Origin of the sequence: Streptomyces sp. SN-593 (assembly GCF_016756395.1) — a bacterium.
Classification (GTDB): Bacteria; Actinomycetota; Actinomycetes; order Streptomycetales; family Streptomycetaceae; genus Actinacidiphila; species Actinacidiphila reveromycinica.
Genome location: NZ_AP018365.1, coordinates 1,200,263 through 1,257,933 on the forward strand (window position 1 = coordinate 1,200,263; position 57,671 = coordinate 1,257,933).

The window sequence follows — 57,671 nt, forward strand, 5'->3', positions numbered from 1 at the left end:
CGCGGCTTCTGGCAGGTGGCCCGCGCCAACGTGCCCCTGTTCGGACCGGCCCGGCGTGCGGCGGAGGGGCTGTCATGAGCGGCGACGAGCGGCCCCTGGTGCGGGTGCGCGGCCTGCGCAAGAGCTACGGCGCGAACGTCGTGCTCGACGGCGTGGACCTGGACGTGCGCCAGGGCGAGGTGACGGTGCTGCTGGGCCCGTCCGGGTCCGGCAAGTCGACGCTGCTGCGCTGCGTCAACCACTTGGAGAAGCCGGACGCCGGCTTCGTGGAGATCGGCGGCGACCTCGTCGGCTACCGGCACGACGGCGGGCGGCTGCACGAACTGCGGCCCCGGGCGGTCACCCGGCAGCGGGCCGACGTCGGCATGGTCTTCCAGCAGTTCAACCTCTTCCCGCACCTGACGGTGCTCGACAACATCACCGAGGCGCCGGTCGCGGTGCGCGGTGTCCCGCGCAGGCAGGCGGCCGCCCGGGCACGCGAGCTGCTGGAACGCGTGGGCCTGGGCGGCCGGGAGGACTCCTACCCCCGGCAGATGTCCGGCGGCCAGCAGCAGCGGGTGGCCATCGCCCGCGCGCTGGCGATGGAGCCGCGGCTGCTGCTGTTCGACGAGCCGACCAGCGCGCTGGACCCCGAACTCGTGGGCGAGGTCCTCGCGGTGATCCAGGACCTTGCGCTCAGCGGCATGACGATGATCGTCGTCACGCACGAGATCGGCTTCGCGCGGAAGGTGGCCGACACCGTGGTCTTCCTCGACGGCGGACGGATCATCGAGTCCGGCGTTCCCGCGGACGTGTTGAGCGCTCCGCAGCACGAACGGGCCCGCTCCTTCCTGGCCGCGGTCCTCTGACCCCGTACCCGCTCCCCCGCTCTCCGGCACCTCCCCCGCAGGACCCCGTGAAAGGCACCTCCGTGACCACCGAACGCCGTTCCCACCGCCGCGCCATGAGACTCGCCGCCGCCACCGTCGCCACCGCGGCGGGGCTCGCCCTGCTCGCCGCCTGCGGCGGCTCCTCGGACGACTCCTCCTCCGCCACCAGCACGGGGGCCGGGGCCAAGCCGGCCGCCGGCACGTCGGGTTCGACCGCGATCCCGACCCAGGACGTGGTGTCCTCGATCGCCGCGGACCCGAAGCTGAAGGCCGAACTGCCCGCCAAGATCCGCAGCAGCGGCACCCTGACGCTGGGCACCACCCAGCAGCCCGGCGTCCAGGGCCTGCCGCACGCCGGCCAGCAGGACGGCAAGGACGTCGGCCTCGACGTCGACCTGCGCAACGCCGTCGCCAAGGTGCTCGGCGTCACCTGGGACGTGCAGAACGGCACCTTCCCGACCATCATCCCCGGCGTGCAGAACGGCCGTTACGACGTGGGGCAGGACAACTTCGGGGTCACCAAGGAGCGCGAGAAGGTCGTCGACTTCGCGACGTACCTCGACGACGGCCAGGCGTTCCTCGGGTCGCGCAACGTCTCGCTGACGTCCGTGAAGAAGCTCACCGACCTGTGCGGCCTGACCATCGCCACCTCGCCCGGCTCGACGTTCCAGCAGATCCTGACCGACGGCGCCGGCGACTGCGCCAAGATCGGCAAGAAGCCCTACAAGGTGCAGTACTTCGCCGACTCCGCGCCCATCTTCCTCGGCCTGGCCAACGGCAAGGTGGACGTCATGTTCGGCCCGACCCTCGGTCTGAAGTACGACGCGACCCGCATCCCCGGCACCAGGTTCCTCGGCGAGATCAGCACCACCGTGGTCGGCTTCGTCACCGCCCGGAACTCGCCCCTCGCCCCGGTGCTGCGCGACGCGGTCAACAAGCTGATCGCCGACGGCGACTACGCCAGGATCTTCGCGAAGTGGGGGGTACCCGGCACCGGGATCAGCACGTCGCAGCTCAACCCGGCGGCCACCTTCTGACCGGGGGCGGTCCGGCCCGGCGCGTGGGCGGTCCGGGCCCGTCGTGTGGGTGCTCCGCCCGCCGTGGGCGCGGTTCAGCGGCTGACGCCGTCCCACGCCCGGAGGGCCGCGCCGCGCGCCCCCGGGCGCGCGGCGAACAGGCCCCCGTCCGGCCCGCCCGCACTGATCAGCAAGGTGTCGAGGCCGGGCCCCGCGAAGGCCGCGCTGGAGGGGTACGCCGCGGGGACCCGTACGGTGGCCAGGTGCCGGGCGGCCGGCGAGTAGCAGCGCACCTCGCCCGCGCCCCACACCGCCAGCCACAGGTTGCCGTCGCGGTCCGCGCACAGCCCGTCCGGCAGCCCGTCGCCGACCGCAAGGAGGTCGCGCCGCGGGCCGGTCCGTCCGTCCGGGCCGTACCCGCGCACCCGGACCCGCCCCGACCCGGTGTCCACGCTGTACATCAGCCGCCCGTCGGGTGACCAGGCCAGCCCGTTGGAGCAGGTCAGGTCGGTGTCGAGAACGCGCGGCCGGCCGTCGCCCGCCAGGCGCACCAGGACGTCACCGCCGCGGCGGCCGTCGAGCGCAGCGCTGCCGACCAGGAAGCGCCCGGCCGGGTCGCAGCCGCCGTCGTTCAACCGCCCCGGCGTCCCGGCCGCCAGCACGCGGGCGCCGGCCCGGCGCGTGCCGTCCGGCAGCAGGACGGTGAGGCCGTGCCGGCCGGCGACGAGCAGGCGGCCGTCGGCGGCGCAGGCCACCGCGCCGACCGTGCCCGGGAGACGGTGCCGCCGCACCACCTCCACCCGGGCCGGCCGCAGCCGCCCCTCGTGGACCAGCCCGGCCTCGATGTCCACCCACAGCAGCCGCTCGCGGGGCGCGTCCCAGACCGGGCCCTCGGCGAGCCGGAAGCCGCCGGCCAGCACCGGCCGGGCGTCGCAGGTCAGCAACGCCCGGTCCCCCGGCCGGTTCCCCGGCCGCTTCCCCGGCACGCTCCGGCGCGTCGCCGGGGCGGTGCGGCGGCCGGGCGCTCACGCATCGGCGCACTCCGAACGGTGCCGGCCCAGCCCGTCGATCTCCATCTCCATCACGTCGCCGGCGCGCAGATAGGGGAAGCGGCCGGAGAGCGCGACGCCCTCGGGGGTACCGGTGTTGACCAGGTCGCCGGGTTCCAGCACCAGGTATTGGGACAGGTGGCGGATGATCTCCGCGACGCCGAAGACCATGTCGGCGGTCGAGGAGTCCTGCCGGGGCTCGCCGTTGACCCAGGAGCGCAGCCGCAGCGCCTGCGGGTCGGGGACCTCGTCGGCGGTCAGCAGCCACGGGCCGAGCGGGTTGAACGTCTCACAGCTCTTGCCCTTCCCCCACTGGCCGCCCGGGGTCCGCAACTGGAAGGCCCGCTCGGAGACGTCGTTGCCGAGCGCGTAGCCGGCGACATGGGCCAGCGGGTCGTCGTCCGCGGCGAGGTAGCGGGCCCGGCGGCCGATCACCACCGTCAGCTCCACCTCCCAGTCGGTCTGCCGCGAGCCGCGCGGGATGAGCACGGTGTCCCGCGGGCCGACCACGGTGTTGGGGCTCTTGTGGAAGAGGATCGGCTCGGTGGGCGGCTCGGCCCCCGACTCGCGGGCGTGGGCGGCGTAGTTCTGGCCGATGCACAGCACCGCGCCGGGCCGGGCCACGGGCGCGCCGACGCGCTCGCCGGCCACCTCGCCGGCCGGCAGTTCGGGCAGCCGGCCGGCGGCCAGCGCCTCCCGGGCCCGCCGGACGCCGTCGGCGGCGAGGAAGGCGGGGTCGATGTCGGGGGTGAGTCCGGACAGGTCGTAGGTCCGGCCGTCGGCGGTGCCGGCGACGGGGCGCTCGCCACCGGCCGGCCCCAGGCGCATCAGGCGCATGCGGTGCTCTTTCTTCGGAGGGACTCGGGGGGTCGACTTGAGAGTGCGGGAGGGGGGACGCGGGTGCGGGGCGCGGACCGGGCACCCGGGAGGCGGGCGCGCGGCGCGCCCGCCCGCACCGCCACCACGGACGGGACGGGGGACCGGCCCGCTACCGGCTACGGCTACGGCTACGGCTACGGCTACGGCTACGGCTACGGCTACTCCACGCGTTCCAGGGCCTCGCGGCCCACGGCGTGCAGCAGCTTCCGTCCGTCGAGGTGCCGTTCGATCTCCGCCACGGTGCTCTCGCCCAACGCGTACCGGCCCTCGACGGTGGCCGCGGCCCGGTGGGGCGTCAGGAGCACGTTGGGCAGGGCGCGCAACGGGTGGTCGGTGGGTAGCGGTTCGGCGTCGTAGACGTCGAGTGCCGCGTCGATCCGGCCGGTGCGCAGCTCGTCCAGCAGCGCGGCCTCGTCCACCAGCCAGGACCTGGCGGTGTTGACCAGCCCGGCACCGTCGGGGAGCAGGGCCAGTTCCCGGCGGCCGAGCAGGTGCCGGGTCCCGGCGAGCGCGGGCGCGTGCACCGCGGTGATCCGGCTGGTGGCCAGCACCTCGTCGAGTCCGGCCACCCGGACGCCGAGTTCCTCGGCGTCCGCCGCGGACAGGAAGGGGTCGGACACGGTGACCTCGGCGCCCAGCGCCCTGACCAGCTCGATGTACGCCCGCCCGGTGCGGGAGGCGCCGATCACGCCCACCGGGCAGCCGAGGATCTGGTGCCGTTCGGGCGCCTGCTCGGCCCGCTCCCACGCGGCACCCGAGCGCAGCGCGTGGTCGAAGCGGTGGATGCGGTGCAGGAGCGCGAGGGTGAAGGCGAGGGCCACCTCGGCGACCGGGCGGGCCATCGCGGCACCCGCCTGCGTGACGCGCACGCCCCGGTCGAAGACCGCCGGGTGGACGTACGGGCTCACCGCGCCGCCGGTGTGCGCGACCAGCTCCAACCGCGGCGCGGCCGCCAGCAGTTCGGGGTCGAGCCGGGCCGTCCCCCAGCCGGTGACCAGGATGTCGGCGTCGGCGAGTGCCGCCGCCAGTTCCGCCCGGTCGCCGGGACGGTCGAGCAGCACCAGGTCGGCGCGCCGGAGCAGCCGCTCCCAGCTCTCCGCGCCGAACACCTGTTCCCGCAGCGCGCCGCCCACCGCGACGACGGCCACGCTCCGCCTCCCGCCCGCCGGCACCGGGGGCCGCGCGGGGTCAGCGGAGCCAGTCATCGCGGTGCTCCGCCACGAACGCGTCGTCGGTCAGCCACGGGTACGCGGCGGCGACGCGGGCGATCTCCTCCGCCTGCCGGGGCGAGAGGCGTTCGGCCGGGTCGAGGCACCACGTGCCGGCCAGCAGCCCCTGGCGGCGCAGCACCTCGTGCACCCCGGGGATGCAGCCGCGGAACGCGTTGCGGACGTCGAAGACCGCCGCGTTGGCCTCGCTCAACTGCGGTGCCCTGCGCAGCAGATCGGTCATGAGCTGCTGGTCGCCGGCCCGCGCGGCGCGCACCTCGGCCAGCATCCGGACCGCGCCGGAGGTCCAGACGGCCCACTGCCCGAGCAGCCCGCCGGCGAACCAGCGCAGGTCGCCGGCCGAGGTGCGGTACGGGGTGAGCAGGTCGGTGAGGATCGCGTCGTCGTTGCCGGTGTAGAGGGCGACCTCGCCGGAGCGGTCGCTCGCGGCGACGGCGGCGATCACCTCGGCGGTGCGGTAGCGGTCGAACGGCGCGGCCTTGATCGCCACCACCGAGGGGATGTCGGCGAACGCCCGCCAGAAGTCGGCGGACAGGTAGCGGCCCCCGACGGCCTCCTGGAGGTAGAAGCCGACGACGGGCAGCACCTCGCCGACCGCGCGGGCCCGGTCCAGCAGCCCGGTCTCGTCGGCTCCTGGCACCGCGGGGCTCAACAGCACCGCGTCATAGCCGAGTTCGGCCGCGAGTTCGGCCTCGGCGACGGCCTGCGCGGTGTAGCCGCAGGCGCCCGCGACCTTCACCACCGGCCGCCCGGCCTCCTTGTCCGCGGTCTCCGCGGCGAGTTCGAGCACCGGGCGCAGCAGGCCGACCGCGGCGTCCCGGATCTCGAACTGCGTGGTGTGCACGCCGACGGCGATGCCGCCGGCACCCGCGGCCAGGTAGTAGCGGGTCAGGGCGCGCTGGCGCCGTTCGTCCAGGCGGCGTTCGGCGTCCAGGGCGAGCGGGTGGGCGGGTATGACGGTGCCGGCGGCGAGCAGGTCGAGCGGGCCCGCCGGGGCGGGGGCGGAGCCCGGGACGGCGGCGGAGCCCGGGGCGGCGGCGGGGGCGGCGTGCGGCGCGGGGGCGGGACGGCTGCCGGGGAGGCGGCCGGAAGCGTTGCCGGAAGCGGCGCTCCCGGCGCCCCCGTCAGCGCCGTCGGTGCCGATGCCGGTACCGGTGTGAGCGGCGGTGCGCTCGTCGTTGCGGGTGGACACGGTGGGTCAGAACCTTCCGTCGCGGACGTGGAACTTGGTGGGCCGGCCCGACAGCGGCAGCCCGCGCCGGATCCACTCGGCCTGCCAGCCGACGAGCGTGCGCAGCGGCACCGGCGGATAGCCGAACAGGGCGTGGCAGCGGCTCGCGTCGGACAGCAGGGCCGTGCCGGACTCCTGACCCGTCGTCAAGGATGCCTGCTCGGCGTCCACTTCACCGGCCCGCCCGGCATCCGGCCGGCCGAACTCCTCGGCGAAGAGGTGGGCCAGCCGTCGGACCGAGGCGGTCTCGGGCCCGGTGAGGTTGAGGGTGAAGACGTCCGCGTCCGCGTGCAGCAGGGCGCGCAGGGCGACCTCGTTGGCGTACCCCTGCCAGACGACGTTGGCGTGGCCGGTGGTGACGTCGACGGGTTCGCCGGCGTGCACGGTCGAGGCGATGTCGGCGAGCACCCCGTAGCGCAGGTCGATCGCGTAGTTCAGCCGCAGCAGCGCGACCCGGGTGCCGTGCTCGGCGGCGTGGTGGCCGAGGACCCGCTCGCGGCCGAGGCAGGACATGGCGTACTCCCCGACCGGGCCGACCGGGTCGGTCTCGGCGGAGCCGGCCGAGGCGGTGTCGACCAGGGGGTAGACGTTGCCGGTGGAGAAGGCGGCGATCCGGGCGTCGCGGTAGCGGCGGGCGATCCGGTCCGGCAGGGCCGCGTTGACCGCCCAGGCGTGCGCGGGGTTGCCCGCGGACCCGAACTTGGCGCCGACCATGAAGATCACGTTGCCGGCGTCGGGCAGCTCGGCCGGGTCGCCGTCGAGCAGGTCGAACGCGACCGGGCGGACGCCCTCGGCGGCGAGCGCGTCGGCTGCCGCCCGGTCCGACCAGCGGGAGACGGCGTGCACGGCGAGGTCGCCGCGGCCGGCCGCGTCCAGCGCGCGGCGGGCGAGCCGGCACATGCTGGGCCCCATCTTGCCGCCGGCGCCGAGCACGACCAGGTCGCCGTCGAGGCGGGCGAGGTCGGCCACCAGGGCGGGCGAGGGCGTGGCGAGCAGGTCTTCGAGCTGCCGTTCGCCGCCGGGGAAGTCCGCCGCGCCGAGGATCCCGGCGGAGGCGGGCGCGGGGGTCGCGGTCGCGGCGGTCGCGGTCGCGGGGGTGGTCGAAGACGTCGGGGCCGGGGCGGGGGCGGGAGCGGGGGTGGAGGTGGAGGTGTGGGGCATGTGCGTGGTCATCCTTTGACGGCCGAACCGGTGACGCCCTCGGTGAAGTACCGCTGGCCGGCCAGGTAGGCGGCGAAGATGGGGACGAAGGCGATCACCGAGCCGGCGAGCACCTGGCTGAGCGGCACCTGCTGCTGTTGCAGCGACGCGATGCCGACGGTGAGGGTGCGCATGTCGCTGCTCTGGCCCATCACCAGCGGCCAGAGGAAGTCGTTCCAGTGCCACAGGAAGACGAAGGTGCCCAGCGTGGCGAGGATCGGCTTGAGCAGCGGCAGCACGATGCTGACGAAGATCCGCAGCTCGCCGCACCCGTCCAGCCGGGCCGCCTCGAACATCTCGTCCGGCAGGTCCCTGATGAACTGGCGCATCAGGAAGACCGCCTGGGCGTTGGCGAGGGTGGGGATGATCAGGCCCCAGTAGGTGTCCACACCGCCGAGCTTCGCCATCATGATGAAGGTCGGGATCATCGTGACGTGGTAGGGCACCATCACCATCGACAGGAACGACCAGAACATGGTCTCCCTGCCGCGGAAGCGCTTCTTGGCGAAGGCGTAGCCGGCCAGCGAGGACAGCACCAGCACCCCCACCACCGAGACCACCGAGTAGATCACGGTGTTGAGCAGCCAGCGCGGCACGTCCTGGGCGTCGAGCACCGTGCCGTAGGAGGAGCCGCTGAGGTGCCAGGGCAGCAGGCTGCCCGGCAGGGACACGGCGGCACCGGGCTTCAGCGACAGCACGAGCATCGCGTAGAAGGGGAAGACCGTCACCACGGAGGCGACCGCGAGCAGCACGCCGCGCACGATCCTGCCGACCGGGCCGGGCCGCAGCGCCCTGGGCACGGTGTCGCGTTCGCGGGGCCGCCCGGCGCGCCCGGCGCGGCGCGGCCACACGCCGCGGGTGGTCCGGTCGCCGGCCGCACCGGGCGCCGCACCGGCGGCACCGCGGGAGTCGGGGCCGGCCTGTGCCTCGACGGCCTCGGCGGTCACGTTCGCCATGGTCACTTCTCCTTTCCGAGCACGAGCCGCTGCACGAGCGCCACGACCACGGTCATCACGAACAGCACGCAGCCGAGCGCGCTGGCGTAGCCGAGGTCGCTGTACTTGAAGCCGGCGTCGTAGAGCTGGTACACGAGGCTGTAGCTGGCGTTGGCCGGGCCGCCGCCGGTCATCACGTAGATGGCGTCGAAGATCTGGAAGCTGTTGGTGGTCTCGATCACCGCCAGGAAGAAGAACGCCGGTCTGAGCTGCGGCGCGACGATGTGGCGGAAGCGCTGCCACGGCCCGGCGCCGTCCATCAGCGCGGCCTCCTCCAACTCCCGTGGCACGTCCTGGAGCCGGGCGAGCAGGATGAGCATGCCGTAGCCGCAGCGGGACCAGATGCCGACCAGGGCGATCGCCGGCAGCACCAGGGCGGAGTCGGTCAGCCAGGACTGGTCGGGCAGTCCGAGCAGGCCCATCAGGTCCGACCAGGGGCCCTTCGTGGAGAAGATCCAGATGAAGACGGTGGACGCCAGGATGAGGCTGGTGACCACCGGCAGGAAGAAGACCGACCGGAAGAGCCGCGAGCCGCGGAACGCCCGCCGGGTGAGCAGCGCCAGCGCGAGCGAGGCGAGGACGGTGAACGGCACCGCGATCACGCTGTAGACGACGGTCACCCGCAGCGAGGACCAGAACAGCGGGTCGTGCACCATCCGCTGGAAGTTCTCGAGCCCGGTGAAGTGGGTGGTGTCGCCGATGGTGTAGTCGGTGAAGCCGAGCACCAGCCCGGCGACGCCCGGGCCGAACCGGAAGGCCAGGAAGAGCAGGAAGCAGGGCAGCACGAACAGCAGCCCGATCCGGGCCTCCCGGCGCGCGTGCGGTCCGCGTCGGTTCTTCTGCGGGCGGGTGGTACGTTCCGCGACTGCGGCCACGGGACCTCCTTCGGGGAGCGACGGCTGCTGCCGGACCCGGCCGGCCGCCGGGGGCGGACGATCCGTGCCGGGCGGGCCGCTTCGCCGGTGCGAGCGGCCCGCGCCGTACGGGCGGTCAGCGCTTGCGGGCGATCAACTGGTCGGCGGCCTGGGCCGCGGCGTCGAGCGCCTTCTTCGGGGTGGTCTTGCCGAGCAGCGCGGCCTGGATCTGCGGGGCGAGCAGGCCCATCACGTCGCGCGCGGACTTGTTGAGCGGCCCGACGTCGGTGCTGCCGAGCACCTTCTCGGTGGCCTCCTGGATCTGGTCGCCCGGGTAGAGCGCGGTCGCGTCGGAGCGCGGCGAGAAGTAGCCGCCGGGCTTCTGCAGGCCCGCGGAGTTCTTCGGCTGCGACACGTACGAGATCCACTTGCCGGACAGCTCCTGGTTGGCGCCCTTGAACACCGCCAGCGTGCCGACGGTGCCGTACGCCACCGACTTGTCGGCGGTCAGGGCCGGGCCGACCTCGATGTTGTCCTTGCCCCAGAACGGCTCGACCTCGGCCGCGGTGTTCTGCCAGGTGCAGGCGACCTTGTTCTTGGCGAGGTCGGTCTGCTCGATCTGCGGGGTGGTGGTGACCAGGTCCTTGGGCGTCCAGCCGTTGTCCACGAAGGTCTTCAGCCAGGTGAGCGCCTTGACGCCGGCCGCGCTGTTGAAGGCGGCCTTCGTGCCGTCGGCGGAGAAGACGTCACCGCCGGCCTGCCACAGCAGCGGGTAGAAGGTCATGTTGAGGGTGGCGGTGGTGTCGCCGCTGTAGCTGGTGGCGTAGAAGCCCTTGGCCTTGAGCTTCGGCGCGAGCGCGGCGAGCTGGTCCCAGGTGGTCGGGTAGCTGGTCTCGCCGATCGCGTCGAAGACCTTCTTGTCGCACAGCAGCGGGTAGCTGGACATCAGGACGGGGGCCGCCAGCGCCTGCCCGTCCACGGTCACCGCCTTCAGCGCGGCCGGCCGGTAGGCCGCCTTGTCCGCGGCCGGCATCCACTGCGCGGCCGGGATCAGGTTGCGCTGGTAGGCGGAGAGCTGGTCGGGGATCAGGTACGCCACGTCGGGGCCCTTGCCCGCGGCGAGCGCGGTGGCCAGCGCGGTGTCCCGGTTGGCCCACGGGTAGGTGGAGACCTTCACGGTGACGCCGGGGTTCTCCTTCTCGAACCCCTTCACCAGGCCGTCCCAGTAGGCGTCGTTCGCCTTCGCGTCGTTGATCACCGGGTAGACCCAGGTGTTGATCGTCTTCTTCGAGCTGGACCCGGAGCCGGTGCCGGAGCCGCATCCGGCCACGGCGGTGACGGCGAGGGCGGCGGCGATGGCGAAGGCGGCGGTGTTACGGCGTCTCACGGTGGTTCTCGCTTTCCGGAAGCGTGGAGCGTGGCGGTGGTGGTCGTACGGGCGCGGGTGGGGTGTGCCGTGCGGGCGGTGCCCGGGGGCCGGGCCGGCGGCGCGGGGGGCGGCCGGCGCGGGACTGTCAGCGCGGCGGGACGGTCTCGACGGTGCCGCGGTGCCGGGAGCGTTCCGCGGCGAAGGCGGCGAGGTGGCTGCCGAGGGACTCGACCGGGCCGGAGCGGATGTGGGAGCGGTCGCCGGTGGCGAGCGCGGTGACGAAGGACTCGACCAGGACGGCGTCGCCGCCGCCGTGGCCGTCGGCGGCGTTGGAGCCGCTGGTGCCCACGTCGTGGACCTGGACGGTGTCGTCGCGGAAGTCGTGCACGGTGACCCGCTCGCCGTCGCCGCGCAGCCAGCCGTGGCTGCCGAAGATCCTGGTCCGGCGGTGGGTCTGCTCGGTGAAGGCGGTCATGGTGAAGACCGCGGTGGCGCCGCCGGACAGCCGCATGGCGACCACCTGGTTGTCCACCACGTCGTTGTCCGCGCGGTACACGCACCGGCCGTAGGGGCCGGTGCGCAGCGCCTCGGTGAGGACCGCCTCGTCCTGCGGGCCGGCGGCGTGCTCGGTCACGTGGTCGATCGGCCAGGCGCCACCGGTGGTGCGCAGCGCCGGGTAGTACAGCTTGGGCGCGGAGTACGGGCAGTCCGGTTCGACCGGGCAGTCCAGGCAGGTGGCGGTCGCGCCGGCCGGTGCGTTCTCCGGCCGGAAGTGGGCGAGCGAGCCGAAGCTCGCCACGGTCTCGATGCGGCGGCCGGTGACGTAGGCGATCCAGTCCAGGTCGTGGCTGGACTTGGCGAGGATCATCGGCGACGACAGGTCCTCGCGGCGCCACGGGCCGCGCACGTAGGAGTGCGCGTAGTGCCACCAGCCGACCGGCTCCAGGTGGTCCAGCCCGGTGACGGTGCCGAGGACGCCGCTGTCCACCACGCTTTTGACCAGGTCGGTGTAGGGGGTGTAGCGCATGACGTGGCAGACGGCGAAGGGCACGCCGGCCGCCTCCACGCCCTCGACGATGGCACGGCACTCGGCCTCGGTGGGGGCGAGCGGTTTCTCGGTCATCACCGCGTACCCCGCCCGGGCCAGCGCGAGCACGGGTTCGGCGTGCGCGCGGTCCTGGGTGGCCACGATCACGCCGTCGGCGAGCGGACCGCCGTTCGCCGCGGTCGCGGCGAGCAGTTCCCGCCAGTCGCCGTACCCGGTCGCCGACGGGACGGCGGCGCGCGCCTGCGGCCGGGGGTCGGCGACGGCGACGATCCGGGCCCGCTCGGGGTGGTCGCGGATCCAGGCGGCGTAGGTCAGCCCGCGGTTGCCCGCGCCCACGAGGGCGATCCGCACCGGGCGCCCCTCGATCGGGGTGCCTCCGGTGCTGGTCTGGTCGGTGGCCATGGTCTCTTCCTCACGGTGGGCGCGACGGCTCGCACGGGAACGGATCCGGGCGGGGGTCCGGTGGGAACGGGTGCGGGGGGCGGTCCGGCGGGAACGGCTGCGGGGGGGTGGTGGCCGGCCGGGCCCGTGAGGTGGAGCGGGCCCGGCCGGCGGTCTCAGAGCAGCAGGTTTCCGGCGGTGTGCCGCACCCGGTCGCCCTCGGCGGGCATCGCGGTGCGGGTCACACCGTCCTCGGTGCAGCCGGTGTGCAGCAGGTGGCTGTCGCCGCCGAACGCCGCGGGATCGAGTTCGAGGCGGCCGCCGCTGAACGCCGAGCCGCCGGCGCGGTAGTGGTTGACGCCGTCGGTGATCAGCAGGTGCGCGGTCTTGGCGTCCGAGGCGCGGGAGTCGAGGCCGTCGAGCTGCCAGCTGACGGTGCGGTCGGCTCCGCTGCGGGCGAGGAAGACCGCGGAGCCGTTGGCACCGCCGAAGCGGGCGCCCCCGTCGATCCACAGCCGCTGGTCCTTGGCGGACTTCAGCACCAGGCCGGTGTCGGCGAAGGTGCCGCCGTGCACCGCGGTGTCGGCGTGCGCGACCGTGCTGGGGTCGGCGGACGCGCTCGCGCCGGTGAAGGTGCAGGCGTCGAGGACGAGGTCGCCGGTGCCGTTGAACTGGGCGCCGTCCAGGCCCTGCAGGGTGACCCGCAGCAGGTGGACGTCGGCGCTGACGGTGGCCGCGGTGACCTCGGACGCCTTGCCCTGGGTGAAGGCCGAGTCGGCGATCACCGTGGGCCGCTTCGAGCGGTTCGAGGACTGCGAGACCACCAGCGGGCCGGAGGCGACGCAGCCGCGGAGCTGGGCGCCGTCGGCGTTGACCCAGATCATGCCGGAGCCGGCCTGGGCGTTGCCGATGACCAGCATGTCCTCCAGCGTCAGGTCGGTGATGTTGGTGCGGGCCACGAACCAGGAGCAGGCGTGCCGGCGCACCGTGACGCGCTTGGCCGCGCCGCCCCATGCCGCACCGGAGTTGGCGAAGGTCATCAGCCCGGAGTTGCCGGTGAAGGTCAGGTCGTGCTCGAACTGGCCGTGGGTGACGAAGGGGCCCTGGTCGTCGCCGTCGCCGTGGCAGTTGGTGACGTATCCGTAGGCGGAGGCGGTCCAGTCGTTCAGGTGCCGGGCGTTGGCGACGTGGCAGTCCTCGACGTGGCCGTACAGGCAGTAGATCTGCTGCGTGAGGTAGCCGGCGCCGCCGTAGGTGACCGAGGCGGGGTTCTTCAACTGGCACTCGGAGGTGTGGAAGTACGTACACCAGCGGCGCATGATCACCGGCCAGAAGGTGCCGGTGGCGTCGATGCCGGAGACGTCGCAGGAGACGGCGTACTCGTAGGCGATCGGGTGCGAGCCGGTGACGGTGTCGTCGTCCGCGACGTCCGGGACGCCCTGGAAGACCATGTTGCGCACGTGGGCGCGCTCGACCGGCTCGACGAGGGTCCAGGTGAAGGTGCGGCCGGCGGCCAGGTCCCAGCCGATCTTGTAGTTGACCCGGATGTGCGTGCCGTCCACGATCTCGGTGACCTGGACGAGTTTCTGCACCTCCTTCTCGTACAGCCCGGTGCCGGCGGCCGCGTCGATCTCGACGCTCCACCACTGGCCGACGGTGAAGGACTTGCTCGACGGCACCTCGAAGATGTCGGCGAGGTCGGGCATCGCCGCGGACAGCTCGGACTTCACCGTGGTGTCGGTGACCGTGCCGCGGAAGTAGAGCACCGCGCCGAACGGGTTGTTGACGGCGTTCGGCTCGATCCCGGTGGTGGTGACCAGGTTGCCGCCGAAGTCCAGCTCGATCCGGGAGCGGGAGAAGGTGTGGCGCTTGGTGAAGTTGAGGTCGGTGTGCGCCTCGATCCGGTGCACGGCGGGGTCCGCGACCATGGCGTCCAGCGCGGCGTCGGCCGGGGTGGAGGCGTCCATGACGCCGAACTGGCGGAAGTCCAGCAGGCCGTCGTGGACCATGCGCCAGCGGCCCTTGCCGGCGTGGCCGGCCGGGCGCAGCACGGTGCCGCCGTTGGGTGCGGTGGTCGCGGTGGCGTCCCAGCGGGCGACCAGGCCGCCGCCGTCGCCGGGTGCGCGGTAGCCGGACACGAGTGCGACCGCGCCGCTCGCGAGCGCCTTGGGGTCCAGCGCGAGCAGGTGGGCGACGGTGTCCACGGCGATCGGGGCGGTGGACTTGCCGGCCGGGTGCGCGCTGCCGGAGCCGGTCGCGGACGCGGTGCCGGCACCGGCGGCGACCGCGGTGGTGGTGGCCGCGAGCAGCAGCCCGCCGATCCCGCCGGCCCGCAGCAGCTTGCGGCGGGAGGTGTCGGTTCGGCTCTGCTCGGGGCTCGACTGGGGGCTCTGGTCGGTGGTGGAACCCGGCACGGGGCCAGGGGGAACGTTCACGGTGTGCCTCAGCCTTCGATGGGCCTGGGGGTGAGGACGAGTCCCGTGACGCTTGCCGGATGTGCGGATGGCGGTACGGACCGGTGCGGGATACGCGCAGACCAGGGGCAGGGTGCTGGCGCGGCACCGTCCGACGGGGCGAGACGTTATGCCCCGGCCGGTGAATCGGTCAAGACCCCGCGGTGGCCGCCGTGCGGCCTTCCGGCGTCGCCCCGGCACCGCCGTGCCCGAGGCTCTGACTGACGCGATCGGCGAAGTCCCTTACCTGGAGGCCGAGTTCACGGAACCGCCAGCCGGGCAGGTCGAGCTTCAGCCCGGTAATGCTGATCGCGCCGACGCACCGGTCCCGGTGGTCGCGGACCACGCTGCCGATGCAGAAGATCCCGTCGGCGTCCTCCTCGTCGTCCAGCGCGTAGCCGGTGGCGCGGACGTCGGCCAGGTGGGAGAAGAGCGTCGCCTCGTCGGTGATGGTGCGCGAGGTGCGGCGGGGCAGCCCGGTGCGGGCGATCAGCTCCCTGGCCTCCTCCTCGGGCATCGCGGCGAGCAGCGCCTTGCCGATCCCGGTGCAGTGCGGCAGCTCGCGGGCTCCCATCCGCAGGTCCAGCCGCAGACCGCCGCCGGCGTCGACCTGGTCGACGATCACCGCCTGGCCGTCCTGCGGCACCGCGACGCGCGAGGCCATGCCGGTGGCGGCGGTCAGCTCGCACAGCACCGGGCGGGCCACGTCGCGCAGCGACACCTGCGCCTGCGCCCGGTCGCCGAGCCGGGCCAGCGACATGCCCAGCCGGTAGCGGCGGTTCATACCCTCGCCCTCGTCGGCCACCAGTCCGTAGTGCCGCAGGGTCTGCAGCAGCCCGAAGGCGGCGCTCTTCGAGACGCCGCTGCGCTGGGCGACCTCGGTGACGCTGAGTCCCGCCCCGGGTCCGCCGGCGGCGAGCACCTCCAGCAGTTCCGCGGCCCTCGCCACGGTCTTCACCAGGTACTTCGGCTCCGGCTCCGCCGCGCGGCCCGGCTCGCCGTCGAGCCCCCGCGCACCACTGTTCTGCATAGCAAAACAGTTTACCACCGGTTCCCCCTTGACCGGGGCGCGAAACCCGCTCTAAGATCCACCCACTGTTCGGATATTCAGAACAGTGTTCTTGAAAATCGTTCCTTCAGTGCAGCGAACGAATCCAGCGACGACCTGCCGGGCGGATGGCCTCCCGCGGTCCCGGCCGGGCAGGGCCGGGACCGTCACCCACAGCATCGACGCGAGGAGCACCACATGACGCTCGCCGAGCGGGCCCGCCGGGTGATACCGGGCGGGGTCAACAGCGGCCAGCGCAGCATTCCCGGTCTCACCGACCTGGTGATCACCCGTACCGCGGGGTCCCGGTTCTGGGACGGCGACGGCCGGGAGTTCACCGACTACCACGCCGCGTTCGGGCCGCCGCTGCTCGGCCACAACGATCCGGACGTGGCCGCCGCGGTCGCGGACGCCTCCGGCCGGCTCGGCCTGACCGGGGTGGCCGTCACCGAGGGCGAGGTGCTGCTCGCGGAGCAACTGGCCGAGCTGATCCCCTCGATCGAGCAGGTACTGCTCACCAGCACCGGCAGCGAGGCGACCTTCCACGCGCTGCGGCTGGCCCGCGCGGTCACCGGACGCCGGCTGGTGGTGAAGTTCCAGGGCTGCTACCACGGTTGGCACGACGCGGTGAGCCTCAACGTCATCTCGGCGCCGGACCGGGTCGGCCGGCACGACCCCACCTCCACCGGCATCCTGTCCGAAGTGCTCGACGCCACGCTGGTGTTGCGCTTCAACGACCCGGCCGCGCTCCGCCAGGTGTTCGCCGAGCACGGCCGCGACATCGCCGCGGTGATCGTGGAGCCCGTCCCGCACAACGTCGGCGCGCTGCTGCCCACCGAGGAGTTCCTGCGCGCGCTGCGCGAGGAGTGCACCGCGGCCGGCAGCGTGCTGGTCTTCGACGAGGTGATCACCGGCTTCCGGCACGCCCTCGGCGGCTACCAGGCGATCTCCGGCGTCACCCCGGACCTCACCACCCTCGGCAAGGCGATCGCCAACGGCGCCCCGATCGGCGCGCTCGGCGGGCGCGCCGACCTGATGCAGTACTTCAGCAGCCGCCCGGGCGGCCCGGTCTTCTTCGCCGGCACCTACAACGGCCACCCGCTGCCGGTCGCCGCCGCGCTGGCCACCGTGCGCAAGCTGCGCGAGCAGCCGGTGCACGAGCACGTCTTCCGGCTCGGCGACCGGGTGCGCGGCGAACTCACCGCGCTCTACGAGCGGATGGGCGTGCCCGCCGTGGTGACCGGCTACGGCTCGGTCTTCGTCAGCTACTTCATGCCCGGCCCGGCCCCGCTCAGCTACGACGACCTGCTCGCCAACGACACCGCGCTGTTCGTCGGCTACCGCCGCCACCTCGTGGAACACGGCATCTTCGAACTGCCGCTCAACCTCAAGCGCAGCCACCTGTCCTACGCCCACACCGACGCCGACGTCGACCGGCTGCTGGAGGCCACCGAGGCGGCGGTCCGGCGCACCCTGGCCGAGGGCGGCCCGAGCGACCTGACCCACACCTCGACCATGGGCGGCGCCGCCACCACGACGGGAGCACGCTGATGCTGACGGTGAACACCACTCGCCCGCCCGGCCCGGCGGGCCGGATCAGCAAGGTCGAGACCCTGCAACTGGGCACCGCCTGGCGTGACTTCGGCTACGTCCGGATCCACACCGACGAGGGCCTGACCGGCGTCGGCGAGATCACCCACCCCTACCGGGTGGACGAGACCTGCCGGCTCGCCGAGGCGATGGGCCACCGCCACCTGCTGGGCGCCGACCCGTTCGACGTCGAGGAACTCTGGCTGCGCATGTACCAGGGCGACTTCCTGCGCGGCGGCGACATCGGCGGCGTGGTCGTCTCCGGCGTGGACCAGGCGCTGTACGACCTGATGGGCAAGGCGCTGGGCGTGCCCGTGCACCGGCTGACCGGCGGCGCCACCCGCGACCGGGTCCGGGTCTACGCCAACGGCTGGTACACCGGCGAGCGCGAGCCGGCCGAGTTCGCCGCCAAGGCGAAGGAGACCGTCGCCAAGGGCTTCACCGCGCTGAAGTTCGACCCGTTCGGCGCGGGCCTGCACGAACTGGAACGACCCGAGCTGCGCCGCTCGCTGGCCCTGGTCGCCGCCGTGCGCGAGGCGGTCGGCCCCGAGGTGGACCTCTTCGTCGAGGGGCACGCCCGGTTCGCGATGGCCACCGCCCGCCGGCTGGTGCACGAGCTGGAGCCGTACGACATCGGCTGGTTCGAGGAACCGCTGCCCTGGACGCACATCGAGCGCTACGCCGAGTTGCGGCAGATCGCGGCCTTCCCGATCTCCGGCGGCGAGCACTTCCACAACCGGTACGAGTACAAGCAGCTCTTCGCGAGCAACGCGGTGGACATCGTGCAGCCCGACCTGTCGATGGCCGGCGGCTTCACCGAGGTGCGGAAGATCGCCGCCCAGGCCGACGCGCATGGCATGCTGGTAGCCCCGCACAACTCCAACTCGCCGCTGTGTACCACCGCTTCGGTGCACGCCACGCTCGGGATCACCAACCTCAAGATCCTGGAGACCTTCGACGGGCTGCTCGAACCGTACGTCTTCGAGGCGGTGCGCGGCGCGCTGCCGATCGTCGACGGACACATCGGGCTGTCCACCGCGCCCGGACTCGGCGTCGAGCTGGTGGACGAGGTCTTCGCGGAGCACCCGCCCACGCACCGCTTCTGGAACATGTTCGCGGACGGCTGGGAGAAGAGGAACCGCACATGATCGTCGACGTGCACTCCCATCTCTTCCGGCACAGCCACGACTTCGACGACGCCTTCCGCGCCGAGTCCGCCCGGGCGCACGCCGGCGAGGTGGACCTCACCGTGCGGTACGAGGACTACGCGGCGAGCGCCCCGGAGGGCACCCGGACCGTGGTGGTCGGCGGCAAGGCGCGCCGCAGCGGGCTGTGGGTCGACGACGCGGCCGTGGCCGACTACGTCGGCCGGCACCCCGACCGGCTGATCGGCTACCTCTCGATCGACCCGACCCAGCCCGGGTGGGAGGACGAACTGCGCTACGGTCACCAGGAGTTGGGCCTGCGCGGCATCAAGCTGATGCCGATGTACGCCGGCTTCGACCCGGCGGACGAGGCGTACGAACCGCTGTACGCCTACGCCGAGCGGCACGGCCTGCCCCTGCTGGTGCACACCGGCACCACCTTCGTCTCGCAGGCGCCGCTGGAGTACGCCATGCCGCGGCACCTGGACTGGGTGGCCATGCGCCACCCGGAGCTGCGGATGGTGCTCGCCCACCTCAGTCACCCCTTCGAGGGCGAGTGCATCGCGGTGATCCGCAAGCACCGGCATGTCTACGCGGACGTCAGCGCCCTGCACTACCGGCCGTTCCAGTTGTGGCACAGCCTGCGCCTGGTGCAGGACTACGGGGTGTGGGACAAGCTGCTGTTCGGCAGCGACTACCCGTTCACCACGGTGGACGACTCGGTGGAGGGGTTGCGCCGGATCGCCCGCGTCCCCGGCATCCCCGGGCTCGACCCGCTCGACCAGGAGGCGGTCGAGGCGCTGATCCACCGCCCGTCGCTGGACCTGCTCGGGCTGGAGCCGTCGTGACCGGTGCGGGTGGGGCCCCTGCCGCGGGCGGCGCGATCGGTGCGGGTGGCACGGGCGGCGCGGGCGGTGCGGGTGGCACGGGCAGTGCGGGCGGTGCCGGTCCGGCCGGGGCGCCCTTCGACCTGACCGGCCGCACCGCGCTGGTCACCGGCGCGGCCCGCGGCCTGGGCCGGGCGTTCGCGGTGGCGCTCGCCGAGGCGGGCGCCGACCTGGTCCTCACCGACCTGCCCGGCGCGGCCGGACTCGCGGAGACCGCCGCGCGCGTGCGGGAGTCGGGACGCGGCGCGCTCGTCGTCGAGCAGGACCTGTCCGACACCGCGGCGCTGCACGGTTTCGCCGACCGGGTGCGCGCGCAGGCCGGGCCGATCCGCGTCCTGGTCAACAACGCCGGCACCGCCGCGCTGGAGCGGTTCAACGAGATCACCCCGGAGAGCTGGTACCGCGTCATGCGGGTCAACCTCGACGCGGTGTTCTTCCTGACCCAGCGGCTGGCCGAGCACATGGTGGCCGACGGTGTACCCGGCCGGATCGTCAACATCACCTCCAAGAACGCGCTGGTCGCCGAGGCCGGGCTGGCGCACTACAACGCGTCGAAGGCCGCGGTGGACCTGCTCACGCAGACCCTCGCGGTGGAGCTGGCGCCGCACGGCATCACCGTCAACAGCCTGGCCCCCGGCATGGTCGAGACCCCGATCGACGGCGAGTTCCCGTTCGACCGGGAGGCGTTCGAGGCGGCGTACCGCCGGCGCATCCCGCTCGGCCGCTACGCGCGGCCCGAGGAGTGCGCCGCCGCGCTGCTGCTGCTCGCCGGCGACGGGGGCGCCTACCTGACCGGCAGCCGGATCGTGGTGGACGGCGGGGTGCTGGCCGATCAGATGCCGCGGACCGCGTTCATGCCGCCGTACCGCTCGTCACTCGGCGGCGGGGAGGGCGGCGCCACGGGCTGACCGGCACGCGCGGTACGTACGGCCGGGTACCCGCGTGGTCGGGGGCCGTACGGACGGCTCGGACCGTAGGGATCCTGCCGACCGCCACCGTAGGACCGTTGATCCCTGATCACTACTCACAGACCGCTGACCGCCAGCCGTTGACCGTTGACCGCTGGCCACTGGCCACTGGCCACTGGCCGACGGTCGGCAGGGAGGAGCCGCCGTCATGCCGTACCGCACCGCGACCCCGGCGGACGAGGCGGCGCTGCACGCGCTGTGGGCGGCGGCCTTCCCGGAGGCGGACGCGGCCGCGGTCGTCGCGCTGTGGGGCCGGGACCCGGGGCGGCACGGCCGCACGCTCGTCGCCGAGGACGGTGGCGGACGGCTGGTCTCGGCCCTGCACCACCTGCCGCGGCCGATCCGCTCGGCCACCGGCGCACCGCAGCGGGTCGGGTGCGTCGGCAGCGTGGCCACCCGTCCCGACGCGCGCGGCCGGGGCCACGTCCGGCGCCTGCTCGCGGCGGCGGTCGCCGCGATGACGGCGGACGGGTGCGCCTGGTCCCTGCTGTTCACGGCCACCCCGCGGGTCTACGAGGGCGCGGGATGGCGGTCCTTCGCCGCGCCCGGCTGGTCGGGCCGGCCCGCCGGCCGGACCCCGCACCCCGGTGCCGCGGCCGTACGCCCCGCGACCGCCGGCGACCTCCCGGTCCTGCGCGCCCTGCGCACCGCCTACGACGCGGGCCGCCCCCTGACGACCGTGCGCAGCGCGGACGACTGGGCGCACCGCGTCCCCGTCTGGTACGCGCCGCCGACCCGGATCCTGGTGGCGACCACCGGCGGTGCCGGCAGTCCCGCGACGGGTTTCGTCGTCCTGCGCCGCCCCGCGCCCGGCGCCTTCGAGGTCGTGGAGATCGCGCTGGCCCCGGGCCACGAGGAGGCCGCGGCCGGCGCCCTGCTGTCGGCTGCGGCGGTGCGCGCCCGCGCCGCGGGCACCGCGACCGCGACGGTTCGGCTCCCCGCCGACCCCGCCGTCGTCGCCGCCCTCCCCCACCTCCTCGCCGACCCGGCCCCCTCCCCCACCCACCACGGCATGGCCCGCCCCCTCCTCGCCCCGCCCGCCGAGGTCCACGCCACCGTCACCGCCCCCACCGCCTTCCACTGGCCCGCCGACGCCTTCTGACACCCCCGCCGGGTCGCCGGCGCACGGCACACCGGAAGTCCGGTGCAGGGTCGGGGAGTTGGGGGGCGGGTGGGTGGGTGGATTATCGTGGGCGGCGTGCCTCGCTCGATGTTGATCCATGACGGCCGGACCACGCGTGAACTCGGTCTGGTGTACTGCTGCTCCGGCTATCTCGTCGAGCGCGGCAAGGTGTTGCTGGTGCACCACAACCGGTTCGACAAGTGGGTTCCACCAGGGGGGCACCTCGAACCCGGGGAGTCGTTCGCCGAGACGGCGGTGCGGGAGTTCAAGGAGGAGACGGGGCTGCTGGTGGAGGCGATCTCCAGTCAGCCCGCCGTCCATCCGGCCGACCACCACGCCACCCCTGAGCCCGTGCCGTTCTACGTGGACGTGGAGCGCGAGGGGTTTCCGACCCCGGCGCTGGTCCAGTTCTTCTACGTGCGGCGGCTGCCGGGCACCCGCGAGCAAGCCGTGGAGGCGCAGCTCGAAGAGGTCCAGGGCGCCGCGTGGTTCGGCCTGGAGGACATCGACGGCATCGAGACCTTCGACCAGGTCCGCTCCCTGGCCCGGTTCGCGCTGCTCAACTATCCGGTGGCGGCCGAGCGCGCCGCGTCGTAGACGGCCGTCGGCCATCCGTCGTCGCGCCGTGAGGCGCAACCCATCCACGGTCGCAGCACACCTACAGCGGCAGGCCACCGCGTCCGCCGACACCCGCATCCACGGCGTCGGTGTGCGGTGCCGGGCGATCACCCGGCCGAGGACGTCCCCTGCGTACCGCTGACGCGGCAGCCACTGCGGGGCCGCCTGCCGGATGGTCTCCAGCTTGTCCACGGCCTCGGCCTACCACCGCAGGCGCACCAGCGCGCCGGCCTGGTCCCAGCGGTCGCGGTTGAGGTTGTTCGAGGTCGGGCGCATCCCTCCCAGGAGATCACCGCCGACAGGTGCAGCACCCGGTCCGGCCCGGCCCGGTCCGTGATCATGGAGTGCCCGGCCCCCTTGAGCCGCAACGTCCAGGCGTCGAACGCGCGCGGGAACCTGCCCGGAACGACCCGTCGCCCAAGTGCGGGCGCCACCGAACCCGCCAGGCCCCTTGCCACGCACCCGCCAGCCGCCACCCGCCAGCCGCCAGCCGCCAGCCGCCAGCCGCCAGCCGCTGCCACCGTCGGCCTGCGCGGGCCTAGGCATTTGCCTAAATGCATTAGGTAGATGCAGGATGGATCTAGGCAAGAAGGAGGAAGGTCATGGTTCGAGCGGGGCTGACCCCGGAGCGGCTGACCCGGGCGGGAGCCGAACTCGCCGACGAGGTCGGCTTCGCCCAGGTGACCGTCTCGGCGCTCGCGCGGCACTTCGACGTGAAGGTCGCGAGCCTCTACTCGCATGTGCGCAGTTCGCAGGACCTGAAGGTGCGGATCGCGCTGCTGGCGTTGGAGGAGATGGCGGACCGGGCGGGCGCGGCGGTGGCGGGGAGGGCCGGCAAGGACGCGCTCGCGGCGTTCGCGGAGGCGTACCGGGGCTACGCGCGGGAGCACCCGGGCCGGTACGAGGCGGCGCGGCTGCGGTTGGACCCGGAGACGGCGGCGGGCAGCGCGGGCGTGCGGCACGCGCAGATGACCCGGGCGATCCTGCGCGGGTACCACCTGGCGGAGCCGGACCAGACGCACGCCGTGCGGATGCTGGGCAGCGCATTCCACGGCTACGTGGACCTGGAGCTGAGCGGGGCGTTCAGCCACACCCCGGTCGCCGCCGAGGAGTCGTGGGCGTGGTTGCTCGACTCGCTCGACCTCCTCCTGCGCGACCGCGCACCCCTCGACCACCAGACCGACAGGCAGGGACGATGAGCACCGAGCACGACTGGACCACCACCCCCCTGACCGCCGCCATGCTGCGCGGCGCCGTCGAGGTGGAGCACACCGCGCACGGCCTGCTGCCGCACCGGCTGCCCGCCGCCGCGCGCCGGCAGTTCCCCGACGGGCAACTGGTCATGGCCGAGGCGCAGCCGTCCGGCGTACGGCTGGTCTTCCGCACCCGGGCGACGGCGGTCGAGCTGGACACCCTCCCCACCAAGCGCGTCTACGTCGGCGCCCCACCGCCCCCGGACGGGGTGTACGACCTGCTGGTCGACGGGCGCCTCGCCGGCCAGGCCACCGTGCCCGGCGGACGGCTGCGCACCATCGACATGGCCACGCAGGCGGTGGAGTTGACGGAGGGGCCCGCCGGCACCGCCCGGTTCGCGGGTCTGCCCGGCCACGACAAGCGCGTCGAGATCTGGCTCCCGCACAACGAGGGCGCCGAACTGGTCGCGCTGCGCACGAACGCGCCGGTCGGGCCGGCCGCCGACGGGACCCGCAAGGTGTGGCTGCACCACGGCAGTTCGATCAGCCACGGCTCCAACGCGACCCACCCGACCGGCATCTGGCCGGCGCTGGCGGCCGCGCGCGGCGACGTCGAGCTGGTCAACCTGGGGTTCGGCGGCGGCGCCCTGCTCGACCCGTTCACCGCCCGCGCGATGCGCGACATCCCCGCGGACCTGATCAGCGTCAAGCTGGGCATCAACATCGTGAACGCGGACCTGATGCGGCTGCGGGCCTTCGGCTCCGCGGTGCACGGCTTCCTCGACACCGTCCGCGAGGGGCACCCGGACACGCCGCTGCTGGTGGTGTCCTCGATCCTGTGCCCGGTGCAGGAGGACACACCGGGGCCGCTGGCCCCGGACTTCGGCGGCGGCGTCCTGCGGTTCAAGGCCACCGGCGACCCGGCGGAGCGCGCCGCCGGACGCCTGACGCTGAACGTGATCCGTGCCGAGCTCGCCCGGATCGTGGAGCGGCGCGCGGCGGACGACCCGCACCTGCACTACCTGGACGGCCGCGAGCTGTACGGCGAGGCGGACTACGCCGAACTGCCGCTGCCCGACGAGGTGCACCCCTCCCCCGAGGCGCACCGCCGCATCGGCGCCAACTTCGCCCGGCTGGTCTTCGGCCCGGGCGGTGCGTTCCACTCCGCGAGGACACGCCCCGCCGGCGCCACCGCGTGAGGCACTGACGTTGAGCAGGAGCGGGTGAGCACGGGCGCGTCCGCGCGAGGCCCGTCCCCGTCCGCACGCCCGCGGCCCCGTCCGCGTCTCCACGTCCACGCGTCCCCGTACGCGGACCCGTGCCCGTGCACGCGGCCCCCCGTACGCGCCGTCCCCCCGTAACGCACGGGCCCCGTCCGCCGTACGCACGGACCAGTCACGCGCGGGCCCGTCCCGTCCCCACGGCCACGCCGCCGACCCCCACCAGCAGGCCCCCGGGAGACCACCGCCCGGGGGCCTGCCCGCGCCGTCCCCCGGCGCGCGGCCACGACCCGCACGCCGGGGTGACGCTCCCCCGCGCCGGCGCGCGAGGTGCGTCGGCGGCACGCGCCCGCGCGCACTCCCCTCTTCCGCCTCACCCGGCAGGTTTGCACCACCGGGGGCGCGAAGGCGCCCCCTGCCCGCTATACCGCCGCGCGCCCCCCGCTGCTTGGCTGGTCCCTGCGCGCAACCGCCGGCGGACTCCGCCGCGCGAACCGTCGATGTCCGCCGACTCCGTTGTCCAGCAAGCCCGTTCACCTGACTCCAGGTCCTCTCACGCTGCCTGTCCAGCTCGTCTTACGGGAGAAAACGTGCCCGAACCGGGACACACCACCGGCGCCACCACCGACGACCCCGCCGCCGATCCGGCGAGCGGCGCACAGCTCACCAGTCTCAGCACCCGGGCGGCGCGGCAGCTCGCGACCACCACCAAGTCCGAACCGCAGATGCAGGGCATCAGCTCCCGCTGGCTGATCAGGATGCTGCCCTGGCTGGACATCAAGGGCGGCACCTACCGCGTCAACCGGCGCCTGCACCTGCGGGTCGGCCGCGGCCGGGTGGCGTTCGAGCACAACGGCGCCGACGACATCCGGGTCGTCCCCGAGACCCTCACCGAACTGCCGCCGCTGCACGGCTACTCCGACACCGGCGTGCTCGCCGAGCTGGCCTCCCGCTTCCGGCCCCGGGAGGTACGGCCGGGCGAGGTGCTGTGCGAGGCGGGTCAGCCGATCACGGACACCTACCTGGTCGTCCACGGCCGGCTCACCCGCTACGCCGAGGGCCTGTACGGCGAGGAGGGCGTCGTCGGGGTCCTCACCGACGGGGACCAGGTGGGCGACGAGGCCGTCGGCCAGGCCGAACCGCGCTGGACCACCTCGGTGCGCGCCGACACCGCCGGCGTGCTGCTGGCACTGCCCTGGCAGAGCCTCCGGGAACTCACCGCCCGCGAGGCGTCGTTGGCCGCGCACCTGGCGGCCTACGCCGAGCGGCAGAAGCTGCCCGCCAACCGCCGCGGCGAGGCGGACATCCCGATGCAGGCCGGCCACACCGGCGAGCCGACCCTGTCCAGCGGCTTCGTGGACTACGAACTCCGGCCGCGCGAATACGAGTTGTCGCTGACCCAGACCGTGCTGAAGGTGCACAGCAGGGTCTCCGACCTCTACAACGACCCGATGGACCAGACCCAGCAGCAACTGCGGCTGACCATCGAGGCGATCCGCGAGCGCCAGGAATGGGAACTGGTCAACAACCGCGAGTTCGGACTGCTGCACAACACCGACTACGGCCAGCGGATCAGCACCTACTCGGGCCCGCCGACGCCCGACGACCTGGACGACCTGCTCGCGATGCGCCGCAAGACCCGGCTGTTCATCGCCCACCCCAAGGCCATCGCCGCCTTCTTCCGGCAGTGCAACAAGCGCGGCCTGCTGCCCGGCTCCGCCGACGTCGGCGGCCACCAGGTGCCGGCCTGGCGCGGCGTGCCGATCTTCCCGTGCGGCAAGATCCCGGTCAGCGCCCAGCACACCAGCAGCATCATCGCGCTGCGCACCGGCGAGGACGACCAGGGCGTCGTCGGCCTGCACGCCACGGGCATCCCCGAGGAGTACCAGCCGGGCCTGAACGTCCGCTTCATGGGCGTCAACCAGGCCGCGGTCATCAGCTACCTCGTCACGGCCTACTACTCGATGGCGATCCTGGTGCCGGACGCCGTCGGCATCCTGGAGAACGTCCAGCTCGGCCGGGTCGAGTGACCGCCGCCGAGGACCGGGTGGAGCACCCGGCGCGCACGTCCCCCGGCACCCGCCCCCCGGCCCGCCCGGCCCGCCTGCCGCTGCCCGGCCCGCCGAGCCTCCCGCGGTCGGTGGCCGCCCGCCGCACCGGCGCGATCCCGGGGCTGACGTACCGGGCTGTCACGCCCCCAGACCCGGAGAAGGTCGCCGAGGTCGACCGCCGGCTGGAGGCGTGGGCACGCGGCCTCGACCTGTTCCCCACCGCGTGGACCGGGGACTTCGCCGGCTTCCAGTTCGGCCGGGCCGTGGTGCTCCAGCACCCCGGCGCGGCGGACCTGGACCGGCTCACCGCCGCCGGCGAACTCCTGCTGGCCGAGAACCTCGTCGACGACTGCTACTGCGAGGAGGAAGAGGACCGCGGCGGCTCGCACCGCGGCCTCGGCGGCCCGCTGATCATGGCCCAGTCGGCGATCGACCCCTACCACGGCACAGCGGGGTCGGAGGAGGACTGGCGGCAGGGCATGCAGGCCGACGGGCCGCTGCGGTCCTACCACTGGGCGATGAAGGACTACGCCGGGTTCGCCACACCCAGCCAGACCACCCGCTTCGTCCACGACATCGCCCGCCTGCACCTGGGCTACCTCGCCGAAGCCGCCTGGGCCGAGACCGGCCACATGCCCAAGGTGTGGGAGTACCTGGTCATGCGGCAGTTCAACAACTTCCGCCCCTGCCTGTCGATCGTGGACGCGGTGGACGGCTACGAACTGCCCGAACCGCTCTACTCCCGTCCGGAGGTCCAGCGGATCACCGCGCTCGCCTCCAACGCGACGACGCTCGTCAACGACCTCTACTCCTTCACCAAGGAGTTGGAGACCGATCCGACCCACCTCAACCTGCCGCAGGTGGTGGCCGCCAACGAGCGCTGCGGCCTGAAGACCGCGTACCTGCGCAGTGTCGAGATCCACAACCAGATCATGGCGTCCTTCGAGGAGGAGGCCGCCGCGCTGTCGGCGACCTCGCCCCTCGTCGGCCGTTACGCGCGCGGGCTGTCGGACTGGGTGGCCGGCAACCACGAGTGGCACGCGACCAACACCCACCGCTACCACCTGCCGAACTACTGGTAGGCGCACATCGCTCCACCCGCACCACCACCAGCACCCTGTACAGAAGGAGTCAGTGTTGACCACGACCCACCGCGGCACCACCACCGCACCGGTGCCGGCCCAGTCCACGTACCAGACCCGCGTCGCGGACTACTGGAACGCTGAGGAGAACCCGGTCAACCTCGAACTCGGCAAGATCGACGACCTCTACCACCACCACTACGGCATCGGCGAGGCCGACCGGTCCGTGCTCGACGAGCCGGACCCGGCCCTGCGGCGCGAGCGGATCACCGCCGAACTGCACCGGCTGGAGCACGCGCAGGCCGAGTTGCTCGCCTCCCGCCTCGGACCGCTCACCCCCGCCGACCGCGTCTTCGACGCCGGGTGCGGACGCGGCGGCGGCAGCGTGGTGGCGCACCTGCGCTACGGCTGCTCCGCCGACGGCGTGACGCTCTCCACCAAGCAGGCGGACTTCGCCAACGAGCAGGCCCGGGCGCGCGGCATCGACGGCAAGGTCCGCTACCACCACCGCAACATGCTCGACACCGGCTTCCGCACCGGCGGGTACGCCGCCTCCTGGAACAACGAGTCCACGATGTACGTGGAGTTGGACCTGCTCTTCGCCGAGCACGCCCGGCTGCTGCGCCGCGGCGGCCGCTACGTCACGATCACCGGCTGCTACAACGACACCTACGGCCGGGCCTCCCGCGAGGTGTCCCTGATCAACGCCCACTACATCTGCGACATCCACCCGCGCTCGGCGTACTTCCGGGCGATGGCGGCCAACCGGCTGGTCCCGGTGCACGTCGAGGACCTCACCGCGACCGCGATCCCGTACTGGGAGCTGCGCCGGCAGGCGGAGCATCTCGTCACGGGGGTCGAAGAACCGTTTCTGACGGCGTACCGGAACGGCAGCTTCCAGTACCTGATGATCGTGGCCGACCGGGTCTGACGCGCCCGGCCTGCGCGAACGCCGAGCGGCGCGGGCCGGCCACGGGAGGGTGCCCCGTGGCCGGCCCGCGCCGCCGTCGTGCCGTGGGCGGGCGCGCCAAGAGATGAGTGGACGTCAGATGACCCCGAGAGTCGTCCACTTCTGGGCGTTCGTGCCGTTGCAGTCCCACAGTTGGAGCTGGGTGCCGTCCGTCGTCGAGGAGTTGGGGTCGTCGAGACAGCGGCCGGACACCGGGTTGCGGTAGCCGCCGTTGTACGGCTGCCACACCTGGTTGGCGCCGCCGTTGCAGTCCCAGAGCTGCACCTTGGTGCCGTCGCCGGTGCCGTTGCCGGTCGCGTCCAGGCACTTGCCGACGGCCCGCAGCGTGCCGTCGGTCCGCAACTGCCACCACTGGGCGTCACTGCTGTTGCAGGACCACAACTGCACGGCAGTGCCGTTGGCGGGATTGTCGCCGTTGTCGTCGAGGCACTTGCCGGCGATGCCCGACCGCACCGCACCGCCGTTGGGCACCGGCGGTGCGATCCAGCCGGCCGCGTCGGCCGACCGGACGCCGGCGTCGAAGGCGTCGGCCATCTTCTGGTAGCCGCCGTCGTTGGGGTGCAACTGGTCGGACAGGTCGGCTGCCGTCAGGGCGCTCATGTCGACGAACCCCACGTGCCGGCCCGCGGCCTGCTCGGCCTGCACGATGCCGGGCACGGCGGCGTTGAACGCCGGCCGGTTGGGCTCCTCCACCGGGTTGGTCGACACGATCAGCGAGCCGACCAGCACCGTCACGCCCGGCCGGTCCGTGGTGATCTGGTCGATCAGCGCGTGCAGCCGGTCGGTGGCGGTGGCGACCTGGTAGTTCTGGTTGAGGTCGTTGGTGCCGATCTCCAGGGTGACGACGTTGGGCCGGTAGCGGTCGAGCACGCCGTCGGCGATGCCGGCGATCTGGTCGATCCGCCAGCCGGAGTGGCCCTCGTTGTCCGGGTCGGACATCGTGCCGTCCCGGCCGCTGCCGACGAAGTCCAACGTGTGGCCCTCGCCGGTCAGCTCGGCGGCCAGCGCGGACCGGTAGCTGTCGCCGGTGCTGCTGCCGACGCCCCAGGTGATCGAGTCGCCCAGCGGCATCACCCGCAGGCTCGACGCACCCGCGGCCGGGGCGGCCTGTACGGCGACGGCGTGGCGGCCGGCGGCAGCGGCCGCCGGCAGCGCGGTGCCCGCGCCGACGCCCACGGCGGCGGCCAACGCCAGGGCGAACAGTAAGGGGGATCGTCTCATCGTCGTGCCACGCTCCTTCTCGGGTTCACGCGTCTCACGGGAAGTGGGGGGAGGAAGGGGTGGTGCGAGGTACGAACGGCCGTGTCACCCGGCCGCGTTGAGCAGGTCGAGCACGCTCTGCTGGCAGCCGTAGTCACTGCTGCCGGTGCCGCCGGCCCAGTGCGGGCCGTACTGGTCGAGGGAGTTGCGGTCGTGGGCGTACGCCGAGTTCGCCCACGCGGTCAGGTCCGCGGCGTACGGGTGGTCGGACAACTGGGTGTTGAGCTTGCCCAGCCCGCGCACGTAGGCGCCCTTGAAGCTCGGGCCGTCACCGGTGCAGCTGTCGCCCTCGCCCGGCTCACGCAGCACGCCGGCCGTCTGGAGCTTGACCGTCGAGGCGTTGGCGAGGGTGCGCGCGGTGTCCAGCAGGCCGGAGTTGCCGGTCGCCTTGTACAGCTCGGTCAGCCCGCCGAGCACCACGCCCTGGTTGTACGTCCAGGTGGTCTGCCCGTTGTTGACGCAGGCGTCGGAGAGCCCGTCGTTGATCATGTGGTCGCCGTTGATCATGCCGCTGTTCTGGAACCACGACCACTCGGTGTTCGCCCGGCCGAGGTAGGTGGTGTCCCCGCTGATCCGGTTGTGCAGCGCGGCGTCGAGGTACAGGTACAGCTCGTTGGTGATGGCGTTCTTGTACTCGCCGCCGGTGTTCCACCGCACCCCGCCGCCGCAGACGGTGTTCCAGTTGTCGGCCATGTGGTCGGCGTCGGCCCGCGCGGTGGCCAGGTAGCGGCTGTCCCCGGTCGCGTCGTACGCGTCCACCCACGCCAGGCCCCACCAACCGGTGTCGTCCAGGTAGCTGTTGGTGAAGTTGCCGTCCTGCGCGTTGATGTTCGCGTTGTAGGTCTCGCTGATCGCGTACTTGTAGCTCGGCATGCCGCTGATCCGCGCGTCGTCGATGATCGCGGTCAGCGCGTTGGCACTGGTCCACCAGCCGTTGCCGCCGAACAGCTTGGTGCCGCGGTCGTAGGACATCATCAGCGCGGTCGCCGCGGCGGTGCCCCGGGACCAGGCGTTCCAGGTGGTGCGCGCCCACGAGGTGCACGCGATGGCGGTCGACCCGGACGCCTCTCCGCAGGCGCGCACCGCGCCGACGCCCTCGTTGTTCCAGTCGTCGACGTTGTACATCAGGGTGCGCCAACCGCCGGAGCCGGACGGCACCTTGGTGTCGCCGAGCTTGCTGCCGGCGCTCCAGGTGCGGCCGCCGTCCATCGACCGGTCCAGCCACACCTCGTCGCCCGCGCCGCCGTTGCCGATCGACGCCCACGCCATCGCGTCGTTGTCGTCGAAGTGCAGCACGATTGAACGGGAGTTGACCGTGGCGCTCACCGGCTGCCGGTCCTGCGTGCTCAGCGCGGGGTCCCGGGCGTCGCAGTAGGAGTTGCAGATCGTGGTGGCCGCGGTCGCGGAAGGCGCCGCGGCGGCGGACGCGGCCGCGTCGGCCGGCGGCGCCGCACCTTGGGCGACGGTGGCTGACATCGTTGTCAGGGCCGCCGCGAGGACGACGATGCGCAGGGGTCTCATTGCACGCATGGGGGGCTCCTGAGCCGTGGTCAGGCGTGCGGGAGCACGCCGCTTGGGGGGAAGGGCTCTGCTCGGAAGCTAGCCAGCGGGTGACGGCACGTCAATAACCCGGGCGGATGGTCGGATCACTGCGGGAGGTCGAGCGCGGGTGGTGCGGGGCGGCCACGGCCGGGCCCGGGTCGGGACGCGGGTCCGTCCCGGATCGGGACCCGGATCGGGCCCGGGTCGGGACCCGGGCCGGGGCCGTACGGTCCGCTGCATCGCACTCCGCACCGGTGCCACACGCGCCCCCACGTGCGCTCCCGTCGCAGGAACCTCGTCCTGCCTCCTCTTGCCCATCAGTGGTCGGATGTCTGGGCGGCCGCGGCCAGGCCCGGGGAAGCGCGCGTCACGCGCCCGTCGTTCCGTCAACCCGCCAACCCGCCAACCCGCCAACCCGCCAACCCGCCAACCCGCCAACCGTCAACCCGCCAGGACCCGATCGAGCGCCGCCCGGCCCAGGGGCCCCCAGTGGGGCTTGCCGCCGGGAAGGCCCTGGTCGCCGTTGCGGCCCATGAGCATCAGGAACAGGCTCTTCATCGCGGCCAGCCCGCGGGCGCGCCGTACCGCCGCCTCGTCCGCTCGGGCGTAGGCGTCGAAGAAGCGGGCGGCGGTGCCCGCGGGCAGCAGCACCCATGCGGCGGCGAGGTCCCACGCCGGGTCGCCCGCGAAGACGTCACCGAAGTCGACGACGCCCGAGAGCGTTCCGTCCGCGACGACGACGTTCGCGGGGTGGAGGTCGCCGTGCACCCACACCGGCGGGCCCCGCCACGCGGGCGCCGCGACGGCGTCGTCCCAGACGGCCCGGACGTCCGCGGCGAGGTCGTCCGGGGCGACGGCCCGGAAGAAGTCCTCGAAGCCGTCCGCGCAGTCCCGGGGGTGGGCACCGCGGTCCGTGCCGACCGGCGCCTCCACGGGCGCCTCCACGTGGAGCGCCCGGAGGAAGCTGGCCAGGGTGTCGGCCGCGTGGGCGCCGCGGCTGATCACGCCGTGGTCCAGCGGCTCGCCCGGGACCCAGGTCATCACGGTCCAGTGCTTGGGGAAGCGTGCGGACGGCTCGCCGGAGCGGACCGGAGTCGGCACCGGGAGCGGCAGGCGCGGGGCGAGTACGGGCAGCCAGCGCCGCTCCTTGAGCTGGGGCCCGGGGGTGCGGTCCATGCGCTGCATGCGCACGGCCAACTCGTCGCCGAGACGCCACATCTGGTTGCCCCAGCCGCCCGCCACCTCGCGGAGCGGCAGCCCCGCGAGGTCCGGATGCTGCTCCCGCAGCAGGTCGCGGACAAGGTCCGCGGTGATCCCGGTCCCGCTCCCGGCCCGGGTCCCGCTCTCGGTCGCGCTCTCGCTCTCGGTCATGGCCAGCCACACTAGCGAGGCGGCGGACCGGGCGGCTCCCGGCGCCCTCGGTACGATCGGCGGCATGACAGCAGCGGAACCGACCGTTCTCGCCACCTCCGGGGGGCACCGCGCCGGAGGGCGCACCCGGGTGGAGTTCGACGCCCTGGTGCACCACGCGGTGGAGCTGTCCGGGGCGCACGGAAGACGCCCCCGGATCATGTACGTGGGCACCGCCATCGGCGACGCCGAGCACTTCACGGCGCGGATGGCCGAGGCCGCCCGGGTGGCGGGCTTCGACCTGACGCCCCTGCACCTGTTCCCCATGCCGAACCTGGAGGACGTCGAGGGCACCGTCCTGGAGCAGGACGTGGTGTGGGTCATGGGCGGTTCGGTGGTCAACCTGCTCGCGGTGTGGCGGGCGCACGGCGTGGATCGCGTGATGCGCCGCGCGTGGCGGGCCGGGGTGGTGCTCAGCGGGGTCAGCGCCGGCTCGATCTGCTGGTTCCGGGGCGGCGCGACGGACTCGTTCGGGCGGCGGCTGCGCCCGGTCACGGACGCGCTGGGGCTGCTGCCCTACGGCAACGGCGTGCACTACGACTCGGATGCGGGCCGGCGGCCGCTCATCCACCGGCTCGTGGCGGACGGCACCCTCCCGACGTCCCACTGCACGGACGACGGCGTCGGCCTGGTCTACCGCGGGGAGACTCTGGTGGAGGCGGTCACCGAAGTCCCGGGCAAGGGCGCGTACGTGGTCCGGCGCGAGGGCCAGGACGCGGTGGAGGAGCGCCTCGAACCGCGCAGGCTGCCGTCCGTGTGAGCGCCCCGCCGGCAACCTCCGCGCCTGCGCGGGCGACCCCCGCAGGCGCGGACGGGGGCGCGGGAGGCGGGGCCGCGAGCGCCGGCGCCGGCTCAAGCGGTGGACCGCCTCCCGCACCTCCGACATCGCGGACGCCGACCGCGCGGTGGGGACGTGGGGATCGGGTGCCGGCCGTCTCCTTCGGCGTGTGCCGGCTGAATTCGATGGCGGCGTTGGCGTCGTGGTCGCTGTCGTCGCCGTTCCCGGCGATGACCACGAGCCGGTCGTAGCGGTGGAGGGCTTACGGGCCGCCGGTGTCGGGCGGGCTGCTCACGGGTTCCAGGCGGCCCGTCAGTACCAGATGTCCACCGGGATGGTCCAGCTCTGGCGGCAGGTGTGGCTCCCGGTCCAACTGACGTCGCAGCCCTCGGTGATGATCTGCCAGTGCCCGGTGCTCGTGGTTCCCAGGTGAACCGCCCCGTTCGAGCGGTCACAGTAGTTGCCCTGCCCGTCGTTGCTCCCGCTGCTGCACTCGGGCTGGAAGGTGCCGCCTCCCTCCTGGCTGATCCTCACCAGCCAGGCGTCGTAGTTGAACGGATCCGACGGCCCGAACTGGAAGTAGATGCCGCCGGGGTACCTCAGACCGGAGACGACCATGTTCCCGCCCTGGCTGGGCGACCAGTCCATCTCGCCGTTGGCGAATTCCTGGTAGGTGCCGTCGAGGTAGGCGTACTCAGGGGTGACGGCGCAGCCCCAGCCCCCTGGGTTCTGGTTGTAGCGGCTGATGAAGTGGCCCGACACGGCGTAGCAGGTGCGCGGGGACGCCCCGGATGCCGCATCGCGCGCCACGTGGACCTTGACGGCGATCGCCGACCCGCTGTGTCCGGCCTCCGAGGCGGACGCGGACTGCGGCAGGACCAGCATGGCGGGCAGCACGAGCAGCGCGGTGAGTACGGCCATGAGGCGGCCCGCGGACCGGAAGACGGACATGAACGCGACACGGGACCGGGGCGGTCCGGGCGGCTCGGACAGGACTGGCGAGCGGAACATCCGCTACCCCCTCTGAGAGCTGGTGGTGACGCGGCGACATCGCCGCGTCACCACCCACTCTGAGGCCGAACGGGCACGCTGCCTGGTATACGGGGAAAAATACGCATCCGGTTTTCGGCCTTGTTGGGAGATCGGGAACAGGCTTCTCGGCCTGTTCTCCGGCCTCCGCTTCGGGACGGCCACGCGGAAGGGTCTCCGGCGCCCGGATCAGGGCAGCTCACCGCGGGAGTTGAGGTCGTCGAAGAGCAACTGGTCGACCGGCGGTACGCGTTCGCGGTCCGCGTACGAGAACCACGCCACCTCCTCGATCTCGCTGCTCGGCGCCAACCGGCCCTCGTAGGAGGCGGTGTAGCAGGCCATCCGCACCAGGGCGCCGTCGGGCAGACCGGGGCCCCCGGCCTCGTAGGTCCCCGCGTGGGCCGCGGTCCCCGGGTCGATCCGGACCGTCAGCTCCTCCCGGATCTCCCGCACCAGGGTCTGGAGGTCGGTCTCGGCGCCCTCGCGCTTGCCCCCGGGGATGTAGAAGACGCCCTTCCCGCGCGGCCGTGCGCACAGGATCCGGCCGTCCTCGATCCGCACCCAGGCGACCGTGTCGATCAGCACCGCCGTTCCCGCCCCTCCCTCGTCCGCACCTGACCGCCCCGACCCTACCGAGAGATGCCGCCGCACCCGGGGGGCCCGGCCCCGCTCAGGCCGGCGGGGTCGGGGACGGGGACGGGGACGGCTGTGTCAGCATCCGCCAGCCCGGTGCGTACGTGCCGTGCAGCACCAGGGACGCCGCACCCACCGCGCCCACCGCGTCGCCGATCACGCTGCGCTCGACGGCGACGGGCCGTATCGCCCGGGTCACCGAGGTCGTGTTGACGGCGGACGCGACCTCCTCGCACATGATCGCCTCGATGCCGCGCAGTGCCTCCCCGCCCAGCACCACCCGCTCGACGTCGAGGAGGGCGACGGCGCCGCGCGCGGCCTGGCCGATACGGGCCGCGGCGGCGCGGACGACGTCGCGGGCCGCCGGGTCGCCGCGGCGGGCGGCCCGGCACAGCAGCTTCCAGTCGGCGTGCACGGAGTCCTCGGCGCAGGCCAGGCCGATCCGCTCGGCGGCACCGCGGCCGTGCCGGACCAGCAGGTCGGACAGCACCGCGGAGGGGCTGACGTACGGGCCGAGGCAGTTGTTGCCGCCGCAGTGGCAGATCCGGTCCCCGGGCTCGACGGCCATGTGTCCGAACTCGCCCGCGTTGCCCGAATCGCCGTGCAGCACCGTGTTGTTGAGCACGATGCCGGCACCGATGCCGGTGCCGAGGTAGAGGAAGAGGAAGCTGCCGGCCCGGGCCCGCCCGCCGATCCAGCGCTCGCCGATGGCGGCGGCCGTCGCGTCGTTGTCCATGGCGACCGGCATCCCGGTGGCCGCTCCGAACATCTCCAGCAGCGGCACCCGGCCCCACCCGGGGAAGTTCGGCGGGAGCACCACGTCGCCGGCGGTGCCGTCGATCGGGCCGGGCGTGGCGATGCCGGTGCCCAGCAGCCGGGCCGGGTCCACCCGGGTCCTGGCGGTGAGGCGCCGTGCCGCGGCGGCGACCCGGGCCACCACGTCTGCCGGCTCGCCGGGATCGACCAGCCTGACCCGGCGCGAGGCCAGCACCTCCCCGGCCAGGTCCACCACGACGACCACCGCGCCGTCCGGATCGAGTTGCACCCCGACCGCGAAGGCGCCGTCGGCGCGGGGCGACAGCAGGGTCCGGCGCTTGCCGCCGCTGGAAGGGGCGTACCCCGACTCCGTGATCAGGCCGGCCGCCAGCAGCCGGCGCACCACGTTGGAGACGGTCTGGCTGGTCAGTCCGGTCAGCGGTGCCAGTTCCACCCGGCTGACCGGCCCCGCCGTCCGGATCGCGTCCAGGATCACGGCCTGGTTGTAGCCCCCCACCCGGGGCAGATTGGTCCCGCCCTGCGTCACCGCGTCACGTCCTCTCCTCGCCGTGTCACGCCTTGCGCCCCGCGTCCGCGCCGGAGTCCGCACGCCCCGACGCGGGGCGCGCACACGACCTCGCGCGGCATTCCGCTTGACCCCCCGCGGCGCCGCCGGGCCGGTGCGCCGCGCTCCCCCGCGGGCCCGTGCACGCGCCGCCCGCGTACGCCCCGACCCGCCCGGCAAGCCCTCCGCCGCACGCCCCGCGTGCGCTTCCGCACCCCCCGACGGCGGGAAGTTTACATGTCAGAAGCGTTGACTTACTCCATCCATTGGATTTAGCTTCGCCGACAACCAGGGCGCCGCCCGCCCTGTCGGCCATGGGGTTTCCGGCTGTTGGCGCCCTGCGGCACACCCGCGTCCCGCACCGTCCCGCACCCGTCAACGCAGGGTCGCGGGCCGCGTCCGGGCACTCCACCGGAGGTTGAACGTGCGCACGAGACTCACCGTCGCCACCGGCATCGCCGTCGTCACCGCAGTGCTGGCCGCGACCGCGTCGGGCTGCGGTTCCGGTTCCGGCGGTTCGGGCAAGACGATCAAGGTCGTGTACCAGAAGCAGCTCAACAGCAGCAACACGGTGCAGCCGGACTTCCTGGCCGGCCAGGTGAAGGTGTTCGAGAAGGCGAACCCCGGCACCACGGTCAAACTCGTGCCCGTCACCGCGAGCGAGAACGACTACTACACCAAGATCCAGCTCATGATGCGCTCCCCCGTGACCGCGCCCGACCTGGTCTACGAGGACACCGCCACCATCAACTCCGATGTCGCCAGCGGTTATCTCAAGCCCCTGGACGGCTACCTGTCGACCTGGAAGGACTGGGGCCAGTACGCGGCCGCGTCCAAGGCGGCGATGAAGTACGCCGAGGACGGCAAGACCTACGGCGTCCCGGACAACACCGACACCCGCGGCATCTGGTACAACAAGACGCTCTTCGAGAAGGCCGGCATAGCGGTGCCGTGGCAGCCGAAGACGTGGGCCGACGTGCTCACCGCCGCCCGCGCGGTCAAGGCGAAGGTGCCCGGTGTCACCCCGATGAACCTCTACACCGGCACCGCCGGCGGCGAGCAGTCCTCCATGCAGGGCTTCGAGATGCTGCTCTACGGCACGGCGGCCGGCGGGAGTTCGCTGTACGACGCGGCGCAGAAGAAGTGGGTGGTGGGAAGTACCGGCTTCAAGGACGCGCTGGACTTCCTGCACACCGTCTACAGCGAGGGCCTCGGGCCGAAGGTGCAGACGGCGCTCGGCGTCAACATCGGCGCGCAGGTCGGCACCGAGATGATCCCGCAGGGCAAGCTCGCGATCGACATCGACGGCTCCTGGATGCCCAACAACTGGATCCGCACCGGCCCGAAGCCGTGGCCGCAGTGGCAGACCACGATGGGCGAGGCCGCGATGCCGACCCAGGACGGGCAGGGCAAGGGCAAGGTCAGCATGTCCGGCGGCTGGGCCTGGTCGATCCCGGCCAAGGCGAAGAACGCCGATCTGGCCTGGAAGTTCCTCCAGTCGCTGGAGACCGAGACCGCCTCCGCGCAGTGGAACAACGTCAACGCGACCATCCCCGTGCGCCAGGACGTGGCCGCCGACCCGAAGTACCTCAAGGCCCTGCCCACCAACGCGTTCTTCAGCGGGCTGGTGGCCGCCACCTACTACCGGCCCGGCGTGCCGGCGTACACCCAGGTCTCGTCCGCGATCCAGAAGGCGATGGAGTCGGTGACCACCGGGCAGGCGTCGGTGGACAAGGCCGCGAGCACGTTCGATAACGATGTCAGGTCCGCGGTGGGCGCGGACCACACCGTCCAGGGCGCGCAGTGAGCTCGTCCGCCGCCACCGCCGCCGGCCGGAAGGGGGCCCGCGGCGGGGCCGACCGGACGCCCCTGCCGACGTGGCTGGCCGGGCTGCTGCGCGGCCTGCCGGTACTGCCGTCGGTGGTCCTGCTGGCGGTGTTCCTCGCCGGGCCGATCGGGTACTGCGTCTACTACGCCTTCACCGACATGCAGCTCACCGGCTCCTCGGGCACCCACTTCACCGGGCTGCACAACTTCTCCCGGGCGTTCGGCGACCCCGACTTCACCAACGCGGTCGAGCTGACCCTGATGTTCGTGGTCGGCTCGGCGGTGGTCGGGCAGAACACGCTGGGGCTGGCGCTGGCGGTGCTGATGGAGAAGGCGTCGAAGCCGGTGCGGTCGCTGACCAGCGCGGTGGTGATCTCCGCGTGGGTGCTGCCGGAGGTGGTGGCCGGCTACCTGATGTACGCGTTCTTCTACCAGCAGGGCTCGCTCAACGCGATCCTGCGCTTCCTGCACCTGCCGCAGCAGAACTGGCTCTACACGCTGCCGATCCTGGCGGTGTGCATCGCCAACATGTGGCGCGGCACGGCGTTCTCGATGCTGGTGTACTCCGCGGCGCTGGGCGACGTGCCGCGCGAGCTGGTCGAGGCGGCGGAGGTGGACGGCGCGAGCGCGTGGCAGCGGCTGTGGCGGGTGACGCTGCCGGTGATCCGGCGCTCGATCCTCACCAACCTGATGCTGATCACGCTCCAGACCCTGTCGGTCTTCGGCCTGATCTACACGATGACCCGGGGCGGTCCCGGCAACAAGACCGAGACGCTGCCGATCTTCATGTACCAGCAGGCGTTCCAGAACAGCCTGATCGGCTACGGGACCGCGATCGCGCTGGTGCTGCTGGTGGTGGGGGCGCTGTTCTCGGTGGTGTACATCCGGATGCTGAAAGTGGAGGAGGGGTGACGAGCGAGTCACCGCAGTGGGCGGCCGACGAAGGAGGCCACCCGCGAAGGAGACGAGGAGGAACACCGACCGATGGAAGAGGAGGGGTGATGGCCGCTACGGACAGCGTTCCCGTCGCGGCGGCGGCCGCCGGGCGGGCACGGACACGGGTGCCGGCCGCGCGTACGCGCCGGGGCCGGACACGGGCCGGGCGCAGCGTGATCAACGTGGTCCTGCTGCTGTTCTCGGTGCTGTACCTGGTGCCGCTGGTGTGGATGGTGCTGGCGTCGTTCAACGCGCACGCCTCCTTCAAGCTGTCGGTGCCGTCGCCGACCACCGCCAACTTCCGCCACGTGCTCACCTACGACACGACGTTCCACCCGATGCTCAACGGCCTGCTGCTGTGCGGCGGCGGCACCCTGGTCTGCGTGGTGTGCTCGATCCTGGCCGCCTACCCGCTGTCCCGGTTCCGCTCCCGGCTGCGCCGGCCCTTCCTCTACACCGTCCTGTTCAGCACCGGACTGCCGATCACCGCGGTGATGATCCCGGTCTACAGCATGTTCGTGCAGGTCGACCTGATCGACTCGATGCCGGCCACCACGCTCTTCCTGGCCGCGTCGGCGCTGCCGTTCGGGATCTGGCTGATGAAGAACTTCATGGACGGCGTGCCGGTGGTGCTGGAGGAGGCGGCCCGGATCGACGGCGCCAACTCCATGCAGGTGCTGTGGCGGATCGTGCTGCCGCTGATGTGGCCCGGCGTGATCGTCGTGACGATCTTCACCTTCATCAGCATGTGGGGGAACTTCTTCGTGCCCTTCATCCTGCTGCTGACGCCGGAGAAGCTGCCCGCCTCGGTGAGCGTCTTCAACTTCCTCAGCGCGCACGACTACACGCAGTACGGGCAGTTGTCGGCGTTCTCGATCCTGTACTCGATCCCCGTGGTGATGCTCTACCTGGTGCTGGCCCGCCGGCTGGGCGGCGGCTTCGCGCTGGGCGGCGCGCTCAAGGGCTGACCTCCCGCCGCACCGCATCCCCCCGCCCGGCCCCGCCGGGCACCCACCCACCGAGACGGAGGGCCCCCATCCATGCACAGCGATCCCGCCAGCACCGAGGAACGGCTGCACCGCGTGCTGAACCAGCGGCTGCGCCCCGCCGTCCACGCCCGTACGGTGCCGCTCGCCGTGGAGGTCTGGCACGTGCCGGGCGAACCGGTACCGGTCGCCGACGCCCTGGCCGCCGCCTACGGTCCGGCGCGGCTCGGCGACCGGTGGGGGCCGGCCTGGTCGACGAGCTGGTTCCGGCTGCGCGGGCGGGTGCCGCGGGAGTGGGCCGGGCTGCCGGTGGAGGCGGTCGTGGACCTGGGCTTCGGCACCACCGAGCCCGGCTTCTCCACGGAGGGCCTGGCCTACCGGGCCGACGGCACCGCGGTGAAGGCGCTCAACCCGCGCAACACCCACCTGCCGGTCGCGGCGAGGGCCGAGGGCGGCGAGGAGGTGGTGTTCTACGTCGAGGCCGCGGCGAACCCGGTGGTGATGCACACCGGGCCGGACCAGCTCACGTTCGGCGTGACCGCGGCGGGCGACCGGGCGGGCTGGCTGGCGGAAGGCGCCGGCCAGGACGGCGGGGCCGGGCACGGAATTGGAAACGGCGACGGCGACGGCGACGGCGACGGCGGGGACGACTCGGTGGCCGGCGGGCGTCCACCGCGCGGCGAACCCCTGTACCGGTTGCGGCGGCTGGACCTCGCGGTCTTCGACGAGGTGGTCTTCGAGCTGGTCCAAGACCTTGACGTGCTGGGCGAGTTGATGCGGGAGCTGCCCGAACAGTCCACCCGGCGCTGGCAGATCCTGCGGGCGGTCGAGGACGCGCTCGACCTGGTCGACCTCCAGGACGTGGGCGGCACCGCGGCCGCCGCGCGCCGCGCGCTGGCCCCCGCCCTCGCCGCGCCCGCCGCGGGGGGCGCGCACCGGATCTCCGCGGTCGGCCACGCCCACATCGACTCCGCGTGGCTGTGGCCGCTGCGCGAGACGGTGCGGAAGGTGGCCCGCACCGTCGCCAACGTCACCGAACTGATGGACGGCCACCCGGAGTTCCGGTTCGTGATGAGCCAGGCGCAGCAGCTCGCGTGGCTGAAGGAGCACCGGCCGGAGGTGTACGCGCGGGCCCAGGAGAAGGCCACGACCGGGCAGTTCCTGCCGACCGGCAGCCTCTGGGTGGAGCCGGACACCAACATCACCGGCGGCGAGTCGCTGGTACGGCAGTTCGTGCACGGCAAGCGGTTCTACCTGGAGGAGTTCGGGGTCGAGACCGAGGACATGTGGCTGCCGGACACCTTCGGCTACAACGCGGCGCTGCCGCAGCTGATGAAGCTGGCCGGGGTGCGCTGGTTCCTCACCCAGAAGATCTCCTGGAACACCACGAACGTCTTCCCGCACCACACCTTCCTGTGGGAGGGCATCGACGGCAGCCGGATCTTCAGCCACTTCCCGCCGGTGGACTCCTACAACAGCGGGCTGACCGGCGCGGAGGTCGCGCACGCGGAGCGCAACTTCCAAGACAAGGCGCGCACCCACCGCTCGCTGGTGCCGTTCGGGTACGGCGACGGCGGGGGCGGCCCCACCCGGGAGATGCTGGCGCGGGCCGCCCGGCTGGCGGACCTGGAGGGCTCGCCGCGGGTGAGCGTGGAGGGGCCGGCGGAGTTCTTCCCTAAGGCGCGCGCGGAGTACCCCGACCCGCCGGTGTGGGTGGGGGAGCTGTACCTGGAGTTCCACCGCGGCACCCTGACCAGCCAGCACCGCACGAAGCAGGGCAACCGCCGCAGCGAACACCTCTTGGTCGAGGCGGAGTTGTGGTCCGCGACGGCCGCGCTGCGCACCGGGGCGGCCTACCCGTACGACGCGCTGGACCGGCTGTGGAAGACGGTGCTGCTGCACCAGTTCCACGACATCCTGCCGGGCACGTCGATCGCCTGGGTGCACCGGGAGGCCGAGCAGACGTATGCCGAGGTGACGCGGGAGCTGCGGGAGCTGGTGGACACCGCGCAGCGGGCGCTGGCCGGCGGCGGGGCGGGGGCGGCGGGCGGCCCGCGGGTGGTGTTCAACGCGGCGCCGCACGCCCGCGGCGGGGTGCCCGCGATGGGCGCGGCCCCGCGCGCGGGCGACGCCGCCACGGTGCGGCCGGTGCCGTCCGGCGACGGCTTCGTGCTCGACAACGGCCTGGTGCGGATCACGGTCGACGGCCGCGGCCTGATCACGTCGGCGTACGACCTCGCCGCCGGGCGCGAGGCGCTCCCGCCGGGTGCGGCCGCGAACCTGCTCCAGCTCCACCAGGACTTCCCGAACCGCTGGGACGCCTGGGACATCGACGCCTTCTACCGCAACACCGTGCGCGACCTGGCCGGGGCGGACGAGGTCGCCGCCTTCGACGGCACGGCCGACGGCGCCGACCGCGCGGGCAGCGGGGTGCGGGTGGTCCGCACGTTCGGCGACTCCCGGGTGGAGCAGGCGCTCACGCTGCGCGAGGGCGCCCACCAGGTGGAGATCGACACCGTGGTCGACTGGCACGAGCGGGAGAAGCTGCTCAAGGCGGCCTTCCCGCTGGACGTCCGGGCCGCGCACTCCACCGCGGAGATCCCGTTCGGCCACGTGGAGCGCCCCACGCACGCCAACACCAGTTGGGACGCCGCGAAGTTCGAGGTGTGCGCGCACCGCTTCCTGCACGTCGGCGAACCCGGCTGGGGCGCCGCCCTGGTCAACGACTCGACCTACGGCCACGACATCACCCGCGACGTGCGGCCGGACGGCGGCACCACCACCACGGTGCGGCTGTCGCTGCTGCGCTCGGCGCGCTTCCCCGATCCCGAGCAGGACCAGGGCCGGCACCGGCTGCGGTACGCGTTCGTGGTCGGCGCCGAGGTGCCCGACGCGATCCGCGAGGGCTACCGGCTGAACCTCCCGGAGCGCGCCGTGCCGGGCACGGCGGAGGTCGCGCCGCTGGTGGCGGTCGATCAGGAGGGGGTCGTCGTCACCTCGGTCAAGCTCGCCGACGACCGTTCCGGCGACGTGCTGGTGCGGCTGTACGAGGCGCACGGCCGGCGGGTCCGAGCCACGCTGACGCCGTCGTTCGGCGTCGCGTCGGTGGTCGTCACCGACCTGCTGGAGCGTCCGGTCGCCGACGACGGGAGCTGCGCCGCACAGGGTGCCGGGGTACGGCTGGACCTGCGTCCGTTCCAGATCCTGACGCTGCGGCTGGTGCCGCGGCGGCCCTGAGCGCGCGGTGCCCGGTACGGGCTGTGCCGGCCGGCTCGGCCGGCACCGCCCGTCGGCGCGACCGCGCGGGGGCGGCGGCCGCTACCAGGCGGAGTGCTCCGCCTCCTGGTCGGCGAAGCGCCACGTCAGGGTGGGCAGACCCTGGCGGTCCCACTCGTAGTGCTCCAGCAGGGTGGTGCGCTCGTCGAAGACCCGGCTCACGGCGAGCACGCCGTTGGGGTGCCAGTCCTTGAACTCCCCGACCACCTGGCCCATCCGCAGCGAACCCTTCGAGCGGAGGGTGCCGTCCGGGTACCACTCGACCGTGGGGCCGTCGGGCACACCGTCCCGGTACGTGCTCAGCGCGACCCGGGCGTCGCCCGCGAACTCCTCCACCTCACCGGTGAACAGCTCGTTCCGATACACGACGCGCAGATCCTCGTCCTTGCCGACGTCCGGATCGTCGAAGTTGATGCGCTGCACCGGCCTCACTCCTGTCCCAGTCCCCTTTTTCCGTCCCGCACCCGCGACGCCCGTGCGGAGGCGTCCGCCCGCCCCACCGTCACCGGGCGGACGACCGTACCGGACCTGCCTGGCCCCCAGTATGGCGGCCCCGGAGGCGCCCCGATGACCGCCGGTCCGGCCGAATCCCCCGACCCGGGCGCGATGCCCCGCGATGCGCTCAGGCGCCTCGGGCCGACAGCGCCGGGGCGGTCCGCGCCAGCCATCCGGCCGCCTCCTCCGCCGGGAGGACGGCTTCGAGCACCAGCTCGCCCGGCATGTGGGAGAACAGCCGGCCGGCGGACCAGGCGCGCGCGTACGACGGGGGGTCGAGGACGAGGACGCGGACGCCCTCCACGGCGGGGATGTCGGCGGGGATGCCCTCGTTCCAGACCCGGGTGCCGTCGGCTGCCGCCAGGTCGAAGGAGCCGGTGGTGTCGAGCGCGCCCTCCGTCCCGGGCGCGCCGCTCGCGCCCGACCGGCACGCGGCCACGGCCGCCGCCTCCGGAGCGTCGCCGGGGACGTGCCCGCCGCCGACGAGTTCGCCGGCCAGCAGCGTGTGGAGCTGGAAGTTGTCGCCGAGGCCGCTGATCCGCACCCGGTAGCCGGTGCCGGTCCCGCGGTGCAGCACCACCAGCGGCTCGTCGTCGAGGACCGCGAGCATGTAGCGCAGGTACTTCAGGCCCCCGCCGGTCGCGTCGCCGACCCGCTCGGCGGCGTCGATCAGCGCCGTGCGGTCGGCCAGCGCGACGCGGACCGGCTTGTGGTTGAGCACCGCGACCGCGGCCATCTCCCACTGCGGCAGCGTCCACCACGCCTCGGTGGCGGGCTGGCCGACCCGGTCGAAGACGGCGTCCTCGGGGTCGGTCCGCTCGGGGTCGGGCAGGTCGCCGCCGCCGGTGGCCGCCCACCGCGCCGCGAACTCCTCGGCGCCGGCGAGGGCTTCGCCGACGCCGGCGAGCACGGTCGGCGCGCAGACCACCGGGTCGGCGCCGCGCTCCACCGCCGCGCCGATGACGACCGCGACCACCGCGCGCGGACCGAGCGGCACTTCGGGCAGGAACTCCGCCAACCGGGGTGCCACGGCGGCCAGTTCGGTGTCGTCGGCGTCGTGGAAGGTCTGCTGGAGCAGGCCGAACGCGGCGCCCGAGGCCCCGGCGTCCCGCGCCCGTACCGCTGTTTCGAAGTCGGTGACCGCGCTGGTGAAGGTGGCTTGTCCGGAGTTCACCCGGCCACCCTATCGGCCGCCGGCACCGCGCCGGGCCGCCCGGCCCGCGGGCCGCCCGCCCCGCCGATCACCGGCACCCGCCCCCTGACCGGCCCGGCCGCCCGCCCCGGAAACACCGCCGACCGCCCGGCCCGCCGACGACGCCGACCGCCCCACCGGGACACCGCCGTCGCCGTTTCCGTGGTCCGGGCCGCGTCAGCTAGCCGGCACCGGGGCCCGCCGCAACCAGACCGCCGTCGCGGAGAACTCGGCCGGCGGCAGCCAGCGCAGCGTCCGCCCCTCGACGGACGGCACCGCTCCCCGCGACGGCAGCGACGCGGCGGCGGTGAAGGCCGGGCCCGGGGGCAGCGGCACGGCGACCGGCGTGGTCGGGGGCTCCGCGAAGGCGTGCAGCACCACCAGGGCGGCGCTGCCGTCGGCCGTGGTCCGGACGAACCCCTGCCAGCCCGTGGGCCGGCGGTAGCCGCCGGTCGGCGGACCGTACCGCCGCCACTCCCCCGAGGCGAGCGCGGACCGCGCCCGGCCGTAGACGTCCAGCGCCTCGGCGGTCAACCGCCACTGCTCGGCGTCGAGTTCGAGGAAGTCCCCGGACAGGCAGAACCGCCCGAGCAGCCCCGACGCGAGCTTGTAGACCAGCTCGCGCGGCGTGTCGCCGGTCCGCGGCACCGCCCACACCAGCGAACGGGCCCCGGGCACCAGCCGGTTGGTGTCGGCGGCGACGATCGGCAGGTGCACGCCCTCCATCGCGTCGGAGAAGGACGCCACGTCGCTGACGGACATGGTCGCCGGCTCCAGCCGGTGGCCGCCGGAGGCGCAGTTCTCGACCACCACGTCCGGCAGCCGGGCGCGCAGGGCGGCGTAGAAGTCGAGCGTCGCGGCGACCTGCCGGCGCAGCCCCTCCCCCGGCGACTCGGCGCCGTCGCAGCCCGCGCCGAGCGGCTCGTTGTAGTCGATCTTGAGGTAGCCGATGCCGTGGTCGGTGACCAGCGAGGCGATCCGGTCCAGCAGCAGCGCGGCGGTCCGCGGCTGCCGCAGGTCCCAGAAGCGGCGCTGGCCGGCGGTGACCGGCACGCCGTCGCGGTGCAGCAGGTGGTCGGTGAGCGAGAACGCGGTGGAGTGCTCGTCACAGGTCTCGGCCTCGACCCACAGCCCGAGCACCATCCCGTGCTCGTGGACCGCCTTCGCCGTCGCGGCGAGCCCGTCGGGGAAGGCGTCGGCCTTCACCCGGTCCCAGTCGCCGTGCCCGCCGGCGTACCAGCCGGCGTCGACCACCAGGTACTTGACGGGCGTCCCCGCCAGCCGCTCGGCCATCTCGACCATCCGGTCGTGGGTGGGGCGGCCCCAGGTGGTGGCGAACTCGTTCACGACGGCGGGGAGTTCGTACTCGGTGGCGCGGTCGCGCGGGCCGCGGGCGTCCTGCATGGCGACCAGCCGCCGGAAGCAGCCGTCCACGGCGTGCCGGTGAAGCGCGTCCGGACCGCCGCGCGGCTCCCCGCCCGCGCCGCGGTCCGGGCTCGCCTCCTCCTCGCCGGGCTCGGGCCCGCGGAGAACGTCCGTGGTGAGCCAGGCGCGCGGCGCGGTGAACGTCTCCCCGGGCTCAAGCGTCCTGCGCCAGTGCCCGGCGTCGCCGTCGGCGAGCCCGCCGGCCACCGACAGGGCGCCGCCGCGCCGGTACAGCTCGATCTGCCATGACCCGGGCCAGCACAGCACGGCGCCCCACACCGCGCCGGCGCCGCGGTCCTCGACCACCACGCAGGGGGCGTGGCCGCGGACCGGCATGGTGCCGAGCTGGCCGTAGCGCTCCACCCGCAGCGCCTCGCGCGGCCAGCCCTCCAGGCCCAGTGCGTGCAGGTCCTGGCTGGTGAGCGCGCCCTCGCTGGACCAACCGCCGCGCACCCGGTGCACGACGGTGTCCGCGGGGGCGCCGGCGGCGGGGATGCCGTCGAGGCAGAAGCTGCCCAGCAGTTGGAGGGTGAGCGGGCGGTCGGTGCCGTTCGTGGCGCTGGTCTCGATCTCCACACAGGGCTCGCCGCGGCGCCATCGCAGCACGTGGTCGGCGCGGAGCCCGTCCGGGGCGAGCAGTTCCACGGTGATGGTCACCCCGTCCTCGCCGCGCTCCACCCGGTGGGCGCTGAGGGCAAGCGCCCGGGTCGTCGAGCGGTTGCGCAGCGTCGCGCCCTGGGACCACAGGTCCACCGACCGGTCGCCGACGACCGACAACTGCACCAGGGGCTCCACCCCGCCCTCCGGCCGGTCCACGCCGTCGAGCGCGGCCGGGACCAGGGACAGCCCGACCGCCCCCGAGGAGGCGTCGTGCTCGTAGCGGGCGGTCATGTCCCCGCAGGGGACCGAGAACAGGTGCACGGTTCCGGTGTCCGATCGTGGAGGTGGTGGTGACCGCGGAGGTCGACGAGTCGATGGGCCGGCCGCCCCACGGGTGCCCCCGGGGGACGGCCGGCGGGGCGGGCTCAGCCGGCGGTGCCCTTCGTGGCGAAGCCGATCGTGTCCACGTTGACGTAGTCCCAGACACCGGCCGACACGCTGCGGTCGTCGTCCGCGTCGATCTGGAGCGTCACGGTGGCGCCGGCCGGGACGTCCACCGGGACGGTGACCATCGCGTAACGGGCGGGCAGGGTCCGGTCGATCGCCGGCAGGTGGACCTGGCCGGCGGCCTTGACGCCGTCGACGTAGACCGAGAAGTAGAGGTCGCCGTCGACCGGGCACTGGTAGCGCACCATGAGCGCGGTCGCCGCGGGCGCGTCCGGGTAGGACACCTGGGGGGCGGTGGCCGCGCCGGCCCGGATGAGGGAGGCGACCATCCGCTCCTCCGCCCAGGGGTCGCCGTACGGCCGGGCCCTGGTGCCGGCGGGCTGCGCGAAGGTGCCGGTGTGCGCGGCGAGCACGCGGGTGCCGTGCGGGTAGGCGGTGGGGCCGGGTGCACCCGTGGGGTGGAGGGTGCCGGAGGCGGTCCGCCGGGGGCGGGGCAGCCGGCCGGAGGGGTTCCACAGCCGCTGGAAGCGCGCGGAGGCCGCCGGGAAGAGGTAGGTGTCGTAGAGGTCGTGGTTGCCGTCGCTGGCGTAGACGTTGAAGTACACGTTCCACGCGACGTCGTGGGTGTTCATCCAGTCGAACATCTGCTGCACGAAGTACGGGTTGTCGACGCCGCCGTGCCCGACCTTGTCCTGCCAGACGCCCCACTCGGGCACCGCCAGCCGCTTGCCGTGGTCGGCGGCGAGCTGCCGGATCGCGTCGATGCTCCAACTGCCGCCGGTGAGCAGGTCCTGCCACGCCTGCTCGCGCTGCGCGTCGGTCGGCGGCACTCCGGGGCTGTAGACGTTCCAGTCCTGGTCGTAGATGTCGATGCCGACGTAGTCCACGTAGGCGTCGCCGGGGTAGCAGCGGGCGAGGTCCACCCCGGACTGGCCGGGGACGGGGTTCCAGACGAGTCGGAAGCGCGCGCCGGGCACCGCGCGCACGGCGGTGGCGAACTGCCGGAAGGCCGCCGCGAAGTCGGTCTCGCCGGCCGCGACGCCGTTCGGGTCGTTCAGCGGGGACCAGGGGTACCAGTTGCCGTTGAACTCGTGGCCGAAGCGGATCACCGCGTCGCCCATGCCGGCGGCGACGAAGTTGCGGGCGAGGTCGGCGTAGTGCGTGTCGTAGGCGCCGGCGGCGGCCTGCGCCAGGTCGCCCTGGCCGTCGGGGAAGGGGTAGGCCGCCCACACCATCCGGCGCGCCCACGGCGTGTGCTGCCAGTACGACAGCCGGCCGGCGCCGGCCAGCGAGTCCCAGCTGTCGCGCAGCAGGAAGTCCGCGGCGTAGGCGACCGGCCCGTCGACCCACTCGGCGAAGTCGCTGATCGCGCCGGGTTGCCGGTCCCAGTGGTAGACGCCCAGGCCCCGCCGGGCCGGCGGCAGGCCGTGCGGGGCGGCCTTCGCGGCCGGCCCGGCGGCGCGGGAGCCGGCGGACGCGGCGTGGGCGGCGGTCGGGGCGAGGCCGGACAGCGCGGCCAGCCCGGCCGTCGTCCCCGCCAGCCCGATGAATCCGCGCCGGTCGAGCCCGTTCACGGCGCCACGTCCTTCCCGGCCCGTCCCGGGTGCGGCCGCTTCTCGGTGGGACACGTCGCGGTCAGGCACTGGGACCGCCGAAGAGGGTCAGGAACTTCGCGGCGGACTGCGGGAACTCGGTCGTGACCGGGTTGCCGCTGCCGTCCGCGCCGGGGGAGAGCTGGTGGGCGCCGTCGGAGGCGTTGACGTCGAAGTAGGACGCGTAGGGCACGTTCGCGCCCACCATGAAGTCGTACATGTTCTGGACGAAGCCGGGGTTGTCCATGCCGCCGTGGGTGTCGGTGCGGTCGCAGACGCCCCACTCGGGCACGACCAGGTACTTGCCGTGGTCGCTCGCGAAGGTCTTCCAGTAGGCGAGGCCGTGGTCGCCGCCGTAGATGTCGGTGTCCCAGGCGGTCTGCTGGGCGGCGGCGATCTGCGCGGCGGTCGAACCGGCCGGCCACGGGTAGGTGTTGGCCGCCCAGGACTGGTCGTAGGCGTCGACGCCGACGAAGTCCACGTAGGAGTCGCCCGGGTAGAGCTGGTCGGCCGGCTCCTGCTGGTAGCCGAGCGCCGGGTTCCATATGAAGCGGAAGTCGGCGCCGGCCACACCGCGCATGGAGCCGACGATCGCCTGGAAGAAGATCGGCCAGTGCGCGGTGTCGGAGGAGGCCCGCCAGGCGTACCAGCCGCCGTTGAACTCCCAGCCGACGCGCAGCCACGCGCTGCCCAGCCCGTTCGCGACCAGGGTCCGGGCGAGCGACTGGAAGTAGCCGTCGTAGTCGCCCGCGGCGCCGGCCGCCAGCGACACCGGCACGCCGGCGGCGGTGCCCTTCACCGGCCCGCTCAGGTCCCAGGCGCCGGCGAGCATCGGCACCGACAGCACCAGGTTGCGGCCGGCCTGCGCGGACACCCAGGTGTTCCACGCCGGCAGTTGCCAGCTCGGGTCGGCGATGTTGTCCCAGGTGTCGGTGGCCAGGAAGTCCAGCCCCCACACGGCGGGGTCGCCGACCCACTGGGAGAACGCGGTGACGTTCGCCGGCCCGGTCGGCGAGCCCCAGCGGTAGGCGCCGAGGTGCGGCACCCCGGTCCGCGCGGGCGTCACTGCCTGCGCGGCGGCCGCGGCGGATGTCCGCGGGGCGGCGGTACGGGCGGCGGCGCGGGTGGCGGCGGCCGCGGGCGAGGCGAGGGCGCCGGTCGCGGCGAGGCCGGCGCCGGCGGCCAGGCCGAGGGCCGCGCGCCGGCTGATCGGCCGGCGCGGGGAGTCGGCGGGTCGCAGCGGGTCGGCGGGGTCGGGGGTGGGGGTGCTGGAGGTGCGGTCGTTCATCGTGCGGCTCCTTCCGGTCAGGCGTCGGGCGGCGCGCGGCGGCGTCAGCCCTTGATGGCTCCGGTGAGGACTCCCTTCGTGAAGTAGCGCTGGGCGAAGGGGTAGATGGCGAGGATCGGCACCGTGGCGATGACCACCACGGCCATCTGGACGGTCTGCGAGGGCGGCGCGGCCTGGTGCAGGTCGGTGACCGTGGAGAGCTGGCCGCCCTGGAGGACGTACTCGTTGAGCACCTGGGGCATCGGCCACTTGGTGCTGTCGTTGAGGTAGAGCATCGCGTTGAAGAAGTTGTTCCAGTAGCCGACGGCGTAGAACAGCGCGATCACCGCGATCACCGCCCGGGACAGCGGCAGCACGATCCGCAGCAGGATGCGCAGCTCGCCGGCGCCGTCGATGCGGGCGGACTCCAGGAGTTCGGCGGGGATCTCCATGAAGAAGTTGCGCACCACCACCAGGTTGAACGCGCTGACCATGCCCGGGAGGATCAACGACCAGTAGGAGTCGACCAGTCCGAGGTTCCTGATCAGCAGGTACTGCGGGATGATGCCGGCGCCGAAGAGCATCGTGAGCAGGATCAGGTAGAGCGCGGCCTTGGAGCCGGGCACGTCCTTGGTGCGGGACAGCCCGTAGGCGGTGGTCACCGTGAACAGCACCGACAGCACGGTGCCGACCACCGTGATGCCCACCGACACCAGCAGCGCGCGGGTGACCACGTCGCCGGAGAAGATGCTGCGGTAGGCGTCGAGCGAGAAGGAGGTGGGCAGCAGCCCGCCGGAGTTGGCGGCGGCGGGGGTAGCGAAGCTGGAGGTCACCACGTACAGGAACGGGTAGAGCATCACCGTGACGATCAGCGCGATCACGACCGCCTTGATCAACTGCGTGAGCGCGGTGGGTCGTTCGCGCCACGCCGGAAGTTCGGCCCTGCTGCTCATCTAGAACACCCCTGACGTTCCGAACCGCTTGGCGGTCTTGTTGGCGACGACGACCAGGACGGTGCCGACCACGCCCTTGAAGATCCCGGCGGCGGTGGCCAGTCCCCAGTTCCCGCCGAGCACGCCGTTGTAGTAGACGAAGGTGTCGACCACCTGCGCGGCGTCGTTGCCCACCGCGTTCTGCTGGAGGATGATCTGCTCGAATCCGACGGTGAGCACGTCGCCCATCCGCAGGATGAGCAGCAGCGCGATCACGTTGGCGATGCCGGGCAGCGTGATGTGCCAGGTGCGGCGCCAGGGTCCGGCGCCGTCGACGACGGCCGCCTCGTACAGCTCGGTGCTGATGTTGGAGATCGCGGCGAAGAAGATGATGGTGCCCCAGCCGGTCTCCTTCCAGACCACCTGCGCGGTGAGCAGGCCCTTGAAGGTGCTCGCGTCGGTCATCAGGTGGGCGGTGCTCATCCCGATGTGCGAGAAGAGCTGGTTGACGCCGCCGGTGTCGCCGAGGACGTTCTGCCAGATGGAGATCACGATCACCCAGCCGATGAAGTGCGGCAGGTAGACGATCGACTGGACGATCCGCTTGATGCGCGGCGAGATCAGGCTGTTGAGCAGCAGGGCGAGGGCGATCGGCGCCGGGAAGGCGAAGAGCACCTGGAGCAGGCTGATGATCAGGGTGTTGCGGATCGCGGTGAGCGCCTGCGGATCGGAGAACAGGTCCCGGAAGTTGGCCAGGCCCACCCACGGCGAGCCGCCGAAGCCCAGGAAGGGCGAGTAGTTCTGGAAGGCGGCGGCGTTCCCGAGCAGCGGCACGTACGCGAAGACGACGAAGAACACCACTCCCGGCAGGAAGAGGGCGTACATCCACCGCTCGCGCCAGATCCGGACCCACAGCGGTCGTTTCGCGGTGGGCGGTCGGGCGCCGCGCGGGGCCCGCGGCCGGAGGGTGCGCTGCGGCCGGGTGGTGCGGCCGGCCGGTCGGTCGGTGCTGTGCACGGTCACGTCGGCCGCCCCTACCGGCTCTTGGCCAGGGACTGCTGGAACTCCCGGCGGATGGCGTCGCCGCCCTGCCCGGACCACTGGCTGCGCAGCTCCTTGAGCGCGCTGACCGGCTTGCGGCCGGTCACGATGCCGACGAAGGCGTCGTTCAGGTTCTGCTGGAGCGCGGGGCCCTTGGAGACCGAGGACTGCGAGATGAGGTTGACGGTCGGGTCGGCGACGGTGTGCGGGATGAGCTTCTCGGCCTGCTTCTGGGCGGTGACCGACATGCTGGGCGGTCCCGGCAGGTAGAGCACCGTCTCGGTGGGCTCGTTGAAGTACTGCCCGGCCAGTTCGGCGCGGCGGGCGGTGCTGGTGGACTTCACCGGCGTGCCGTGCGTCAGGTCGTAGTTCCAGCCCTCGATGCCGTAGGTGAGGAAGGTGTTCTCCTCGCTGCCGAAGGGCGCGCCGAGGTAGTTGAGGATGCTCAGCAGCTCCTTGACCCGCTCCTTGCCCTTGGCGCCGTTGCCGACCTTCGCGGGGATCGCGAACATGCCGAAGATGCCGCTGGACTGGTAGAGGGACGCGGTGCCGCCGTCGTGGCCGGGCGCGATCAGCGGACCGAGGTCGGTGGCCCAGTTCCCGACGCCGGGGATCGGCGGCACGTCGGGGATGTAGGTGGTGTTCAGCGCGGCGCCGGACATACCGATCTTGCCGGCGTTCCACAGCGCCATCTGCTGGTCGTAGGTGTTGGCGGCGGCGTTGGGGTGGAAGGCGCCGGCCTTCCACAGCTTGACGATGTACTCGGTGGCGGCCTCGAACTCGTCGGTCTCGATGTCCTTGGTGAGGCTGCCGTCCTTCTCCAGCCGCCAGTTGTTGGGCACGCCGAACATGTTGAGGATCGGCGTGGACTGCCAGTAGATCTGGAGCGAGGACAGTGCCCAGGTGTCCTTCTTGCCGTTCCCGTTCGGGTCCTTGCCGCTGAAGCCGGTGAGCATGGCGTACATCTCGTCGGCGTTGCCCGGCTGGGCGGTCATGCCGAGCTTGCGCATCCAGTCCAGCCGCAGCGTCGGGATGCCGCTCTGGAGCAGCGGTTCGGGGCGCGGGACGCCGTAGATCCGGCCCTCGATCGAGGAGTTCTTCCAGGCGTAGGAGGGGAAGAGCGCGAGGTTCGGGTAGTCACGGACGGCGTCGCCGGACAGGTACTCGGTCAGGTCGGTGAAGGCGCCCTGGAGCACGGACTGGGCGGCGGCGGGGGCCTGGCCGGTCGCGGTGTTGAGGTAGAACAGGTCGGGGATGTCGCCGCCGGCGATGACGGTCGCGGTCTTCTGCGCGAGGTCGGCCGGGGAGACCAAGGTCGGCTTGACGTGCACGCCGAGCCGCTTGTCCAGCTCGTCGGCCCACCGGTTGTCCGCCGGGGGCGGCGGGGTGTAGGTCACCTGGAACGTGGTGACGGTGCCGCCGCGGCCGGGCGGCTCGGTGACGGTCTTGTACGGGTCCGGGTAGCGGGTGAAGGCCACCGGGACGCTCGCGGTGCCGCTGACCACCTGCCCGGGCACCGGACTCGGCGTCACCTGCGTGGGCAGTTTCAGGTCCTTCACGTCACCCTGCGGCACCGGACTGCCGGTCTTGCCCGAGCAGGCCGCGAGCGCGGCCGCGCCGACCGCCGCGCCGGCCATGCCCAGTACCCGGCGTCTGTTGACGCCTTCCAGATCGCGCCGGTCGTTGCCCGGTCCGCTCACTGCTGTCACCTCTTCCCGTGTGGGTCTCCCCGTCGGAGAACGGCTTGATGATGCGCTACATCAACGGCCCGCTCAAGGTATGAGCAGCGCCACACAGGTGTCAACAAGCGTGTACGCTGACGTAACACTTTCGTGCTCTACCGGTAGGGGTGGACGCCGCGCCGGCAGATGGTAGACCTTTGATGATGCGCATTATCATCATGGTCCTGGAATCCGAGGAACGAGGGAGGGACGTGGCCCATGGGTAACCCCCGATCGCCGCGCCGGCCGACCCAGGCCGACGTCGCGCGGCTCGCCCAGGTGTCGCCGTCGGTGGTGTCCGCGGTGGTCAACGGGCGGCACGACGGGGCGGTGCGCGCCAGCGAGCAGACCGTACAGCGGGTGTGGGAGGCGGTCCGCCAGCTCGGCTACTCCCCCAACCTCGCCGCGCGCAGCCTCGCCGGCGGCCGCAACAACATCGTCGGCGTCTTCACCTACGAGGCGGTCTTCCCCACCGACCGGCTGAGCTTCTTCCACGACTCGCTGACAGGGATCGAGGAGGCGGCCGAGGAACTCGACTGCCACCTGCTGCTGTTCACCGGGTCGCGCGGGCGCGGCCAGGACGGCGGGCGGCGCCGCCGGTCGATCTACAAGGACGGCGTCAACACCCTCCAGGTCACCGACGGCGCCGTGCTCCTCGGCCAGGACGAGGACCGGGAGGAACTGGCCGCACTGGTCGGCTCCGGCTTCCCGTTCGTCTACATCGGCCGCCGGGAGCTGGGTTCGGGCGAGATGTCGTACGTCACCGCCGACTACACCGCGGCCACCCGCGGGCTGGTCGAGCGGTGCGCGGGCCTCGGCCACCGCCGGCTGGCGCTGCTGCGCAGCGCGATCGCCTCCGAGGCCGTGCTCGAACGCGAGGCGGGGTACTTCGAGGCGTGCCGCGGCGACGCCGGCGTCGAGTCCGGCGCGGTGCACCTGGTCGAACCGGACACCGTGCCCACCGAGTTGCTGGCCACGCTCGTCGACCAGGGCGTCACCTGCGTGGTGACCGACGACTCCAACCACGCCGCGAGCGTGCGTTCCGGCGCCACCCGGCTGGGCCTGCGAGTGCCGGAGGACCTGTCGGTGGTCGCGCTCGGCGACTTCGCCGGCAGCCGCCCCGACGACCCGACGATCACCTCGCTACTCACCCCCCGCCGGGAGATGGGCGGGCAGGCCGTGCGGCTGCTGGCCGATCTGCTCGCCCGGCCGCAGGACACCGCGCCGCGCCGCGCCGTCGCGACCTGCGGGATGCGTGGCGGCCAGACCCTCCAGGCGCCGCCCGCCGCACCGTCCGCCCCCCGATCCCGCTGACCTGAGGAGTCCCATGCGCGAAGACCGATGCGACGTGCTGGTGGTCGGCGGCGGGCTCGGCGGGACCGCCGCCGCGCTCGCCGCCGCCCGCCGCGGCCGCAGCGTCGTCCTGACCGAGGCCACCGACTGGATCGGCGGGCAGCTCACCACGCAGGGCGTGCCGCCCGACGAGCACCCGTGGATCGAGGAGTTCGGCTGCACCCGCGGCTACCGCGCGCTGCGCGACGGCGTGCGCGCGTACTACCGCCGCAACTACCCGCTCACCGCGGCCGCCCGCGCCGACGACCGGCTCAACCCGGGCGCGGGCCGGGTCAGCCGGATCTGCCACGAGCCGCGGGTCGCGGTGGCCGTGCTGGAGGAGATGCTCGCCCCCTACCGCGCCGCCGGCCGCATCCGGCTGCTGACCCGCCACGAGCCGGTGGCCGTGGGACTGTCCGGCGACCGGGTCACCTCGGTGACGCTGCGGGACCGGGCCGGGCAGGACGTCGAGATCGCCGCCTCGTACACCATCGACGCCACCGAACTGGGCGACCTGCTCGAACTGGGCAAGGTGGAGCACGTCATCGGGGCGGAGTCGGCGGCCGAGACCGGCGAGCCGCACGCCCTGGACGGCGACCCGGAACCGCTGGACCAGCAGGCGGTGAGCTGGTGCTTCGCGCTGGAGCACCGGCCCGGCGAGGACCACACCATCGACCAGCCGGCCGAGTACGCCTTCTGGCGCGACCACCGCGCCGACTTCTGGCCCGGTCCGCAGCTCAACTGGGCCGAGGTCAACCCCTGGGACCTCACCGAGCACCGCCGCTCGCTGTTCGAGGACGGCAGCGGGCGGCCCGACGGGTTCGGGCTGTGGGACTTCCGCCGGGTGCTGGCCCGCGCGCACTTCGCCGAGTCCGCCGGGATCACCGACGTCACGCTCGTCAACTGGGCGCACATCGACTACTGGCTCGGCCCGGTCGTCGGGGTGCTGCCCGAGGAGCGCGACCGCCACCTCGCCGCGGCCCGCCAGCTCAGCCGCTCCTTCCTGTACTGGATGCAGACCGACGCGCCCAACTCCCAAGGCGGCACCGGCTTTCCGGGGCTGCGGCTGCGCCCCGACACGCTCGGCACCCCGGACGGCTTCGCCAAGGCGCCCTACGTCCGCGAGTCGCGGCGCATCCGGGCGGAGTTCACGGTCACCGAGAACCACGTCGGCGCCCAGGCCCGCGAACCGCTCGTCGGCGAGGGCGAGTTCTCGGCGGAGTTCGCCGACACCGTCGGCATCGGCTCCTACCGGATCGACCTGCACCCCAGCACCGGCGGCAAGCGCGGGCCGCGTACCTTCGTCGACATAGAGACCTGGCCGTTCCAGATCCCGCTCGGCGCGCTCCTGCCGGTCCGGGTCGACAACCTGCTGCCGGCCGCGAAGAACATCGGCACCACCCACATCACCAACGGGTGCTACCGGCTCCACCCGATCGAGTGGAACATCGGCGAGGTCGCCGGCACGCTGGCCGCGCACTGCCTCGACACCGGCCTCGCCCCCCGCCAGGTACGCGCCCGCGCCGACCGCCTGGCCGACTTCCAGCGCCTGCTGGCCGCCGACGGCGTCGAACTGGCCTGGCCGCGGGAGGTCAGGGGCCTCAAGCAGTACTACTGACCTGCCGGTCCGGGCCGCCGTGCCCGCGGGGCGACGCACCGTCAGGAGGCGCGGGGCACGGCGGCACGAGAGCCCGGAGCTGCGGAGACCCGGAGGCCCGGGGCTTCGAAGGCCCGGCGCCCGGAGCCCGGGCCACGGCTCAGCGCGTGCGGGGTTCCGCGGCTCAGCGCGTGCGGGGTTCCGCGGCTCAGCACGCGCGGGGCTGCGGGGCTCAGGGCGTACGGGGGTCCGCGGGCGCGGGGGGCGCGACGAACTCGGGCTGGTCCAGGACGCGCAGCCAACTGCCGTCCGGCTGGCGGCGGGCGACCTGGGCGCGGGCGCCCGCGCCGTCGCGGGGCGCGGTCGAGGTGAGCGCGACGTCACCGTTGACCAGGGTCGGCAGCGGCTCCTCGGGCTCGAAGTGCGGGCGGTTCGCGAGCACCTTCTCCCACAGCGCGCGGATGGCCTCGCGCCCGACGGTCCGCCCGCCGGGCGGGTAGGCCAGCACCGCGTCCTGCGCGTAGAGCGCGGCGACCCCCGCCGCGTCGCCGGCGTTCGACCGCT

The 57,671-nt window shown here is 73.3% G+C and carries 47 protein-coding genes (2 of these 47 running past the window's edge); 21 read left to right on the forward strand and 26 right to left on the reverse strand.

Translation table 11 applies throughout. The features are described from left to right. The 3 genes from RVR_RS05060 to RVR_RS05070 form a co-directional block, all read left to right on the forward strand. Positions 1 to 78, forward strand: the 3' portion of a protein-coding gene (locus RVR_RS05060; protein WP_202232691.1) for an amino acid ABC transporter permease. The gene continues 975 nt to the left of window position 1, outside the view; only the last 78 of its 1,053 coding nucleotides appear in the window; the start codon falls outside the window, past its left edge; its stop codon occupies positions 76 to 78. Further along, positions 75 to 848: an amino acid ABC transporter ATP-binding protein gene (locus RVR_RS05065; protein WP_430393106.1), complete on the forward strand. Its 774-nt coding sequence runs from the start codon at positions 75 to 77 to the stop codon at positions 846 to 848. The genes RVR_RS05060 and RVR_RS05065 overlap by 4 nt, the downstream gene beginning before the upstream one ends. Positions 849 to 910: 62 nt before the next feature. Next, positions 911 to 1,906: a transporter substrate-binding domain-containing protein gene (locus tag RVR_RS05070; RefSeq protein ID WP_202232692.1), complete on the forward strand. Its 996-nt coding sequence runs from the start codon at positions 911 to 913 to the stop codon at positions 1,904 to 1,906. A gap of 74 nt (positions 1,907 to 1,980) precedes the next feature. Here the strand turns inward: RVR_RS05070 and RVR_RS05075 are convergent, their stop codons facing one another. The 11 genes from RVR_RS05075 to RVR_RS05125 all read right to left on the reverse strand — a co-directional run bounded on the left by RVR_RS05075 (position 1,981) and on the right by RVR_RS05125 (position 15,603). Next, complete coding sequence (locus tag RVR_RS05075) at positions 1,981 to 2,829, reverse strand: SMP-30/gluconolactonase/LRE family protein (RefSeq protein ID WP_202232693.1); 849 nt, start codon at positions 2,827 to 2,829, stop codon at positions 1,981 to 1,983. 81 nt (positions 2,830 to 2,910) lie between these two features. Next, positions 2,911 to 3,771, reverse strand: coding sequence for a fumarylacetoacetate hydrolase family protein (locus RVR_RS05080; protein WP_202232694.1), 861 nt, complete (start codon positions 3,769 to 3,771; stop codon positions 2,911 to 2,913). Positions 3,772 to 3,971: 200 nt separating this feature from the next. Beyond that, positions 3,972 to 5,018 carry a hydroxyacid dehydrogenase gene (locus RVR_RS05085; protein WP_202232695.1) on the reverse strand — a complete coding sequence of 349 codons (1,047 nt, stop codon included), beginning with the start codon at positions 5,016 to 5,018 and terminating at the stop codon, positions 3,972 to 3,974. Then, positions 5,002 to 6,018, reverse strand: coding sequence for a dihydrodipicolinate synthase family protein (locus tag RVR_RS05090; protein WP_202238396.1), 1,017 nt, complete (start codon positions 6,016 to 6,018; stop codon positions 5,002 to 5,004). The genes RVR_RS05085 and RVR_RS05090 overlap by 17 nt, the downstream gene beginning before the upstream one ends. A gap of 222 nt (positions 6,019 to 6,240) precedes the next feature. After that, entirely contained in the window at positions 6,241 to 7,434 is a 1,194-nt protein-coding gene (locus RVR_RS05095) for an NAD-dependent epimerase/dehydratase family protein (protein ID WP_237404578.1), read from the reverse strand. Positions 7,435 to 7,442: 8 nt separating this feature from the next. Then, positions 7,443 to 8,429: a carbohydrate ABC transporter permease gene (locus tag RVR_RS05100; RefSeq protein ID WP_202232696.1), complete on the reverse strand. Its 987-nt coding sequence runs from the start codon at positions 8,427 to 8,429 to the stop codon at positions 7,443 to 7,445. Between the two features lie 2 nt (positions 8,430 to 8,431). After that, on the reverse strand, positions 8,432 to 9,343 hold the full coding sequence (locus RVR_RS05105) for a carbohydrate ABC transporter permease (RefSeq protein ID WP_202232697.1): 912 nt from the start codon (positions 9,341 to 9,343) through the stop codon (positions 8,432 to 8,434). Positions 9,344 to 9,458: 115 nt separating this feature from the next. Next, the gene (locus RVR_RS05110; protein WP_202232698.1) at positions 9,459 to 10,709 is read right to left on the reverse strand and encodes an extracellular solute-binding protein; all 1,251 of its coding nucleotides are present in this window, start codon (positions 10,707 to 10,709) and stop codon (positions 9,459 to 9,461) included. A gap of 127 nt (positions 10,710 to 10,836) precedes the next feature. After that, positions 10,837 to 12,141: a Gfo/Idh/MocA family protein gene (locus RVR_RS05115; protein ID WP_202232699.1), complete on the reverse strand. Its 1,305-nt coding sequence runs from the start codon at positions 12,139 to 12,141 to the stop codon at positions 10,837 to 10,839. Positions 12,142 to 12,296: 155 nt separating this feature from the next. Next, positions 12,297 to 14,534, reverse strand: a complete 2,238-nt coding sequence (locus RVR_RS05120) for a peptidase C14 (RefSeq protein WP_488165664.1) — start codon at positions 14,532 to 14,534, stop codon at positions 12,297 to 12,299. A 190-nt stretch (positions 14,535 to 14,724) separates the two neighbouring features. After that, complete coding sequence (locus RVR_RS05125) at positions 14,725 to 15,603, reverse strand: IclR family transcriptional regulator (protein ID WP_202232700.1); 879 nt, start codon at positions 15,601 to 15,603, stop codon at positions 14,725 to 14,727. 216 nt (positions 15,604 to 15,819) lie between these two features. Between RVR_RS05125 and RVR_RS05130 the strand changes: the two genes are divergently transcribed. The 11 genes from RVR_RS05130 to RVR_RS05180 all read left to right on the forward strand — a co-directional run bounded on the left by RVR_RS05130 (position 15,820) and on the right by RVR_RS05180 (position 28,429). Beyond that, the gene (locus tag RVR_RS05130) at positions 15,820 to 17,172 is read left to right on the forward strand and encodes an aspartate aminotransferase family protein (RefSeq protein WP_202232701.1); all 1,353 of its coding nucleotides are present in this window, start codon (positions 15,820 to 15,822) and stop codon (positions 17,170 to 17,172) included. Beyond that, a complete protein-coding gene (locus tag RVR_RS05135) occupies positions 17,172 to 18,359 on the forward strand; it encodes a mandelate racemase/muconate lactonizing enzyme family protein (protein WP_202232702.1) in 1,188 nt (395 codons plus the stop codon). Before RVR_RS05130 ends, RVR_RS05135 begins: the two co-directional genes overlap by 1 nt. Next, entirely contained in the window at positions 18,356 to 19,204 is an 849-nt protein-coding gene (locus RVR_RS05140) for an amidohydrolase family protein (protein WP_202232703.1), read from the forward strand. Before RVR_RS05135 ends, RVR_RS05140 begins: the two co-directional genes overlap by 4 nt. A 122-nt stretch (positions 19,205 to 19,326) precedes the next feature. Continuing rightward, positions 19,327 to 20,151, forward strand: coding sequence for an SDR family NAD(P)-dependent oxidoreductase (locus tag RVR_RS05145; RefSeq protein WP_237405239.1), 825 nt, complete (start codon positions 19,327 to 19,329; stop codon positions 20,149 to 20,151). Positions 20,152 to 20,359: 208 nt separating this feature from the next. After that, complete coding sequence (locus tag RVR_RS05150) at positions 20,360 to 21,313, forward strand: GNAT family N-acetyltransferase (protein WP_202232704.1); 954 nt, start codon at positions 20,360 to 20,362, stop codon at positions 21,311 to 21,313. A 96-nt stretch (positions 21,314 to 21,409) separates the two neighbouring features. Then, positions 21,410 to 21,931: an NUDIX domain-containing protein gene (locus tag RVR_RS05155; RefSeq protein WP_202232705.1), complete on the forward strand. Its 522-nt coding sequence runs from the start codon at positions 21,410 to 21,412 to the stop codon at positions 21,929 to 21,931. Positions 21,932 to 22,554: 623 nt separating this feature from the next. Further along, on the forward strand, positions 22,555 to 23,151 hold the full coding sequence (locus RVR_RS05160; RefSeq protein WP_202232706.1) for a TetR/AcrR family transcriptional regulator: 597 nt from the start codon (positions 22,555 to 22,557) through the stop codon (positions 23,149 to 23,151). Continuing rightward, positions 23,148 to 24,344: a GDSL-type esterase/lipase family protein gene (locus RVR_RS05165; RefSeq protein ID WP_202232707.1), complete on the forward strand. Its 1,197-nt coding sequence runs from the start codon at positions 23,148 to 23,150 to the stop codon at positions 24,342 to 24,344. Before RVR_RS05160 ends, RVR_RS05165 begins: the two co-directional genes overlap by 4 nt. 611 nt (positions 24,345 to 24,955) lie before the next feature. After that, positions 24,956 to 26,395 (forward strand): family 2B encapsulin nanocompartment shell protein, encoded by a 1,440-nt coding sequence (locus RVR_RS05170; protein ID WP_237404579.1) that lies wholly within the window; start codon positions 24,956 to 24,958, stop codon positions 26,393 to 26,395. A gap of 74 nt (positions 26,396 to 26,469) precedes the next feature. Next, a complete protein-coding gene (locus tag RVR_RS05175; protein ID WP_202238400.1) occupies positions 26,470 to 27,498 on the forward strand; it encodes a family 2 encapsulin nanocompartment cargo protein terpene cyclase in 1,029 nt (342 codons plus the stop codon). A gap of 55 nt (positions 27,499 to 27,553) precedes the next feature. Beyond that, positions 27,554 to 28,429 carry a geranyl diphosphate 2-C-methyltransferase gene (locus RVR_RS05180; RefSeq protein ID WP_202232709.1) on the forward strand — a complete coding sequence of 292 codons (876 nt, stop codon included), beginning with the start codon at positions 27,554 to 27,556 and terminating at the stop codon, positions 28,427 to 28,429. Positions 28,430 to 28,543: 114 nt separating this feature from the next. Here RVR_RS05180 and RVR_RS05185 read toward each other — a convergent pair whose 3' ends face one another. The 3 genes from RVR_RS05185 to RVR_RS05195 all read right to left on the reverse strand — a co-directional run bounded on the left by RVR_RS05185 (position 28,544) and on the right by RVR_RS05195 (position 32,641). Further along, the gene (locus tag RVR_RS05185) at positions 28,544 to 29,689 is read right to left on the reverse strand and encodes an SGNH/GDSL hydrolase family protein (protein ID WP_202232710.1); all 1,146 of its coding nucleotides are present in this window, start codon (positions 29,687 to 29,689) and stop codon (positions 28,544 to 28,546) included. Between the two features lie 84 nt (positions 29,690 to 29,773). Beyond that, a complete protein-coding gene (locus tag RVR_RS05190) occupies positions 29,774 to 31,258 on the reverse strand; it encodes a glycoside hydrolase family 76 protein (protein ID WP_202232711.1) in 1,485 nt (494 codons plus the stop codon). A gap of 453 nt (positions 31,259 to 31,711) precedes the next feature. After that, positions 31,712 to 32,641, reverse strand: coding sequence for an aminoglycoside phosphotransferase family protein (locus tag RVR_RS05195; protein WP_202232712.1), 930 nt, complete (start codon positions 32,639 to 32,641; stop codon positions 31,712 to 31,714). Positions 32,642 to 32,705: 64 nt separating this feature from the next. Between RVR_RS05195 and RVR_RS05200 the strand changes: the two genes are divergently transcribed. Further along, a complete protein-coding gene (locus RVR_RS05200; protein ID WP_202232713.1) occupies positions 32,706 to 33,440 on the forward strand; it encodes a Type 1 glutamine amidotransferase-like domain-containing protein in 735 nt (244 codons plus the stop codon). A 330-nt stretch (positions 33,441 to 33,770) separates the two neighbouring features. Here RVR_RS05200 and RVR_RS05205 read toward each other — a convergent pair whose 3' ends face one another. The 3 genes from RVR_RS05205 to RVR_RS05215 form a co-directional block, all read right to left on the reverse strand. Beyond that, positions 33,771 to 34,409 (reverse strand): hypothetical protein, encoded by a 639-nt coding sequence (locus RVR_RS05205; protein ID WP_202232714.1) that lies wholly within the window; start codon positions 34,407 to 34,409, stop codon positions 33,771 to 33,773. Positions 34,410 to 34,676: 267 nt separating this feature from the next. Next, on the reverse strand, positions 34,677 to 35,072 hold the full coding sequence (locus RVR_RS05210) for an NUDIX hydrolase (protein WP_202232715.1): 396 nt from the start codon (positions 35,070 to 35,072) through the stop codon (positions 34,677 to 34,679). Between the two features lie 85 nt (positions 35,073 to 35,157). After that, positions 35,158 to 36,423, reverse strand: coding sequence for an ROK family transcriptional regulator (locus RVR_RS05215; protein WP_237404580.1), 1,266 nt, complete (start codon positions 36,421 to 36,423; stop codon positions 35,158 to 35,160). A gap of 442 nt (positions 36,424 to 36,865) precedes the next feature. Between RVR_RS05215 and RVR_RS05220 the strand changes: the two genes are divergently transcribed. From RVR_RS05220 to RVR_RS05235, 4 genes are all read left to right on the forward strand, one after another. Next, positions 36,866 to 38,248 carry an extracellular solute-binding protein gene (locus RVR_RS05220; protein WP_202232716.1) on the forward strand — a complete coding sequence of 461 codons (1,383 nt, stop codon included), beginning with the start codon at positions 36,866 to 36,868 and terminating at the stop codon, positions 38,246 to 38,248. Next, complete coding sequence (locus RVR_RS05225; protein WP_202232717.1) at positions 38,245 to 39,180, forward strand: carbohydrate ABC transporter permease; 936 nt, start codon at positions 38,245 to 38,247, stop codon at positions 39,178 to 39,180. Before RVR_RS05220 ends, RVR_RS05225 begins: the two co-directional genes overlap by 4 nt. An 89-nt stretch (positions 39,181 to 39,269) precedes the next feature. Further along, positions 39,270 to 40,172 (forward strand): carbohydrate ABC transporter permease, encoded by a 903-nt coding sequence (locus tag RVR_RS05230; protein ID WP_202232718.1) that lies wholly within the window; start codon positions 39,270 to 39,272, stop codon positions 40,170 to 40,172. 72 nt (positions 40,173 to 40,244) lie between these two features. Then, positions 40,245 to 43,427: an alpha-mannosidase gene (locus RVR_RS05235; protein ID WP_202232719.1), complete on the forward strand. Its 3,183-nt coding sequence runs from the start codon at positions 40,245 to 40,247 to the stop codon at positions 43,425 to 43,427. A gap of 81 nt (positions 43,428 to 43,508) precedes the next feature. Here RVR_RS05235 and RVR_RS05240 read toward each other — a convergent pair whose 3' ends face one another. The 8 genes from RVR_RS05240 to RVR_RS05275 all read right to left on the reverse strand — a co-directional run bounded on the left by RVR_RS05240 (position 43,509) and on the right by RVR_RS05275 (position 54,157). Then, entirely contained in the window at positions 43,509 to 43,889 is a 381-nt protein-coding gene (locus RVR_RS05240; RefSeq protein ID WP_202232720.1) for a toxin-antitoxin system YwqK family antitoxin, read from the reverse strand. 199 nt (positions 43,890 to 44,088) lie between these two features. Beyond that, the gene (locus RVR_RS05245; protein WP_202232721.1) at positions 44,089 to 45,135 is read right to left on the reverse strand and encodes a hypothetical protein; all 1,047 of its coding nucleotides are present in this window, start codon (positions 45,133 to 45,135) and stop codon (positions 44,089 to 44,091) included. 195 nt (positions 45,136 to 45,330) lie between these two features. Further along, positions 45,331 to 47,499, reverse strand: a complete 2,169-nt coding sequence (locus RVR_RS05250) for a glycoside hydrolase family 36 protein (protein ID WP_202232722.1) — start codon at positions 47,497 to 47,499, stop codon at positions 45,331 to 45,333. Positions 47,500 to 47,603: 104 nt separating this feature from the next. Further along, entirely contained in the window at positions 47,604 to 49,199 is a 1,596-nt protein-coding gene (locus tag RVR_RS05255; RefSeq protein ID WP_202232723.1) for a glycoside hydrolase family 26 protein, read from the reverse strand. A 61-nt stretch (positions 49,200 to 49,260) separates the two neighbouring features. Beyond that, positions 49,261 to 50,505, reverse strand: a complete 1,245-nt coding sequence (locus RVR_RS05260) for a glycosyl hydrolase (protein WP_202232724.1) — start codon at positions 50,503 to 50,505, stop codon at positions 49,261 to 49,263. A 44-nt stretch (positions 50,506 to 50,549) separates the two neighbouring features. Then, complete coding sequence (locus RVR_RS05265; RefSeq protein WP_202232725.1) at positions 50,550 to 51,437, reverse strand: carbohydrate ABC transporter permease; 888 nt, start codon at positions 51,435 to 51,437, stop codon at positions 50,550 to 50,552. Next, on the reverse strand, positions 51,438 to 52,439 hold the full coding sequence (locus RVR_RS05270) for an ABC transporter permease (protein ID WP_237404581.1): 1,002 nt from the start codon (positions 52,437 to 52,439) through the stop codon (positions 51,438 to 51,440). It abuts the gene before it with no gap. Positions 52,440 to 52,450: 11 nt separating this feature from the next. Continuing rightward, positions 52,451 to 54,157: an extracellular solute-binding protein gene (locus RVR_RS05275; RefSeq protein ID WP_202232726.1), complete on the reverse strand. Its 1,707-nt coding sequence runs from the start codon at positions 54,155 to 54,157 to the stop codon at positions 52,451 to 52,453. A 240-nt stretch (positions 54,158 to 54,397) separates the two neighbouring features. Here RVR_RS05275 and RVR_RS05280 point away from each other — a divergent pair, with 240 nt between their 5' ends. Continuing rightward, complete coding sequence (locus RVR_RS05280) at positions 54,398 to 55,492, forward strand: LacI family DNA-binding transcriptional regulator (RefSeq protein ID WP_202232727.1); 1,095 nt, start codon at positions 54,398 to 54,400, stop codon at positions 55,490 to 55,492. Between the two features lie 13 nt (positions 55,493 to 55,505). Next, complete coding sequence (locus RVR_RS05285; protein ID WP_202232728.1) at positions 55,506 to 57,128, forward strand: FAD-dependent oxidoreductase; 1,623 nt, start codon at positions 55,506 to 55,508, stop codon at positions 57,126 to 57,128. A 211-nt stretch (positions 57,129 to 57,339) separates the two neighbouring features. Here the strand turns inward: RVR_RS05285 and RVR_RS05290 are convergent, their stop codons facing one another. Continuing rightward, positions 57,340 to 57,671, reverse strand: partial view of a YybH family protein gene (locus tag RVR_RS05290; RefSeq protein ID WP_202232729.1) — the 3' portion only. The gene runs 55 nt beyond the window's last position; only the last 332 of its 387 coding nucleotides appear in the window; its start codon lies beyond the right edge, outside the window; the stop codon is at positions 57,340 to 57,342.

Excerpts from the sequence above, each read along its gene's own strand:
- RVR_RS05200 (WP_202232713.1), top strand. The coding sequence starts at position 32,706 with ATGACAGCAGCGGAACCGACCGTTCTCGCCACCTCCGGGGGGCACCGC.
- RVR_RS05130 (WP_202232701.1), top strand. The coding sequence starts at position 15,820 with ATGACGCTCGCCGAGCGGGCCCGCCGGGTGATACCGGGCGGGGTCAAC.
- RVR_RS05280 (WP_202232727.1), top strand. The coding sequence starts at position 54,398 with ATGGGTAACCCCCGATCGCCGCGCCGGCCGACCCAGGCCGACGTCGCG.
- RVR_RS05235 (WP_202232719.1), top strand. The coding sequence starts at position 40,245 with ATGCACAGCGATCCCGCCAGCACCGAGGAACGGCTGCACCGCGTGCTG.
- RVR_RS05115 (WP_202232699.1), bottom strand. The coding sequence starts at position 12,141 with ATGGCCACCGACCAGACCAGCACCGGAGGCACCCCGATCGAGGGGCGC.
- RVR_RS05165 (WP_202232707.1), top strand. The coding sequence starts at position 23,148 with ATGAGCACCGAGCACGACTGGACCACCACCCCCCTGACCGCCGCCATG.
- RVR_RS05085 (WP_202232695.1), bottom strand. The coding sequence starts at position 5,018 with ATGACTGGCTCCGCTGACCCCGCGCGGCCCCCGGTGCCGGCGGGCGGG.
- RVR_RS05100 (WP_202232696.1), bottom strand. The coding sequence starts at position 8,429 with ATGGCGAACGTGACCGCCGAGGCCGTCGAGGCACAGGCCGGCCCCGAC.
- RVR_RS05190 (WP_202232711.1), bottom strand. The coding sequence starts at position 31,258 with ATGCGTGCAATGAGACCCCTGCGCATCGTCGTCCTCGCGGCGGCCCTG.
- RVR_RS05160 (WP_202232706.1), top strand. The coding sequence starts at position 22,555 with ATGGTTCGAGCGGGGCTGACCCCGGAGCGGCTGACCCGGGCGGGAGCC.
- RVR_RS05285 (WP_202232728.1), top strand. The coding sequence starts at position 55,506 with ATGCGCGAAGACCGATGCGACGTGCTGGTGGTCGGCGGCGGGCTCGGC.
- RVR_RS05135 (WP_202232702.1), top strand. The coding sequence starts at position 17,172 with ATGCTGACGGTGAACACCACTCGCCCGCCCGGCCCGGCGGGCCGGATC.
- RVR_RS05195 (WP_202232712.1), bottom strand. The coding sequence starts at position 32,641 with ATGACCGAGAGCGAGAGCGCGACCGAGAGCGGGACCCGGGCCGGGAGC.
- RVR_RS05095 (WP_237404578.1), bottom strand. The coding sequence starts at position 7,434 with ATGCCCCACACCTCCACCTCCACCCCCGCTCCCGCCCCCGCCCCGGCC.
- RVR_RS05265 (WP_202232725.1), bottom strand. The coding sequence starts at position 51,437 with ATGAGCAGCAGGGCCGAACTTCCGGCGTGGCGCGAACGACCCACCGCG.
- RVR_RS05140 (WP_202232703.1), top strand. The coding sequence starts at position 18,356 with ATGATCGTCGACGTGCACTCCCATCTCTTCCGGCACAGCCACGACTTC.
- RVR_RS05260 (WP_202232724.1), bottom strand. The coding sequence starts at position 50,505 with ATGAACGACCGCACCTCCAGCACCCCCACCCCCGACCCCGCCGACCCG.
- RVR_RS05065 (WP_430393106.1), top strand. The coding sequence starts at position 75 with ATGAGCGGCGACGAGCGGCCCCTGGTGCGGGTGCGCGGCCTGCGCAAG.
- RVR_RS05230 (WP_202232718.1), top strand. The coding sequence starts at position 39,270 with ATGGCCGCTACGGACAGCGTTCCCGTCGCGGCGGCGGCCGCCGGGCGG.
- RVR_RS05205 (WP_202232714.1), bottom strand. The coding sequence starts at position 34,409 with ATGTCCGTCTTCCGGTCCGCGGGCCGCCTCATGGCCGTACTCACCGCG.
- RVR_RS05185 (WP_202232710.1), bottom strand. The coding sequence starts at position 29,689 with ATGAGACGATCCCCCTTACTGTTCGCCCTGGCGTTGGCCGCCGCCGTG.
- RVR_RS05150 (WP_202232704.1), top strand. The coding sequence starts at position 20,360 with ATGCCGTACCGCACCGCGACCCCGGCGGACGAGGCGGCGCTGCACGCG.
- RVR_RS05125 (WP_202232700.1), bottom strand. The coding sequence starts at position 15,603 with ATGCAGAACAGTGGTGCGCGGGGGCTCGACGGCGAGCCGGGCCGCGCG.
- RVR_RS05080 (WP_202232694.1), bottom strand. The coding sequence starts at position 3,771 with ATGCGCCTGATGCGCCTGGGGCCGGCCGGTGGCGAGCGCCCCGTCGCC.